The sequence below is a fragment of the Micromonospora sp. NPDC052213 genome, from assembly GCF_040679695.1.
In the GTDB taxonomy this organism is placed as follows: domain Bacteria; phylum Actinomycetota; class Actinomycetes; order Mycobacteriales; family Micromonosporaceae; genus Micromonospora.
This window is the reverse complement of sequence record NZ_JBFAVI010000002.1, coordinates 21178-76702: the sequence shown is the minus strand read 5'-3', so window position 1 is coordinate 76702 and position 55525 is coordinate 21178. Positions and strand designations below refer to the sequence as shown.

52 protein-coding genes and 2 riboswitches (1 of these 54 cut by a window edge) are annotated in these 55525 nt (G+C 74.2%); of the genes, 26 read left to right on the top strand and 26 right to left on the bottom strand.

Going from position 1 to position 55525, the window contains the following annotated elements:
* On the bottom strand, positions 1-143 hold the 5' end (the start) of the coding sequence (locus AB0L34_RS01095; protein ID WP_363700833.1) for an AAA family ATPase. The gene continues 2251 nt to the left of window position 1, outside the view; 143 of the gene's 2394 nt are visible here — the first part of the coding sequence; its start codon is at positions 141-143; the stop codon falls past the left edge of the window.
* Between the two features lie 86 nt (positions 144-229).
* Positions 230-799: a hypothetical protein gene (locus tag AB0L34_RS01090; protein ID WP_363700921.1), complete on the bottom strand. Its 570-nt coding sequence runs from the start codon at positions 797-799 to the stop codon at positions 230-232.
* A gap of 406 nt (positions 800-1205) precedes the next feature.
* Here AB0L34_RS01090 and AB0L34_RS01085 point away from each other — a divergent pair, with 406 nt between their 5' ends.
* Both AB0L34_RS01085 and AB0L34_RS01080 read left to right on the top strand, forming a co-directional pair.
* Positions 1206-4070 (top strand): alpha/beta fold hydrolase, encoded by a 2865-nt coding sequence (locus AB0L34_RS01085; RefSeq protein WP_363700831.1) that lies wholly within the window; start codon positions 1206-1208, stop codon positions 4068-4070.
* Entirely contained in the window at positions 4067-4942 is an 876-nt protein-coding gene (locus AB0L34_RS01080) for an ABC transporter permease subunit (RefSeq protein WP_357462077.1), read from the top strand. The genes AB0L34_RS01085 and AB0L34_RS01080 overlap by 4 nt, the downstream gene beginning before the upstream one ends.
* 12 nt (positions 4943-4954) lie before the next feature.
* Here the strand turns inward: AB0L34_RS01080 and AB0L34_RS01075 are convergent, their stop codons facing one another.
* Positions 4955-5503: a DUF4232 domain-containing protein gene (locus tag AB0L34_RS01075; protein ID WP_363700829.1), complete on the bottom strand. Its 549-nt coding sequence runs from the start codon at positions 5501-5503 to the stop codon at positions 4955-4957.
* A gap of 504 nt (positions 5504-6007) precedes the next feature.
* On the opposite strand from AB0L34_RS01075, the gene AB0L34_RS01070 reads away from it, so the two are divergent.
* Positions 6008-6931 carry a hypothetical protein gene (locus AB0L34_RS01070; RefSeq protein WP_363700827.1) on the top strand — a complete coding sequence of 308 codons (924 nt, stop codon included), beginning with the start codon at positions 6008-6010 and terminating at the stop codon, positions 6929-6931.
* A gap of 84 nt (positions 6932-7015) precedes the next feature.
* Here the strand turns inward: AB0L34_RS01070 and AB0L34_RS01065 are convergent, their stop codons facing one another.
* Positions 7016-7747 (bottom strand): hypothetical protein, encoded by a 732-nt coding sequence (locus AB0L34_RS01065; protein ID WP_363700825.1) that lies wholly within the window; start codon positions 7745-7747, stop codon positions 7016-7018.
* Positions 7748-7993: 246 nt separating this feature from the next.
* A riboswitch (SAM riboswitch) is annotated at positions 7994-8129 on the top strand.
* A gap of 10 nt (positions 8130-8139) precedes the next feature.
* Here AB0L34_RS01065 and thrC point away from each other — a divergent pair.
* The gene (gene thrC, locus AB0L34_RS01060) at positions 8140-9426 is read left to right on the top strand and encodes a threonine synthase (RefSeq protein WP_363700823.1); all 1287 of its coding nucleotides are present in this window, start codon (positions 8140-8142) and stop codon (positions 9424-9426) included.
* A 27-nt stretch (positions 9427-9453) separates the two neighbouring features.
* Here the strand turns inward: thrC and AB0L34_RS01055 are convergent, their stop codons facing one another.
* The gene (locus AB0L34_RS01055; protein WP_363700821.1) at positions 9454-10443 is read right to left on the bottom strand and encodes a LysR family transcriptional regulator; all 990 of its coding nucleotides are present in this window, start codon (positions 10441-10443) and stop codon (positions 9454-9456) included.
* A 230-nt stretch (positions 10444-10673) separates the two neighbouring features.
* Here AB0L34_RS01055 and AB0L34_RS01050 point away from each other — a divergent pair, with 230 nt between their 5' ends.
* The 3 genes from AB0L34_RS01050 (at position 10674) to paaN (ending at position 14380) form a co-directional block, all read left to right on the top strand.
* Positions 10674-11186 carry a hypothetical protein gene (locus AB0L34_RS01050; RefSeq protein WP_350706872.1) on the top strand — a complete coding sequence of 171 codons (513 nt, stop codon included), beginning with the start codon at positions 10674-10676 and terminating at the stop codon, positions 11184-11186.
* A gap of 448 nt (positions 11187-11634) precedes the next feature.
* Positions 11635-12654, top strand: a complete 1020-nt coding sequence (locus AB0L34_RS01045) for a GNAT family N-acetyltransferase (RefSeq protein WP_357462071.1) — start codon at positions 11635-11637, stop codon at positions 12652-12654.
* 52 nt (positions 12655-12706) lie between these two features.
* A complete protein-coding gene (gene paaN / locus AB0L34_RS01040) occupies positions 12707-14380 on the top strand; it encodes a phenylacetic acid degradation protein PaaN (RefSeq protein WP_363700817.1) in 1674 nt (557 codons plus the stop codon).
* 48 nt (positions 14381-14428) lie between these two features.
* Here paaN and AB0L34_RS01035 read toward each other — a convergent pair whose 3' ends face one another.
* Complete coding sequence (locus tag AB0L34_RS01035) at positions 14429-14974, bottom strand: GNAT family N-acetyltransferase (RefSeq protein WP_363700815.1); 546 nt, start codon at positions 14972-14974, stop codon at positions 14429-14431.
* Between the two features lie 210 nt (positions 14975-15184).
* Here AB0L34_RS01035 and AB0L34_RS01030 point away from each other — a divergent pair, with 210 nt between their 5' ends.
* The 3 genes from AB0L34_RS01030 (at position 15185) to groL (ending at position 18557) form a co-directional block, all read left to right on the top strand.
* The gene (locus AB0L34_RS01030; protein ID WP_013288855.1) at positions 15185-15388 is read left to right on the top strand and encodes a cold-shock protein; all 204 of its coding nucleotides are present in this window, start codon (positions 15185-15187) and stop codon (positions 15386-15388) included.
* Between the two features lie 185 nt (positions 15389-15573).
* A complete protein-coding gene (locus AB0L34_RS01025) occupies positions 15574-16659 on the top strand; it encodes a hypothetical protein (RefSeq protein WP_363700813.1) in 1086 nt (361 codons plus the stop codon).
* Positions 16660-16934: 275 nt separating this feature from the next.
* Positions 16935-18557 (top strand): chaperonin GroEL, encoded by a 1623-nt coding sequence (gene groL / locus AB0L34_RS01020; RefSeq protein WP_350706882.1) that lies wholly within the window; start codon positions 16935-16937, stop codon positions 18555-18557.
* A 59-nt stretch (positions 18558-18616) separates the two neighbouring features.
* Here the strand turns inward: groL and AB0L34_RS01015 are convergent, their stop codons facing one another.
* The 3 genes from AB0L34_RS01015 to AB0L34_RS01005 form a co-directional block, all read right to left on the bottom strand.
* Positions 18617-18814, bottom strand: coding sequence for a hypothetical protein (locus tag AB0L34_RS01015; protein ID WP_350706884.1), 198 nt, complete (start codon positions 18812-18814; stop codon positions 18617-18619).
* A gap of 92 nt (positions 18815-18906) precedes the next feature.
* Positions 18907-19833 carry a GNAT family N-acetyltransferase gene (locus AB0L34_RS01010; RefSeq protein ID WP_363700811.1) on the bottom strand — a complete coding sequence of 309 codons (927 nt, stop codon included), beginning with the start codon at positions 19831-19833 and terminating at the stop codon, positions 18907-18909.
* 46 nt (positions 19834-19879) lie between these two features.
* On the bottom strand, positions 19880-22399 hold the full coding sequence (locus tag AB0L34_RS01005; RefSeq protein WP_363700809.1) for a S8 family serine peptidase: 2520 nt from the start codon (positions 22397-22399) through the stop codon (positions 19880-19882).
* Between the two features lie 80 nt (positions 22400-22479).
* Between AB0L34_RS01005 and AB0L34_RS01000 the strand changes: the two genes are divergently transcribed.
* Positions 22480-24297: a glycerol-3-phosphate dehydrogenase/oxidase gene (locus AB0L34_RS01000; RefSeq protein WP_363700919.1), complete on the top strand. Its 1818-nt coding sequence runs from the start codon at positions 22480-22482 to the stop codon at positions 24295-24297.
* A gap of 99 nt (positions 24298-24396) precedes the next feature.
* Here AB0L34_RS01000 and AB0L34_RS00995 read toward each other — a convergent pair whose 3' ends face one another.
* Positions 24397-25797 carry an FAD-linked oxidase C-terminal domain-containing protein gene (locus tag AB0L34_RS00995; RefSeq protein ID WP_363700807.1) on the bottom strand — a complete coding sequence of 467 codons (1401 nt, stop codon included), beginning with the start codon at positions 25795-25797 and terminating at the stop codon, positions 24397-24399.
* Positions 25798-25864: 67 nt separating this feature from the next.
* Here AB0L34_RS00995 and AB0L34_RS00990 point away from each other — a divergent pair, with 67 nt between their 5' ends.
* A complete protein-coding gene (locus tag AB0L34_RS00990; RefSeq protein WP_363700805.1) occupies positions 25865-26188 on the top strand; it encodes a DUF4031 domain-containing protein in 324 nt (107 codons plus the stop codon).
* Positions 26189-26237: 49 nt separating this feature from the next.
* On the opposite strand, the gene AB0L34_RS00985 is transcribed toward AB0L34_RS00990, so the two are convergent.
* Positions 26238-26873, bottom strand: coding sequence for a metal-dependent phosphohydrolase (locus AB0L34_RS00985; RefSeq protein ID WP_363700803.1), 636 nt, complete (start codon positions 26871-26873; stop codon positions 26238-26240).
* Positions 26874-26947: 74 nt separating this feature from the next.
* Here AB0L34_RS00985 and AB0L34_RS00980 point away from each other — a divergent pair, with 74 nt between their 5' ends.
* Entirely contained in the window at positions 26948-28204 is a 1257-nt protein-coding gene (locus tag AB0L34_RS00980) for an FUSC family protein (protein WP_357462116.1), read from the top strand.
* 38 nt (positions 28205-28242) lie between these two features.
* Here AB0L34_RS00980 and AB0L34_RS00975 read toward each other — a convergent pair whose 3' ends face one another.
* Positions 28243-29541 carry an aminotransferase class V-fold PLP-dependent enzyme gene (locus AB0L34_RS00975; protein WP_363700801.1) on the bottom strand — a complete coding sequence of 433 codons (1299 nt, stop codon included), beginning with the start codon at positions 29539-29541 and terminating at the stop codon, positions 28243-28245.
* A 46-nt stretch (positions 29542-29587) separates the two neighbouring features.
* Positions 29588-29709: riboswitch (SAM riboswitch) on the bottom strand.
* A 21-nt stretch (positions 29710-29730) separates the two neighbouring features.
* Here AB0L34_RS00975 and AB0L34_RS00970 point away from each other — a divergent pair.
* Positions 29731-31236 (top strand): PrsW family intramembrane metalloprotease, encoded by a 1506-nt coding sequence (locus AB0L34_RS00970; protein ID WP_363700799.1) that lies wholly within the window; start codon positions 29731-29733, stop codon positions 31234-31236.
* Between the two features lie 96 nt (positions 31237-31332).
* Here the strand turns inward: AB0L34_RS00970 and AB0L34_RS00965 are convergent, their stop codons facing one another.
* Positions 31333-31500 carry a hypothetical protein gene (locus tag AB0L34_RS00965; RefSeq protein WP_350706900.1) on the bottom strand — a complete coding sequence of 56 codons (168 nt, stop codon included), beginning with the start codon at positions 31498-31500 and terminating at the stop codon, positions 31333-31335.
* A gap of 102 nt (positions 31501-31602) precedes the next feature.
* A complete protein-coding gene (locus AB0L34_RS00960; RefSeq protein ID WP_350706902.1) occupies positions 31603-31941 on the bottom strand; it encodes a co-chaperone GroES in 339 nt (112 codons plus the stop codon).
* A 160-nt stretch (positions 31942-32101) separates the two neighbouring features.
* On the opposite strand from AB0L34_RS00960, the gene AB0L34_RS00955 reads away from it, so the two are divergent.
* Positions 32102-33400 (top strand): AI-2E family transporter, encoded by a 1299-nt coding sequence (locus AB0L34_RS00955; RefSeq protein ID WP_363700796.1) that lies wholly within the window; start codon positions 32102-32104, stop codon positions 33398-33400.
* Between the two features lie 14 nt (positions 33401-33414).
* On the opposite strand, the gene AB0L34_RS00950 is transcribed toward AB0L34_RS00955, so the two are convergent.
* A complete protein-coding gene (locus AB0L34_RS00950; protein ID WP_363700917.1) occupies positions 33415-35436 on the bottom strand; it encodes an ATP-dependent DNA helicase in 2022 nt (673 codons plus the stop codon).
* 284 nt (positions 35437-35720) lie between these two features.
* On the opposite strand from AB0L34_RS00950, the gene AB0L34_RS00945 reads away from it, so the two are divergent.
* The gene (locus AB0L34_RS00945) at positions 35721-36227 is read left to right on the top strand and encodes a DUF402 domain-containing protein (protein WP_363700794.1); all 507 of its coding nucleotides are present in this window, start codon (positions 35721-35723) and stop codon (positions 36225-36227) included.
* 127 nt (positions 36228-36354) lie between these two features.
* Here the strand turns inward: AB0L34_RS00945 and sigJ are convergent, their stop codons facing one another.
* Entirely contained in the window at positions 36355-37320 is a 966-nt protein-coding gene (gene sigJ / locus AB0L34_RS00940; protein ID WP_363700792.1) for an RNA polymerase sigma factor SigJ, read from the bottom strand.
* Between the two features lie 391 nt (positions 37321-37711).
* Between sigJ and AB0L34_RS00935 the strand changes: the two genes are divergently transcribed.
* From AB0L34_RS00935 to AB0L34_RS00925, 3 genes are all read left to right on the top strand, one after another.
* Positions 37712-38338, top strand: coding sequence for a DUF47 family protein (locus AB0L34_RS00935; RefSeq protein ID WP_350706910.1), 627 nt, complete (start codon positions 37712-37714; stop codon positions 38336-38338).
* Positions 38339-38342: 4 nt separating this feature from the next.
* Complete coding sequence (locus tag AB0L34_RS00930) at positions 38343-39347, top strand: inorganic phosphate transporter (RefSeq protein ID WP_363700790.1); 1005 nt, start codon at positions 38343-38345, stop codon at positions 39345-39347.
* Between the two features lie 249 nt (positions 39348-39596).
* A complete protein-coding gene (locus tag AB0L34_RS00925) occupies positions 39597-40430 on the top strand; it encodes an NUDIX domain-containing protein (protein ID WP_363700788.1) in 834 nt (277 codons plus the stop codon).
* 160 nt (positions 40431-40590) lie between these two features.
* On the opposite strand, the gene pstB is transcribed toward AB0L34_RS00925, so the two are convergent.
* From pstB to AB0L34_RS00890, 7 genes are all read right to left on the bottom strand, one after another.
* The gene (gene pstB, locus AB0L34_RS00920) at positions 40591-41367 is read right to left on the bottom strand and encodes a phosphate ABC transporter ATP-binding protein PstB (protein ID WP_350684604.1); all 777 of its coding nucleotides are present in this window, start codon (positions 41365-41367) and stop codon (positions 40591-40593) included.
* Between the two features lie 20 nt (positions 41368-41387).
* On the bottom strand, positions 41388-42476 hold the full coding sequence (gene pstA / locus AB0L34_RS00915) for a phosphate ABC transporter permease PstA (protein ID WP_363700786.1): 1089 nt from the start codon (positions 42474-42476) through the stop codon (positions 41388-41390).
* Positions 42473-43564, bottom strand: coding sequence for a phosphate ABC transporter permease subunit PstC (gene pstC / locus AB0L34_RS00910; protein WP_363700784.1), 1092 nt, complete (start codon positions 43562-43564; stop codon positions 42473-42475). The genes pstA and pstC overlap by 4 nt, the downstream gene beginning before the upstream one ends.
* A 51-nt stretch (positions 43565-43615) precedes the next feature.
* Positions 43616-44722, bottom strand: a complete 1107-nt coding sequence (gene pstS, locus AB0L34_RS00905) for a phosphate ABC transporter substrate-binding protein PstS (RefSeq protein WP_357457567.1) — start codon at positions 44720-44722, stop codon at positions 43616-43618.
* 333 nt (positions 44723-45055) lie between these two features.
* Positions 45056-45982 (bottom strand): mycothiol synthase, encoded by a 927-nt coding sequence (gene mshD, locus AB0L34_RS00900; protein WP_357457565.1) that lies wholly within the window; start codon positions 45980-45982, stop codon positions 45056-45058.
* Between the two features lie 121 nt (positions 45983-46103).
* Positions 46104-47012: a polysaccharide deacetylase family protein gene (locus AB0L34_RS00895; protein ID WP_363700915.1), complete on the bottom strand. Its 909-nt coding sequence runs from the start codon at positions 47010-47012 to the stop codon at positions 46104-46106.
* A gap of 108 nt (positions 47013-47120) precedes the next feature.
* A complete protein-coding gene (locus AB0L34_RS00890) occupies positions 47121-47840 on the bottom strand; it encodes a response regulator transcription factor (protein ID WP_357457563.1) in 720 nt (239 codons plus the stop codon).
* 244 nt (positions 47841-48084) lie between these two features.
* Between AB0L34_RS00890 and AB0L34_RS00885 the strand changes: the two genes are divergently transcribed.
* From AB0L34_RS00885 to AB0L34_RS00860, 6 genes are all read left to right on the top strand, one after another.
* Complete coding sequence (locus AB0L34_RS00885; protein ID WP_357457561.1) at positions 48085-49146, top strand: hypothetical protein; 1062 nt, start codon at positions 48085-48087, stop codon at positions 49144-49146.
* An 82-nt stretch (positions 49147-49228) separates the two neighbouring features.
* Complete coding sequence (locus tag AB0L34_RS00880; RefSeq protein WP_363700781.1) at positions 49229-50017, top strand: DUF2993 domain-containing protein; 789 nt, start codon at positions 49229-49231, stop codon at positions 50015-50017.
* Between the two features lie 106 nt (positions 50018-50123).
* Positions 50124-50201, top strand: a complete 78-nt coding sequence (locus AB0L34_RS00875; protein ID WP_311202345.1) for an Ms5788A family Cys-rich leader peptide — start codon at positions 50124-50126, stop codon at positions 50199-50201.
* Between the two features lie 209 nt (positions 50202-50410).
* A complete protein-coding gene (locus tag AB0L34_RS00870; RefSeq protein ID WP_357457557.1) occupies positions 50411-51259 on the top strand; it encodes a sulfurtransferase in 849 nt (282 codons plus the stop codon).
* 3 nt (positions 51260-51262) lie between these two features.
* A complete protein-coding gene (locus AB0L34_RS00865; protein WP_350684595.1) occupies positions 51263-51586 on the top strand; it encodes a DUF1416 domain-containing protein in 324 nt (107 codons plus the stop codon).
* Positions 51587-51679: 93 nt separating this feature from the next.
* Positions 51680-52534, top strand: a complete 855-nt coding sequence (locus tag AB0L34_RS00860; protein WP_363700779.1) for a hypothetical protein — start codon at positions 51680-51682, stop codon at positions 52532-52534.
* Between the two features lie 9 nt (positions 52535-52543).
* Here AB0L34_RS00860 and AB0L34_RS00855 read toward each other — a convergent pair whose 3' ends face one another.
* Genes AB0L34_RS00855 through AB0L34_RS00845 form a run of 3 tightly spaced genes read right to left on the bottom strand, consistent with a single transcriptional unit; the run spans position 52544 to position 55408 of the window.
* Positions 52544-54601, bottom strand: coding sequence for a glycogen debranching N-terminal domain-containing protein (locus AB0L34_RS00855; protein WP_363700777.1), 2058 nt, complete (start codon positions 54599-54601; stop codon positions 52544-52546).
* Entirely contained in the window at positions 54598-54978 is a 381-nt protein-coding gene (locus AB0L34_RS00850; protein ID WP_357457553.1) for an SCP2 sterol-binding domain-containing protein, read from the bottom strand. The genes AB0L34_RS00855 and AB0L34_RS00850 overlap by 4 nt, the downstream gene beginning before the upstream one ends.
* A 55-nt stretch (positions 54979-55033) precedes the next feature.
* Complete coding sequence (locus AB0L34_RS00845) at positions 55034-55408, bottom strand: DsrE family protein (protein WP_350706940.1); 375 nt, start codon at positions 55406-55408, stop codon at positions 55034-55036.
* Between the two features lie 12 nt (positions 55409-55420).
* Between AB0L34_RS00845 and mtfM the strand changes: the two genes are divergently transcribed.
* Positions 55421-55525 (top strand): small membrane protein MtfM, encoded by a 105-nt coding sequence (gene mtfM, locus AB0L34_RS00840; RefSeq protein WP_267897534.1) that lies wholly within the window; start codon positions 55421-55423, stop codon positions 55523-55525.

Genomic DNA, 55525 nt, shown 5'->3' with positions numbered 1-55525 from the left:
CGCCGGCCGGCCAGGCGCACCGGGTCGCCCGGGCGCAGCGCCAGCGCGGTGAGCACCTCCGGGTGCAGCCGGACGATGCCCCGTCGGGCGTCCAGCGCGGCCGGCCGCAGGCTCGCGGTCAGGGTCAGGTCGGGTTCCGCCACCGCCCGACCCTAGCTCCCGATGTCATCCGGCACCCGTCGCGCTCCGAGGCAGGCAGCCTGCGCCGTGCTCCCGCACGACGCGCTGCCTAACCGCCGGAACCGTCGTCGAGCAGGGACGGGTCGTTGCGGAGCAGCTCGGTCAGCCGCGCCGCCGGGTCGGCGCCCAGCCCCTCCTGGTCGGGCGTCCAGGCCGGCGGCGTCCTGCCCGACGCCGGCCCCGACGCCGCCGGCCCCGCCGCCGGCGGCGGTACGGCAGGCTTCTCCGCGCCGACCGTCACGCCCGTGCCGGTCCAGGCGATCCGCAGCGGGTAGGCCTTCCGGCCGTGCTCGATCCGAATGGTGACGGCCATGCCGGGGTGCCCCACCACCACCCGGCGGACGGCGTCGGCGACCTCCGCCACCGGGTCGCGGGGCTCGCCGGCCCGCCGGGCGTCGCCCCAGCCGGGCCCGGCGTTGCGGGCCTCGCCCCGACCGTCGGCGAGCGGCTCCGAGTGCGACGTGCGGACCCGGGCGCGGGCCCGGGCCACCCCGTCCGGCGCTGCCGGCGGGGCGGCGGCCTCCCCGTCCGCCGCCCCGCCCTGGTCGGCGGCCCGCCGGCGCAGCGCCTCCTCGCGCCGGGCCAACCGGGCCAGTGTCTCGTCCAGTCCACCTCTCATCACGACCGCCCCCTTCGGGTGAAACGGGTCGAACCGCCGGCCAACCCAGGTCTTCCGCGCCGGGTGGCCCGGTCGGGTGTCGACCGTGGAGTCCCGTGCACCGGACCGGAAATTAACCGACCAGCGAGGGGCGGTCCGGTCGTCGAACGGTCAGCTTTCCGTCAAGAGGCGCCAGGTGACCGTTCGTCCGTCACCGGCCACGCTGGGTGCCGTTCAGGAGAGTGGCATGGATGGATCGGAGGGGATTTCCCGCCGAAGATCGGAATTCACGTGATCCGAATTCGTCTTGCCGGGAGGGTCGGAGACCTGCGGCGGTCGCACCGGTCCGGCCGCCGATCGGACCAACCGGACGGCCGTACGGAGGATCTCAGCCAACGCTCAGGGTTCGGGCCGTACCGTGTGCCGCATGAGATCGCCGTCGTCGGCCGCGTGGATCCGGCGTGCCCTGCCCACCCGCCGGCGCGCGGTCGCCGCGGCGGCGGCCGTCGTGCTGCTCGCCGCCGCCGTGACCTGGGCGGTGGTGCCGCGGGAGCCGGCCGTGCGCACCGAGGCGGCGATCGTGAACGTCGCCTCCGGGCCGACGGGGGACGAGCACGTCGACCTGGACACCACGCTCTACCTGCCCGGGGACGCCTCGGCGGCCGACAAGGTGCCGGCGGTGCTGCTGGCGCACGGGTTCGGCGGCACCAAGGAGTCCGTACGCGCCGACGCCGAGGAGTTCGCCGGGCGCGGCTACGCGGTGCTCACCTGGACCGCGCGCGGCTTCGGCCGCAGCGGCGGGCAGATCCACCTGGACCACCCCGACTACGAGGTACGCGACGCCCAGCGGCTGCTGGACTGGCTCGCCGACCGGCCCGAGATCCGCACCGACGGCGACGGTGACCCGAGGGTCGGCGTCGTCGGCGGCTCGTACGGCGGCGGCCTGGCGCTGCTGCTCGCCGCGCAGGACCAGCGCGTCGACGCGATCGTCCCGATGATCACCTGGAACGACCTGTCCCGTTCCTTCCTGCCGGAGAGCACCGGGAAACAGCCCACCGAGGGCGTGTTCAAGTCCGGCTGGGCCGGCCTGTTCTTCGGCGGCGGCGGCAACGTCGGCTCCGGGCCGGCCGGGCTCTCCGGGGCCAGCGCCGCGCAGCCCGAGGGGGCGCCCGCCTCGGCCGGCCCGCCCAGCCCGGGGCCCGGCGCCGGCCCGGGCACCGGCCCCGGACCCGCCCCGGCCAGGGCCGCCGACCCGGCGTGCGGCCGGTTCGCCGCCGACATCTGCGCCGCGTACCTGCGGATCGCCACCACCGGCCGGGCCGACCAGGCCGCCGTGGACCTGCTGCGCCGGTCCAGCCCGGCCGGCGTGCTGGACCGCATCAAGGCGCCGACCCTGCTGGTGCAGGGCGCGGCCGACACCCTCTTCCCGCTCGGCGAGGCGGACGCCAACGCGCGCGGCATCGCCGCTGCCGGCACGCCCGTGCGGGTGGCCTGGTTCACCGGCGGGCACGACGGCGGCGAGGGCCCGCGGACCGACTCGGACCGGGTGAAGTTCCTGACCGTGCAGTGGCTCGACCACTACGTCAAGGGCGAGGGCGAGGCCCCGGGGGACGACTTCACCTGGTCCCGCATCGCCGGCTTCGACGCCCTCGACCGGGGCCTGGTGGCCACCGGCTACCGCACCGCCGACTACCCGGGCGTCGCCGGCACGGCCCGCCGCGACGTCCCGGTGGCCGGCCCGGCCCAGCCGGTCGCCAATCCGCCGGCCGGCAACCCCGCCGCCATCTCCTCGGTGCCCTTCGCCGGCGAGTTGTCGTCCCTGCTCGGCGGCGTCGCCGGGGACATCCCCGGCCAGCACGCCCGGTTCGAGTCGGAGCCGCTGACCGAGGCGGTGGACGTGGTGGGCGCGCCGACCGTGGACATCCGGGCGGCGTCACCGACCGGCGAGGCGGTGCTCTTCGTCAAGCTCTACGATGTCGACCCCAACGGCGCGGCCACCCTGCCCAACGGCCTGGTCGCCCCGGTCCGGCTCACCGGCCTGCCGCGCGAGATCGAGGCGGCGCAGCCGGTCACCGTCACGCTGCCGGCGATCGTCCGTCGCGTCGAGGCGGGACATCGGCTGCGCGTCGTGGTGGCGACCTCCGACCAGGCGTACGCCACCCCGGTCGAGCCCACCGTCCACACCGTCGCGGCCGGCGGCGCGGTCGGCCTGCCGACCGTCGCCGGCGAACCGATCCCCACCGCCGCCACGGTGTGGCGGTGGGTGCTGGTCGGGCTGGTCGCCGCGATCGCGGTCGGGCTCGTCGCGGTCGTGACCGTGGCCCGCCGCCGGCACCGCCGCCAGGACAGCTCCGTCCACCCGGCGTACGCGGGCGTCCCGCTCGCCGTGCGACAGCTCCGCAAGGAGTACGCGGACGGCTTCGTCGCCGTCTCCAACGTGGACTTCGAGGTGCATCCCGGCCAGGTCGTCGGCCTGCTCGGCCCCAACGGCGCCGGCAAGACCACCACGCTGCGGGTGCTGATGGGGCTGACCCAGCCCACGGCCGGCGAGATCTACGTCTTCGGGCACCGGCTGGTGCCCGGCTCGCCGGTGCTGTCCCGGATCGGCGCGCTGGTCGAGGGGCCGGGCTTCCTGCCGCACCTGTCCGGCCTGGAGAACCTGAGGGCGTACTGGCGGGCCACCGGGCGGCCGGCCGAGGACGCGCACTTCGACGAGGCCCTGGAGATCGCCGGCCTGGGCGACTCCGTGCATCGCAGGATCAAGAACTACAGCCACGGCATGAAGCAGCGCCTCGCCATCGCGCAGGCGATGCTGGGCCTGCCCGAACTGCTGGTGCTGGACGAGCCGACCGACGGGCTCGACCCGCCGCAGATCGCGGAGATGCGCCGGGTGTTGCAGCGCTACGCCACCGACGGCCGGGCGGTGCTGGTCTCCAGCCACCTGCTGGCCGAGGTGGAGCAGACCTGCACGCACGCGGTGGTGGTGAACAAGGGCCGGATCGTCGCCTCGGGCCCGGTCGAGGAGATCGTCGGCGAGTCGCCGAGCGTGCTCTTCGAGGTGACCGACCCGGCGGCCGCCCGGGCGGTGCTGGACGGCCTGCACGGGGTGCGGGTGCTTCCCGACGGCGAGGGCCAGCTCGTGGTGGACACCAACGGGACCGCCCGCAGCGAGGTGGTCGCCGAGCTGGTCCGGGCCGGCATCGGGGTGGACCGGGTGGTGCCGCGGCGCCGCCTGGAGGACGCGTTCCTCGCCCTGGTCGGTGAGAACTCTCGGGGAAGCGGGGACCGATGATGGCGGGGACGTCACCCACGGTGGGCGCGGCGGCGGGTTACCGGCCGTCGGCCACCCTGCCGTTCGGCGCCGAGTTCCGGCGGCAGGCATCCCGGCGGCGTACGCAGCTCGCGCTCGGGTTCATGGTGCTGCTGCCGCTGATCATCCTGATCGCCTTCCAGTTCGACACGGGCGACGACGACGACAACGGGCGCGGGGAGTTCGGCAGCCTGGTCGAGTTCGCCACCTCGGGCGGGCTGAACTTCACCCTGTTCACCATCTTCGTGTCGGCGTCGTTCCTGCTGGTCGTGGTGGTGGCGCTGTTCTTCGGGGACACGGTGGCCAGCGAGGCGAGCTGGGGCAGCCTGCGCTACCTGCTCGCGGTGCCGGTGCCCCGGGCCCGGCTGCTGGCGGTGAAGCTGCTGGTCGCGCTCGTCTACTCGGCGTTGGCGCTGGCGCTGCTCGCCGGCACGGCCCTGCTGATCGGCACGCTGCGCTACGGGTGGGAGCCGCTGCGCAGCACCGTCGCCGCCCAGCTCGAACCGGGGGAGGGGCTGTTGCGGCTGCTGGGCGTGCTCGGCTACCTGGCCGTCGTACTCCTGGTCGTGGCCGGCCTGGCGTTCCTGCTGTCGGTGGTCACGGACGCCGCGCTCGGTGCGGTCGGCGGCGCGGTGCTGCTGTGGATCCTCTCCAGCATCCTCGACCAGATCACCGCGCTCGGCGCGCTGCGCGCGTTCCTGCCGACCCACTACGCCACCGCCTGGCTGGGGCTGCTGTCGACGCCGGTGCAGACCGACGACGTGGTACGCGGCGCCATCTCGGCGATCAGCTACACGACGCTGTTCTGGGGCCTCGCCTTCTGGCGCTTCACCCGCAAGGACGTCACCAGCTGACGCTCGGACGGCTCAGAGCAGCGGCGGCACCGGGCTGCTCGACTCCGGGCCGCCCGGGTCCGAGGTGTCCGGCAGCGGCCGGGTCGGCGTCGGTGCCGGGTCGGTCGCCTTCTTCCAGGCGCTGACTCCGATCCGGCCCGTGTTGCCGAGATCGATCGGCCCGTCCAGGCCGACGAGCTGCGCGGGCCGGCCGGCGGCGGGCGCGACCTCCAGGCGCTCGCCGTCGGTGGCGACGACGGTCGGGTCGGTGACCAGGTTGCGCCAGAGCACGGCGGCGCCAGCCTGCTCGCCGGGGCGCAGGGTCAGCGGCCGGGGCGGGTCGTCGAAGCCCGACGTGATCTCCTTGGCCCCCTCGACCACCCGGACCGGTATCGGATTGCCGTCGCCGTCGAACAGGCGCAGCACCGGGTAGCCGTCGAGCGGGTAGGGCTTCGTGCCGCAGTTGACCAGTCGCAGGCCGAGCGCGCGCAGACCCATCGCGGCGCTGCTGCCCGGCGACGTGATCCGTACGCCGGATGCCGGGCACTCGGTCGGCGTCGTGGTCGGCGCCCCTGTCGGCATGGCCCTCGGCATCGGCGGCGGCGCCGGATCGACCGACGACGGTTCGGTCGCGGGGGAGCAGGCGCCGAGCAGGGCGAGGCCGACGATCGCGACCCCAACCGTCCGTGCCGGACCGGGAACTCCACCGGGCGAACGCGGTGCGGATCGGCGCGCGGGGACTGCCATCACCTGATCATCGCACCGGCCGGCGCCCGCCGAGCTCGGACACCCGCCCGGCGGAACCCTGTCGCACCGTAAGGATGTGGCGCCTGTGAGTGAGAATCGGGTATGGCCACTCCGCCCGCCGTGCCGCAGCCCGAGCCGCCAGCCGAGCCGTCGTCCGCGTCCCCGCCCGCACCGCCAGGGGAGCCGTCGTCCGTGTCGCCGGCCGAACCGTCGTCCGCGTCCCCGCCCGCACCGCCACCGGAGCAGTCGGCTGGGCAGTCGTCCAGGCCGGGAGCCTGGGCCGTGCTGGCGGACCAGCGACTGCCCGGGTTCCGCGGGCTTCCGCCGAAGCAGCGTGCGGTGTACGCGACCGTGGCCGCCGTCATCGTCGTGGTCGGCATGCTGTTCGCCTACCAGGCCAACTTTCTCCTGGACCGGTCGACGGCCACCGAGCGGGCCCGCTCGGACAAGCAGGCGCAGAAGGCGGTGGACCGTGAGCAACCCGCGTTCGTGTCCACCGTCACCCCCCTCGACTACGACCGGGACCTGCCCGAGGCCTTCACCGTGCTGCTCGACCGGTTGCTGACCGAAGACGAACAGGCCGCCCTCACCGCCCTGAACGGCGACGCGTCAGAGGTGTGGGAGTTCCTGAAGCCGCTCGGCGGCCGGATGGTCGAGCGCGCGTCCTATGTGGCGCCGCTTGAGGACGGCAACGAGAACCGCGGCGTTGCCCAGACGTTCGACCTGAACCTGAACAGCGATCGCGCCGCCGGACTCACGATCAACAACATGACCGCCGTCAAGGACTCGTGCCGCGTACCCACGGCGAAGACCGTCGTCACCGTCCCCCCGGCGGGTGCGGAGTCCCGGCAGGGCCTGCTGTGGGACCTGACCGGTGGGCCGACGGACAAGCCGCACGGCCCGTACGTCCTGGACGACGGCGAGCCGCAGGAGGGTCAGCTGTACTTCCGCCGCAACGTCGTCGAGCTGGGCAACGGTCAGTCGAACATGGCCTTCCGTATCCAGCCGGAGGTGTCCACCCACACCTGCGAGTGGCACATCGTCGCCTCCTACACCGACACGACCGGTTCCCATGAGCAACGCATCCCGAGCGGCACCGGCACGCTCACCACCGAGGCCGTCCCCTCGCAGCCCGTCCAGTACTTCGAGCGCGTCCCGGCCTCGGGGTGGGGCTGCCTCGGCGAGGTGAGTCAGCAGGGTTGCCGGGCCACCGCATTTGTACGGCTGCCGAGGCCGCCGGCCCACCGACCGGTCCCAGGCTGAGCCGGCGCATGCTCGTCACGGCGGAGCCCGCGCCGGCGGATCGGCCGGCGCGGGCCTGGGCTCGGTACGACCACCGGCGGGACGTCAGCGGGAACGGGGCCTGCGCTTGCGAATGTCGGGGGAGTCCGGCGCGGTGCCGGAGTCGGCGGTGTCCCCGTCGTCGGACGCGTCGGCGACCTGGGCGTCGGTGTGGCTCAGCTCGGCCAGCGTCGTTCCCCTGAGCTGGTAGACGGCGGTACGCCGGATGCTCAGCTCGGCCATCGGGCCGTCCGCGGGCCGGGTCAGGTAGACCACTGTCGCCCTGCCGTCGCGCACGCTGACGCTCTCCACCGGCGTACGGTCGCCGAGGTCGACCTGGGCCTGGTAGTCCGGCTCGCCCTTGACGTTGCGCCAGGCGGCGAGGGTGAAGAAGCGGCCGGTGCCACCGCCGTCGAGCATCACCACGCCGATCGCGTCGCCCGCGCCGTCGCCGTCGAGGTTGCCGATGGCGCACGGCCGCTGCAACTCCACCGTCGTGCCGTCCCGGTCGGACCAGCGGCCGGCGGCGAGGCGGATCGGGGCGGCGTACCCGCGGTAGCGGACCCGGCTGCTGCCGATCCGGGTGTTGCGCAGTTCGAGGCAGGTGAGCTGGTCGCCGGCGTGGCGGGGGGACGGGGTCGTCCGGGCGGCGTCGACGTCGTCCCGCTTCGCGCCGGTGCCGGCGGGCCGGTCGGCGGACCGGTCCCGCTTCTTCCGGCTGCCCGTGGAGCAGGCGGTGGTCAGCGCCAGCAGGCAGGCCATGGAGAGCGCCACCACCGGGACGAGCTTGCGACGCATTCGCGCGTTCCTTTCCGTCGATGTGCCTGCACCGTAACGGGAGCGCGCCAGGGGTGCGCCGTCGCTTCGTGGGAGCCCGGACGCGTTGCTCCCGCTGCGCGCCGGCGGCGAGTTGGCAGGGTGAATCCGTACCGTCGAGGAGAGGCCGCCCCTGCGGCTCGGCGGCGACTGCGGGATCGCTCACATCCTGGGATCTGTCGTCGATCCGGGCGGCGTCGGTGCTTAAACTCGCAGGTACAACTGCATACCTCATCCAGAGGGGCTGAGGGATACGGCCCGACGACGCCCCGGCAACCACCCCGCGCGCTCACCGCAGAGCGACCGGCGGGGCAGGTGCCAATTCCGTCCCCGCCGCAGGGTGCGATGCGGGGAAAGATGAGAGGACCCTCGACATGACGTCGACGTTCGCCGTCTCCGGCATCGACACCACCGCCAGCCCCGCCCGCGCCCTGGTCTGCCGCGCCTGTTCGGCCCGCTACCCGCTCGCCGCCCAGCACGCCTGCTACGAGTGTTTCGGCCCGCTGGAGGTCGACTACGACGCCGCCGCGCTGGCGACGGTCACCCGGGAGCAGATCGAGGCCGGCCCGCAGAACATCTGGCGGTACGCCGCGCTGCTGCCCGCCGGCCAGGACCCGGCGACCAGGGTCACCCTCGACCCGGGCTTCACCCCGCTGGTCGCCGCCCCGCACCTCGCGGCCGAGCTGGGCATCACCGCACCGCTCTGGGTCAAGGACGACAGCGGCAACCCGACCCACTCGTTCAAGGACCGGGTGGTCTCGGTCGCGCTGACCGCCGCCCGGGCGCTCGGCTTCAGCCGCTACGCCTGCGCCTCCACCGGCAACCTGGCCAACTCGGTCGCCGCGCACGCCGCCCGGGCCGGGGCGCCGTCGGTGGTCTTCATCCCCGGCGACCTGGAGCAGGGCAAGGTCGTCACGACCGCCGTCTACGGCGGCGAGCTGGTCGCCGTCGACGGCTCGTACGACGACGTGAACCGGCTCTGCGGCGAGCTGGTGGAGACGGACGAGTTCGAGGACACCGCGTTCGTCAACGTCAACGTCCGCCCTTACTACGCCGAGGGGTCGAAGACGCTCGGCTACGAGGTGGCCGAGCAGCTCGGCTGGCGGATCCCGGCCCAGGTGGTCATCCCGATGGCCTCCGGGGAGCTGCTCACCAAGATCGACAAGGCGTTCGCCGAACTGGTCGAGATCGGGCTGGTCGAGGCGCCGGCCGGCGGCTGGAAGGTCTTCGGCGCCCAGTCGGCCGGCTGCAACCCGATCGCCGCCGCCCTGCACGCCGACACCGACACGATCACCCCGGTCAAGCCGACGGGCATCGCCAAGTCGCTGAACATCGGCGACCCGGCCGCCGGCCTCTACGCGCTGGAGGCGGTGCGCCGCACCGGGGGCTGGATGGAGTACGTCGACGACGACGAGATCCGCGCCGGCATCCGGCTGCTGGCCCGCACCACCGGCGTGTTCGCCGAGACCGCCGGCGGGGTGACGGTGGCGGTGCTGCGCAAGCTGGTCGAGTCCGGCCGACTCGACCCGACCGCCGAGACTGTCGTCTTCAACACCGGCGAGGGGCTCAAGACCCTCGACGCGATCGCCGCCCAGGCCGGCCCCACCCACCGCATCAGGCCCTCGCTGCGCGCCGCCCGCGACGCCGGCCTCCTCGGCTGAGCTCCGAGGCCGGTGACCGCTCGCGGCTCAGCCGCCGGCCCGGCCCGCCCCGGCGCCGGTTGCGCGCCTCGCCGCGACGTCGGCCACCCGGTCCGGTCTGCCACCGGCCGGCGTGGACACCCCGTGCAGGCGGCGCGCGACCGTCGCCGCGACCTGACGGAAGGCGAGCACGGCCGCACGGCGGTCGTGCCGTCGGGCAGCCGCGACGAAGGGCACCGGGGCGACCTCGGACAGCTCCACGAAGCGCAGCTCCGCGAGGGGCGAGAGCCCGCGTGCCGTGCGGGGGCCCACGGCCACCACCGACGGGTCCTGGAGGATCAGGTACGCCATCTCCGCCGGCGAGGTGACCGTCACCCCGCGCTGCTGCGGCGGGCAGCCGTCGCGGTAGTCGTTGAGCAGCCAGTAGTCGCGGATCGTCGGCACGTCCTCGATCCGGGGCATGGCCAGCGTGAGCACGTCCGCCAGCGACACCGCCGTCCCGGCGTCGGCCAGGGGATTCCGGGCGTTCAGCGCGAGGACGCGGGGCTCGGCGAACAGCACCGTCCAGTCGTGCCGTTCGGGGTCCAGCGGCAGCCGGGTGAGCGCCACGTCGATCTGGTCCTCCAGCAGGGCGGTGTACAGCCCGCCCACGGTCAGTTCGCGCAGGACCAGCCGTACCTCGGGGGCGGCCCGCTGCCAGGCGGGCAGGATCGACGCGAGGAGGTCGCCGGCCCCGCCGGTGCTGAAGCCGACGCGGAGCGTGCCGTCGCCGGTGCCGACGGTGTCCCGGGCCGCCCGTACGCCGTCGGCGACCTCGACCACGGCCCGCCGGGCCGGTTCGAGCAGCGCGGATCCGGCCTCGGTGAGTCGGACGCCCGCCGGCTCCCGGTGGAACAGCGGCGCGCGCACCGACCGCTCCAGGGCGCGGATCTGCTGGCTCAGCGTCGGCTGACTGACGTGCAGCAGCGCGGCGGCGCGGGTGAAGGACCGCTCCTCGGCGACGGCGAGGAAGTACCGGAGTTGACGTAGTTCCACCATGACGATCCCCCTTGCCCGACCCCCGCGGGCATCGACGATCAGAAGATCTACCAGCACTCATAGGTCCGTCCTATGGCCCATCGTTGTCGCGTCTTGGACAGCCCTCCCGACCCGGCCGAAGAATCTCCAGGTGGCGGTACCCGGAAGCTCCCGGGGTCCACCGCCGCCTGTCACATAGGCGACGAATTGCGATCGGCCGCGACCACCCGGCCGGCACGAGAGGGGTTCCCATGAACGCAGCACCGGCCCGCGTCACCCGGGCGGCCGTGACCGCCTTCACCATGCTGGCCGCCTCCCTCGGTGTGGTGGCCCTCGGCGCCACGCCGGCGGCGGCCGGGACGCTGGACAAGTACACCGTCAGCAAGTCGTCGAGCAGCTTCGACGGCGGCTGCGTGGCGGAGTCGACCGTGAGCTACTGGCCCGGCACCGACACCGCGACGTTCACCACCACGGTCCGCAACCCGTACCTGTTCGCGGCGTGCCGGGTGAACACCCGCCTGTACGTGCAGGGCGCCACCACCCAGTGGACCAGCGCCACGCACTACACGATGGCGTGTGGGATCACCGACACGACGTGCGCGTCCACCCAGACCACGACCGGCACCTACTACGCCGCCACGCCGAGCCTGACGGCGTACGTGGACAGCGTCAACGACGCGCTGGAGGCGATGGGCCTGGAGCGGTCGATGACCCGCAAGAAGGCGGTCGAGTCGATCTCGATCGAGTTCAGCAAGGCGGGCTGACGCGGCGAACGGGCGGCCGGCACCCCGGGGCGCCGGCCGCCCGTTGCCGTCACGGGACGGGCCGGCGCCCCCCGGTGACGTGTCCGACGGCCACCGTGGGCGCCGCCCGGTCCATCCCGGGTTCCGGGCAGGTCAGGGGCGCGAAGCGCAAGATCGCGGGGGCGGTCGGGAGGAACGGGGGAGAGGCGACTCACCCGGACGGGGGATCGGGTCGATCCGCCGGGTAACTGGCTTTTCGCTGTGAGTGCGGAAAACGCGCCGACAAGGACTTGACGGCAGGAACCGGGCGGCGCAAGATGCTTCGTGCGGGAGGGCGTCTCGCCGGAGACTTTGAGTTCTTGCGACCCAACGCCGGAGGCGTTGTGCGAGTGTCCCTCCCGACCAACGTCCGATCGGGCCAGCGGTTAAATCGCTGGCCCGATCGTCGTTTCCGGGCCACCCTCGGGGCATGAGCATCACGATCGCGCCGATCGACGCCGCCGACCAGGCCGCGATCGATGCGGCCTACCGGATCGGGGCGGCGGCCAACGACGTCGACCTGCCGGACTTCCCGCCCTTCTGCCGGCGGCGCTTCGAGGCCGCGATCCGGCACCCGATGCCCGGCAACGCCGCGATCTGGGCGCTGGCCCGGCTCGACGGCGTGCCGGCCGGCTACCTCGCGCTGGACCTGCCGCAGCTCGACAACACCGAGAACGCCACCGCCGACCTGATCGTGGACCCGGCCCACCGGCGTCGCGGGGTGGGCCGGGCGCTACACGAGCACGCCGTACGGCTGCTGCGCGAGCGGGGCCGCAAGCGGGTGCTGGGGATGGCGGTCGCCGCGCTGCCCGGCGGCCCGCCCCGGCCCGAGGCCGGCGCCGCCTTCGCCGCGTCGACCGGCGCGCAGCCGGCGCTGGCCGAGATCCGCAGCCGGCTCGACACCACCCGGCTCGACCACGACGGGCTGGACGCCGCGCTGGCCGACGCCCGCACCCGGGCCGACGGCTACCGCGTCCTCCGCTGGCAGGGGAGCACCCCCGACGAGCACGTCGCCGACATCGCCTACCTCGACGGCCGGCTGATGGCCGACGCGCCCCTCGGCGACGTGGAGTGGGAGCCCGAGCGGATCGACGTCGAACGGGTCCGCGGCATCGAGCGGGCGCTGGAGGCACGGGGGCGGCGGCGCTACCACACGGCGGTGCGCCACGAGGCGTCCGGCCGGGTGGCCGCCTGGACCCTGCTCGACGTGGGCCCCTCCGCCGACTGGCACGCGTTCCAGCAGATCACCATCGTCGACCCCGCTCACCGGGGGCACCGGCTCGGCCTGCTCGTCAAGATCGAGAATCTGCGGCACCTGCTCGCCCACGAGCCGGCGGTACGCGCGATCGACACCTTCAACGCGGCCGAGAACAGCTACATGATCACGATCAACGAGCAGCTCGGCTTCCGCCGGGTCGACGGCTGGACCGACTGGCAGCTCACGATCTGAGTTGTGACACGGCCCTACTGATCCTGGGGCTTCCTGTTGCATGATGGCGGGCATGACGGAGACCCCGCACCCCCTGTACGACAGGCACGCCGACACCCTGACCCGTGCGCTGACCGCGATCACGGAGCGCGGGTACTGGTCCGCCTACCCCGAGTCGCCCAGCCCACGGGTCTACGGCGAGACCGCCGCCGCCGACGGCAAGGCCGCCTTCGAGGCGTACCTCGGCGGCGACTTCCCCCTCGACCAGCCGGGCGCCGGCAACCGGGTCGCCACCGAGACCAGCCCGTTCGGCGTCGAGCTGGGCGTCCGCTACCCGCACGCCGGGGCCGACGAGCTGGTCGCCGCCGCCTCCGCCGCACTGCCGAGCTGGCGCGACGCCGGCCCGCAGACCCGGGTGGGCGTCTGCCTGGAGATCCTCGACCGGCTGCACAAGCACATCTTCGAGCTGGCCAACGCGGTGCAGTTCACCAGCGGCCAGGCGTTCGTGATGGCCTTCCAGGCCGGCGGCGCGCACGCGCTGGACCGCGGGCTGGAGGCGGTCGCCTACGCGTACGCGGAGATGACCCGTCACCCGGGGACGGCGGGCTGGGAGAAGGCCGCCGGCAAGGGCGACCCGCTGCGGATGACCAAGACCTTCCACGTGGTGCCCCGCGGCGTGGCGCTGGTGATCGGCTGCAACACCTTCCCGACCTGGAACTCGTACCCGGGGCTGTTCGCCTCGCTGGTCACCGGCAACCCGGTGGTGGTCAAGCCGCACCCGCGCGCCGTGCTGCCGCTGGCCATCACCGTCCGGTACGCCCGGGAGGTGCTCGCCGAGGCCGGCTTCGACCCGAACCTGGTGCTGCTCGCCCCCGAGACCCCCGGCGAGAAGCTCGCCTCCACGCTGGCCCTGCACCCGGCCGTGAAGATCGTCGACTTCACGGGTTCCACCGAGTACGGCGACTGGCTGGAGGCCAACGCCCGGCAGGCGGCGGTCTACACCGAGAAGGCCGGCCTGAACACGGTGGTGGTCGACTCCACCGACGACTTCGCCGGGATGTGCCGCAACCTCGGCTTCACGCTGACCCTCTACAGCGGCCAGATGTGCACCACCTCGCAGAACATCCTCATCCCCGCCGAGGGGATCGCCACCGACCAGGGGCACAAGAGCTTCGACGAGGTGGCCGGCGGGATCGCCGCCGCGATCGGCAAGCTCACCGCCGACCCGGCGCGCGGGGTGGAGCTCACCGGCGCGATCGTCAACGACGGGGTGCTGGAGCGCCTCGACGAGGTCACCAAGGTCGGCGAGACGGTGCTGGAGTCGCGTACGGTCGAGCACCCGGCCTTCCCCGGCGCGGTGGTCCGCACCCCGACGCTGGTCAAGCTGGCGGCCGACGACACGGCGACCTACTCGAAGGAGTGGTTCGGGCCGATCTCGTTCGCCGTCGCGACCGACTCGACGGCGCACAGCCTGGAGATCCTGCGGTCGACGGTCGGCGAGAAGGGCGCGCTCACCGCGGCGGTCTACTCCACCGACGAGGCGGTCCTCGACGCGGCCGAGGCGGCGGCGATCGAGGTCGGGGTGCACCTGTCCTGCAACCTGACCGGCGGGGTCTTCGTGAACCAGTCGGCGGCCTTCTCCGACTTCCACGGCAGCGGCGCGAACGCGGCGGCCAACTCCGCGCTCACCGACGGCGCCTACGTGGCCAACCGGTTCCGCATCGTGCAGTCCCGTCGGCACGCCTGAGTCGCGGTTGGGGTTTCCGGGGCGGGCCGCCCCGGAAACCCAGCCGTGTCAGGCGGCGCGGCGCATCTGGAGTTCGGTGAGCGCCGGCACGGTGGGGTGCGGCACGCGCACGCCGGTGTCGACGAAACCCAGCCGCCGGTAGGCGCGGTAGGCCCGGTCGTTGCCGACCACCACCTCCAGCATCAGCTCGGGCCGGCCGCACTGCCGGGACCAGGCGGCCACCGCCTCGACCAGCTCGCCGAGCAGGCCGGTGCCGCGCCAGGACGGGGTGACGTAGACGGCGTAGACGACGGTCAGCCCGGGCTCCTCCGGGGTCACCGTGCCCCCGGCGTGCCCGACCAGCCGGCCGCCCGGGTCCGCGACGAACTGCGCGGTGTCCGCGCCGGCCGACACGTACGCGATCCGGGCCGCGTAGTCGGCGTGCGGCCGGGCCGCCGCGTTGGCGAGGGTCTCCAGGAAGGCCAGCGGCGCGTCGGCGAGCATCTCCAGCCGCAGCGCCCGCATCCGGGCGGCGTCCCGGGGCCGGACCCGCCGGATCTCCGCGTGCCGGGCGTCCGCCGACCCCCGCCCCGGCCCGTCCGGCGTCCTCGTCATGCCGAATGCCTACCACAACGACGGATGACGATGCCCCTCGATCGGAATATGCCCGATTTGGGGTCGTGCGCCGTCGTCACGCCTCGTGTAGCGTGCGATTTCGGTCACCGAATGCAGCGGCCTCCCCCGACCGCCGGTTCGGTGGTCCTCCGGTGCCGGTCCGCCGGTCTCCGGGGTTGTGGAACGCCGTGCAGAGTGAGGAAGTGGACCGTGGCACAGGGCACCGTTAAGTGGTTCAACGCCGAAAAGGGCTACGGCTTCATCGCCGTCGACGGCGGGCAGGACGTCTTCGTCCACTTCTCCGCGATCGAGATGGACGGCTACAAGGCGCTGGACGACGGCCAGCGGGTGGAGTTCGAGATCGCCCAGGGTCAGAAGGGGCCCCAGGCCGAGCGCGTACGCGTCATCGCCTGACCCCCGTCCGCCACGGACCGGGCGGGTGGTCCGCTTGCTTCTGTAGGACCATGCCTCGCGTCCGGCTCGGCCGCCTGCGAGGCACGGCGTGCCCCGTCTGGTCCGTGGCGTGGTACCCCGGACTGCGGTGCGGGCGCCAGGCAGGGAAGATCGTGAACCGGTTCAGCCGTCGCTGAGGAGGGTTCATGTCCGACCAGCCGCCCCAGGCCACGCCCCCGTCGGGGGATCCCGACCCCGCCACGGCCGGCGACGCGAGCGCGCCGCAGCCGCAGGGGTGGGTCTTCCCGCCCACCGGCGGGTTCCCGGCCGGCTCCGGCCCGTACGGCGGGCAGCCGTGGTATCCGGGCGCGCCGGTCGCGTACCCGGGCGCGCCGGTCGTGTATCCGGGGCAGCCGGTCCACGGGTGGTACCCGCCCGGCCACGGCCTCGACCCCGCCGACCCGCTGGTCACCCCGCCCGGCGGAGGCGTGAACGGCTGGTTCGCCCGGTGCGTCGGCGCGGTGCGCCGGGGCTGGAAGACACTGCTGCCGATCCTGCTGCTCACCCAGGTGCTGCCGGCCGTGGTGCTGTCGGTGCTCGCGCTGGTGGTCGACCCGTCGGCCCGGTGGAACGAGTCGATGGCCGACGACCCGGCCGCGCTGCCCGACACCTTCCTGGCCGACCTGGGCACCATGATGGCCGTGCTGATCGGCGGCGCCCTGGTCTTCGGCCTGGTGCAGAGCCTCGGCTGGGCCGCCGGCACCTGGGTGGTCGCCCGGCAGGCGGCCGGCCAGCCGGTGACCGTCGGCGCCGCGCTGGGCCACGGCCTGCGTCGGGCGCCGGGCCTCTGGGGCTGGACCCTGCTGATGAGCGTGATCATCGGGCTCGGGGTCTGCTTCTGCGTCATCCCCGGCATCTACTTCGCCTTCGCGCTGAGCATGGCCGGCCCGGTCTACCTCTTCGAGCGGCAGCACCCGATCGGCCGCTCGTACCGGATGTTCCACGACCGGCTGGGCCTGCTGCTCGGCCGGGTGGCGCTCGTCGCGGCGGCGGTGATCGTCGGGGGCGGGGCGGCCGGCCTGGTGGAGGGCATCGGCTCGCTGCCGTTCGGCGTCACCCCGCTGGAGTCGCCGGGCACGGCGGTGGGCGCGATCGCGGTGGCGGTGCTCGGCGGCGTGCTGGGCCTGCCCGCCCACCTCGCCCAGCTGGTCGGCCTGGTCGTCACGTACGCCGAGCAGCGCGCCCACGAGGGGCCGGTGGACAGCGCGCGGCTGGCCGGTGAACTCGGCTGAGCGGGGCGGGCGTGCTTGCACTCGGCAGGGGAGAGTGCTAAACAAGTCATTGGCACTCGCACACCGTGAGTGCCAATGGTCGGGGCGGTAGGGCCACGGCCGCACGGGCGTCCACACGCCGGTGCGGCACATGGCCGGTCGTCGCGGGCTATCCGGCCCGGCCGAGGAGACGTCGTCGTCGCCAGGTGGCGACGTCCCCAAGGTGCGTACACCAGGCGGCCCATCCGGGACACAACCTCCGGGTGGCCCGTGAGTGTCCAGGAGGACAACGCCGTATGGCCAAGATGATCGCGTTCGACGAAGAGGCGCGCCGGGGCCTCGAGCGGGGCATGAACCAGCTCGCCGACGCCGTGAAGGTGACCCTCGGCCCCAAGGGCCGCAACGTCGTGCTCGAAAAGAAGTGGGGTGCCCCCACCATCACCAACGATGGTGTGAGCATCGCCAAGGAGATCGAGCTCGAGGACCCCTACGAGAAGATCGGCGCCGAGCTGGTCAAGGAGGTCGCCAAGAAGACCGACGACGTCGCCGGTGACGGCACGACGACGGCGACCGTCCTGGCCCAGGCCCTCGTCCGCGAGGGTCTGCGCAACGTGGCAGCCGGTGCCAACCCGATGGCCCTGAAGCGGGGCATCGAGGCCGCCGTGGCCAGCGTCTCGGAGGAGCTGTCCAAGCTCGCCAAGGACGTCGAGACCAAGGAGCAGATCGCCTCCACCGCCTCCATCTCCGCCGGTGACAGCACCGTCGGCGAGATCATCGCCGAGGCGATGGACAAGGTCGGCAAGGAAGGCGTCATCACCGTCGAGGAGAGCAACACCTTCGGCCTGGAGCTGGAGCTCACCGAGGGTATGCGCTTCGACAAGGGCTACATCTCGGCCTACTTCATGACCGACCCGGAGCGCATGGAGGCCGTCTTCGACGACCCCTACCTCCTGATCGTCAACAGCAAGATCTCGTCGGTCAAGGACCTGCTCCCGATCCTCGAGAAGGTCATGCAGTCGGGCAAGCCGCTGCTGATCATCGCCGAGGACATCGAGGGCGAGGCCCTGGCCACCCTGGTCGTCAACAAGGTCCGGGGCACCTTCAAGTCGGTCGCCGTCAAGGCGCCGGGCTTCGGTGACCGCCGCAAGGCCATGCTGGCCGACATCGCCATCCTCACCGGTGGCCAGGTCATCAGCGAGGAGGTCGGCCTCAAGCTGGACGCCGTCGGCCTCGACATGCTGGGCCGCGCCCGCAAGGTCGTGGTGACCAAGGACGAGACCACCATCGTCGACGGTGCCGGCGACGCCGAGCAGATCCAGGGCCGGGTCAACCAGATCCGGGCCGAGATCGACAAGAGCGACTCCGACTACGACCGCGAGAAGCTGCAGGAGCGGCTGGCCAAGCTGGCCGGCGGCGTCGCGGTGATCAAGGTCGGCGCGGCCACCGAGGTCGAGCTGAAGGAGCGCAAGCACCGCATCGAGGACGCCGTCCGCAACGCGAAGGCCGCCGTCGAGGAGGGCATCGTCCCGGGTGGTGGCGTCGCGCTGGTGCAGGCCGGCAAGACCGCCTTCGACAAGCTGGACCTGACCGGCGACGAGGCGACCGGCGCGCAGATCGTCAAGATCGCGCTGGACGCCCCGCTGCGGCAGATCGCCGTCAACGCCGGCCTCGAGGGCGGCGTGGTCGTCGAGCACGTCCGCAACATCGAGCCGGGTCACGGCCTCAACGCCGCCAACGGCGAGTACGTCGACCTGCTGGCCGCGGGCATCATCGACCCGGCCAAGGTGACCCGTTCGGCGCTGCAGAACGCCTCGTCGATCGCGGCGCTCTTCCTCACCACCGAGGCCGTCGTGGCGGACAAGCCGGAGAAGGCCCCGGCCGCCCCGGCTGGTCCGGGTGGCGGGGACATGGACTTCTGAGTCCAGTTCCACGTACGCCGGAAGGGGCGGGCCGCGTCAGCGGTCCGCCCCTTCCGCCGTCAGGTCGGCAGTGGCCGTTGGTTGCGTCTCTTCTGCGCCCGGCCGTACGGCTGCGGGATCTGGACCGGCTCGTCGACCAGCGTCACCGGCTCGTCGGTCGGCTCGTCGGCGCCGCTCATCTCCGCCTGCTGCTCGGCGTCGCCGTAGTCGAGCCGGTCGAACGGCAACGGGCCGGGGCGTTCGTCGTCCGTGGTCATGGCTGCCTCCTCTACCGAAACGGTAGGGGGCGTCGATCAAAGATGGGGGCGAATGGGGTTATCGACGTCTATATCCCCTTCGCCCCCTTCCGTCACTCCCCGAGCGTCCTGCGGTACAGGAAGAAGACCCGCTCGATCCGGGCGCCCGCGCTGCCCGAGTAGAACGGCACCGGCCCCACCCAGCCGATCTGCGCCGCCGTCACGCCCGCCGCCCGCTGGTCGCGCAGGCAGCGGCGCAGCAGCACCCCGCCGATCCCCGAGCCCTCCGCCGCCGGGGCGGTGCCCATCGGCCCGAACCAGCTCGGCCGGGACGACCCGTACGCGGCGAAGCCGAGCACCTCGCCGTCGCGCTCGGCCAGGTGGCAGCCCGCCCCTTCCCGGCCCACCGAGCCGGCCAGCTCCGCATCCCAGGCACCGCCGAACGTGGCGCGGGCGAACTCCGCCAGCGCCGGCAGGTCGGCCGGCTCGGCGCGGCGGACCGAGACGCCCCGGCCGGCAAGCCGTGCCTCCGCCGCCTCCGTGGAGCGCAACGCGGGGGAGTCGTCGTACGACAGGTCGGCGGTCATGTTCCACGCCGTCCGGTCCTGCCGGTAGCCGAGCGCCAGCGCGGCGCAGACCGCCGGGGTGTAGCGCACGTCGATCCCGGGCCAGGCGTAGTACGGCGGGTTGCCCGCCAGCAGCACCTCGGCCGCGCCGAGACCGGCCAGGGTCCGCTCGGCGGACGACAGCAGCGCCCGCCCGACGCCCCGGCGCCGGTGGTCGGGGTGCACCGCCACGAGGTCCACGTGCCCGAGCCCGGCGTCCCGCCCCGACAGGGAGCAGACCAGCGCCCCGACCAGCTCCGCCCCCCGGTACGCGCCCAGCGCGACGACCGGCCGGTCGGCGGCCGCCCGGGCCCAGAGCGCGGCCACGAGGGCCGGCGCCTCGGCGGCGTCCTCGGGCAGGTCCAGCGCCCGGCGGCACAGCTCCACCACGGCGGGCGCCCGGTCGGCGGTCAGCTCGACGATCTCCGCATCCATGGTCGCCGACCCTAGAGCACGGGGTGCGGGGGAGGGCAAGGGCCGCTCACCCGCGGGCCACCCGCACCGCCGCGTACGCGTCGACCAGGCCGGCGCCGGTGATGTTCGCGTCGCCGCCGCAGGTCTCCGTCCGGGAGGCGTACGTCGCCTCGGCCGGGGTCGCCGTGTCCCGCAGGATCTGCCGGGTGCGCGGCAGGTCGCCCACCAGCGCCGGGTTGGCCGACCACATCAGCGCCACGACACCGGCCACCTGCGGGGTCGCCATCGAGGTGCCGCTCATGGTGGCGTACCCGCCGCCGGGCATCGCCGACAGCACCTCCTCGCCGGGGGCGACCAGGTCCGGCTTCGCCGCCCCCGGCACCGGTCCACGGGACGAGAAGTCGGTGACCCGGCGCCGCTGGTCCACCGCGCCGACGGTCAGCACGTCCGCGTACGGCGCGGGCGGGTCGTCGATCGAGCCGCAGTACGGGCCGGTGTTGCCGGCGGCGGCGACGACCAGGATGCCGGCGGCCTCCAGCGCGGCGGTGGCCGGCCGGAGTGCGCGCGGGTCGCAGCCCTCGATCGGCGGGCAGCCCCACGAATTGGTGAGGATTTCCGGGGCGCGCGCCGGGCGCCCGTCCGTGAACGGATTCCCGCCGGGCGGGAAGGGCGCCAACATGAACTGGAGGCAGTCCAGGTAGTACCCGGGGTTGCCCAGGTTGCGGTCCAGGTTGACGCAGCCCACCCACTGCGCGCCCGGGGCCACCCCGATCCCCCCTCGGCCCACCGCGCTGCCCACGGTGTGCGTGCCGTGTCCGCCCTGGTCGGTCGGGGAGCGGGTGCCGTCCCACGGGTCGTACCAGGAGTCGTCGCCGCCCCGGAAGCCGGCGGCCAACGCCGGGTGCCCGCCGTCCACCCCGGAGTCGGAGCTGCCCACCACGATCCCGGAGCCGTCCACCCCGAGCTGCGACCAGACGCGGTCCGCGCCGAGCATCCGGACGTTCCACTCCGGGCCGGCCGGCGCGGGCGCGGTGCCCCGACTGCGGCCGGCCGGCGCGGGCAGCGGCCGCACCCGCTGGCTGACCAGCACCCGGGCCACCTCCGGCCGGCGGGACAGCCAGGCCCGCACCGCCGGCCCGCCGTCCACCTCGACGGCGTTGACCAGGTAGTAGGGGGTGTGGTCCAGCCGCAGCCGGCGCAGGTCCCGGCGCAGGTCGGCCTGGGTCCGCTCGGCGGTGTCGACCAGCCGCCGGTAGACCTCGCCGGCCCGCGCGTCCCGGCCGGCCCGCCCGGCCGTCGCCGGCACCCCGTTCAGGTCGGCCTGCTCGCGCAGCACCACGAACAGCCGCTCGCCGTGCAGGCCGGGCTGGCCCGCGCCGACGGCCACCGCGCCGACCGCGACCAGCAGGGCCGCGGCGGTCACCCCGGCCACCCGCCGGCTCGGCCGCCGGCCGCGGGGCCGGGCCAGCAGCACGCCGTACGCCACGGCGAGCACGGCCGCGACGGCGAGTCCGGCGCCGGCGGCGGCCGCCACCCAGAACGGCACGTCGCGGGTGTTGGCCAGGACGAGGGTGATCTCCTCGGGATCGGTGAAGGCCAGCGGGCCGAAGACGGCGAGCCCGACCAGCCAGCGGGTGGCGGCGCGGACCCCGGCCCGCCCGCCCGGCTCACTTCCGCCCGGCTCACCTCCGGTGGTGCCCGACGGGCCGGCCAGGGCGGTGCCCGACGGGTCGGCCGGGGCGGTGCCCGGCGGCGCGGCCGGGGTGGCGTCGGCCGGGCGGCGGGCCGCCGCGTGCAGGGCGGCCAGCGCGAAGCCGGCCGGCGGCAGGGTCAGCAGCAGGGGCAGTTGCGCCCCGGACTGCCCGACCCCGGCGGCGAGGACGAGCAGCGCGACCCCGGCGACCAGCCCGCCGACCAGCACCAGCCGGGCCGGCCGGGGCGGCTCGCCGACGGCGAAGCGGGACCAGAAGACGTCGTCCAGCAGCGCCCCGGCCAGCACGCCCAGGGCGGCGGCGGCGAGCCCGGCGAGCACCGTCTCCAGCAGCCCGCCGAGCGCCCCCAGCCAGACCCACGGCAGCAGCAGCGCCAGCCCGCCGGCCACCCCGAGCAGGGTGGCGGTCGGGGCGGAGGGCCGGCGCGGGGCGGCGCGGCGGGCGAGCGCCCGCAGGACGAGGGCGGCCAGGGCGGCCGTGGCGGCGAGCGCCGCGAGGTACGCCTCGTGGTGCACCGGCGGGAGCGCCCGGAGCAGCCCCAGCGCGCCGAACCCGAGTGCCGCGGCCAGCCAGGCCCGGCCGGTGGCGCGGACCGCCGCCGAGCGGGGCAGCAGGGCGAGCGGAAGCGCGGGCGCGCCGACCAGCAGCACGGTGAACAGCACCGTCGCCGGCCAGAGCCACACCACGCGGTGCAGCCCGGAGGCCAGCACGATCTGGTCGGCCAGCCACCCGCCGAGCTGGCTGACCACCACGACCCCGACCGTCCAGCAGCCGGCGACCGCCGCCGCCACCACGGGCCACGGACTCGACCGGGCCGGCGCGGCCGGCGGGAGCGGGGCGGGCTGACCAGCGGGGAACGGGGGGCCGATCTCCATTCCTCAGACAGTACGGCGCGGACGGTGTGTGCCGCCGGTGTGGCCGTGACGGTTACCGTGGACGGGTGCGCGACCCCAACGTGTCCCGAACCGAGGCCAGCCAGCTCTCCCCTGAGCGCCGGGCCACCGACCTGCGCCGCCTGCGGGCCGAACGCTTCGACGTGCTGGTCATCGGCGGTGGGGTGACCGGGGCGGGCGCCGCCCTCGACGCGGCCTCGCGGGGGCTGAAGGTGGCCCTGGTGGAGGCGCGCGACTACGCCGCCGGCACCTCCAGCCGCTCCAGCAAGCTGATCCACGGCGGCCTGCGCTACCTGGAGCAGCTCGAGTTCCACCTGGTGCACGAGGCGCTCACCGAGCGCGGCCTGCTCGCCACCCGGCTCGCCCCGCACCTGGTGCGGCCGGTGCCCATCCTGGTCCCGCTGCCCGGCGGGCGCGGCGCGCGCGACCTGCCCGGCCGGCTGTTCCGCCGCTCCTACTACGGCGCCGGAGTGGCGGCGTACGACGCCTTCGCCGGGATCTTCGGCGGCGGCCGGGGCATGCCGCTGCACCGCCACCTGACCCGCGAGGGCGCCCGCCGGGTCTTCCCCAGCCTGCGGCCCGACGCGCTGGCCGGCGCGATCCGCTACTACGACGGGCAGGTCGACGACGCCCGGCTGGTGGTGACCCTGGCCCGCACCGCGGCCAGCCTCGGCGCGACCGTGGTGCCCAGCGCCCGGGCGGTCGGGCTGATCCGGCAGGCCCGCGAGGTCACCGGCGTCCGGGTCCGCGACCTGGAGGCGCCGGCCGGCTCCCCGGACGCCGAGTTCGAGGTGCGCGCCCGCACCGTCATCGCCGCCACCGGCGTGTGGAGCGACGACATGTCCCGGATGCTGAACGACGTCGGGCTGCGCCCCGGCATCCGCGTCCGGGCCTCCAAGGGCGTGCACCTGGTGGTGCCCCGCTCGGCGATCACCGGCGAGGCGGGGCTGATCCTGCGTACGGCGACCAGCGTGCTCTTCGTCATCCCGTGGGGCGGGCACTGGATCATCGGCACCACCGACACCGACTGGCGGCTCGACCGGTCCCACCCGGCCGCCTCCGCCCGGGACATCGAATACCTGCTGGAGCAGGTCAACACCGTGCTGGACCGGCCGCTCACCACGGCCGACATCGAGGGCGTCTACGCCGGTCTGCGGCCGCTGCTGGCCGGCGAGGCCGACTCCACCTCGAAACTGTCCCGCGAGCACGCCGTCTTCGAGCCGATGCTCGGGCTGCTGCTGGTCGCCGGCGGCAAGTACACGACGTACCGGGTGATGGCCTCGGACGTGGTCGACCGGGCCGCCCACCGGCTCGGCGCCGTACGCCCCTCGCGTACCGCCGACCTGCCGCTGCTGGGCGCGGACGGCTACCCGGCGATGTGGCGGGGCCGGGCGGACCTGGCCCGCCGGCACGGGATGCCGGTCGGGGTGGTCGAGCACCTGCTGGAGCGCTACGGCACCCTCACCCTGGACCTGCTCGCGTTGGTCGACGCCGACCCGCTGCTCGCCTCCCCGCTGGCCGGCGCTCCGGAATACCTCGCGGCCGAGGTGACGTACGCGGCCCGGGCGGAGGGGGCGCTGCACCTGGAGGACGTGCTCACCCGGCGGACCCGGATCTCCTTCGAGACCGCGCACCGCGGTCTGGAGTCGGCCGGGCACGCCGCCGAGCTGATGGGCGCGGTGCTCGGTTGGGACGAGGCCACCCGGGCCCGCGAGGTGGAGCACTACCGGGCCAGGGTGGAGGCGGAACGCCAGTCCCAGCTGATGCCCGACGACGCCACGGCGGACGCCGCCCGGCTCGGCGCGCCCGACGTCCGGGGCTTCGCGGCAGACCGCGGCTCGGACGACGATCCCGTCGAACTGCCGTCGTCGTCCCGCTGACCGATCCCCAACCCCTACCTTCGGCGGCCGACCGCGGTGACCCGCCGCCCCCGCGGCTCCGCCGCGCGTCGCCCCGCCGGCGCCCCCGGGCGGGGCCGGTCAGAGGACCTTGCCGGGGTTGAGCAGGCCGGTCGGGTCGAGCGCGGCCTTGATCGCCTGGTGCACGGCGACGCCCACCGGGCCGATCTCGCGGGCCAGCCAGTCCCGCTTGAGCAGGCCCACGCCGTGCTCGCCGGTGCAGGTGCCGCCCAGCTCCAGGCCGAGTCTCATGATCTCGTCGAAGGCGCGCCGGCCGCGTTCCAGGCTCGCCGGGTCGGCCCGGTCCACCACGATGTTCGGGTGCATGTTGCCGTCGCCGGCGTGCCCGACGACGCCGATCGGCACGTCGCATTCCGCCGCGATCCGGGCCACCCCGTCCAGTAGCGCCGCCAGCGCGCCCCGGGGCACCGCCACGTCGTCGATGACCAGGCCGCCGTTGCCGCCCGGGTAGGCGTCCGCGGCGAACCTCTCCATGGCCGGGTGCGCGAGCCGGCGGGCCTGCAACAGGGCGGCCGCCTCCACGGCGTCGGTGGCCGCGTAGACCTCGTCGGCGCCGGCCGCCTCGCAGACCGCGGCCAGCCCGGCCAGCTCGTCGGCCGCCCGGCCGCCGGTGTCGGCGGCGGCCAGCAGCAGCGCCTGCGCGTCCGTCCGCAGGCCCATCGGCCGGTACGCCTCGATCGCCCGCAGGTGGGTCTGGTCCAGCAGCTCCAGCAGGCTGGGGGAGAGGCCCCGGGCGGCGATCTCGGCGACGGCCGCGCCGGCCGCGGCGGTGGACGGGAAGACCGCCACCATGGTCAGCGACTCCGCCGGGGCGGGCCGCAGCGCGACGGTCACCTCGGTGATCACGCCCAGGGTGCCCTCGGAGCCGACGAAGAGCCGGGTGAGGTCGTACCCGGCGACGCCCTTGGCCGTGCGGCGGCCGGTGCGCAGCACCTCGCCGGAGGCGAGCACCACCTCCAGGCCGAGGACGTACTCGGTGGTGACGCCGTACTTGACGCAGCACATGCCGCCCGCGTTGGTGGCGACGTTGCCGCCGATGGTGGAGGACTCCCACGAGCCGGGGTCGGGCGGGTACCACAGCCCCTGCTTCGCCACCGCGGCGGCGAGCGTCGCGTTGACCACGCCGGGCTGCACCACGGCGATCCGGCTCACCGGGTCGATCTCCAGGATGGCGTCCATCGCGACCGTGCTGAGGACCACCGCGCCGTCGACCGCGTTGGCCGCGCCGGCCAACCCGGTCCGCGCCCCCTGCGGCACCACCGGCACGCCGTGCCGGGCGGCCGCCCGCAGCACGGCGGAGACCTGGGCGGTATCGCGGGGACGGACGACCACCAGGGGCGTGCCGGCGGCGCAGAGGTCCGCCTCGTCCCGTTCGTGCATCCGGAGCAGGTCCGGGTCGGTCAGCACGGCGTCGTCGCCGAGCGCCGCCCGCAGGTCGTCGAGGAGAGGGGGTCCGGCCATGCCGCCGAGGCTACGGTCGGCCGCGCGCGACCGACAACCGGCCCGCGCACCGGGTACCTTGGCCGGCATGCTCTACCTGGACCGGCCCGCCTGGCCGTGGCGGGGGCGGCTCTGGTCCCACCTGATCAGCGACGTCTCCCACGCCGAGGTGCACGCCTTCGCCGAGGCGCTGGGGGTGCCCCGCCGGGGTTTCGACCGGGACCACTACGACATTCCCGCCGAGCGGTTCGCCGCGGCGGTCTGGCTGGGTGCCCGGGTGGTGCCGAGCCGGGAACTCGTGCGCCTGCTCCGGCAGGCCGGCCTGCGCCGACCGAAGCACCTGACCCGCCCCCGCACCCCCGCCGCCCGCCCCTCCGGCGATCTTGCGGTTCCGGCCCTCCCCACGCGGTGACCCACGGCTCTCGCCAGGGCCGAAACTGCGCGGGGGTGGGGGCCGGGAGTCAGTGGAGGGTGGCCAGTTCGCGGGTGAGGTTGGCGCGGGCCCGGGCTTCCCAGCGGGTGGCCAGCGGCGGCAGCCGGAACAGGGCCGGCAGGGCGAGCAGCCCGGCGAGCACCCGGGCGCGGCCGGCCCGGAAGGCCGGGTCGGGCACGTGCGCGTACTCCCGGCGGATCGCGGCGGCGTAGTGGTCGTACGCCGCGGGTGGCGCGGCCAGGACGGCGAGGTCGGCGTCGCAGAGCAGCGCGCCGTCGGCGTCGCCCGGGTCGACGGCGTGCCCGGCGGTGAGCAGGACCAGCCGGCGGACCTCGGCCACGGCGTCGGCCGGCAGCCCCGACCGGGTGAGCAGGGCGTCGGCGAGCGCCGCGCTGTCCCGCTCGTTGGCGTCGCCCTCGGCGCGCGGATCGTAGATCGCGTCGTGGCACCAGGCCGCGAGGCGCACCAGGTCCGGCCGCGCGGCGGACGGCGCGTGCGCGTCGACCACGTCGAGGACGACGGTCAGGTGGGCGACCGTGTGGTAATGCCGGTGCGGTTCCCGCCAGCGCGCCAGCAGCTCCGCCCCGGCCCGGTCCCGCTCCGCCGCGTCGGTCGCCCCGGCGCCCCGGGCCGCCGCCCGCCACCGGTCGAGAAGGTCGGCCATGCGGCCGAGTCTGCCGCACCGCCGCCGACACGGAGGATTCACCCGCCCCGGTACGGGTAGTCCCCGCCATGGCCGTGGCCCGGGACCGTCGACTCTCGCTGGTGCGGCGCGCCATCCGCCGCGACGGCGGAACGGACATCGACGCGGCCCGCATCGCCGACGCGATGGAGAAGCTGCGGCACCGTGGCAGGGCGACCCTGCACGACCGGCTGCACCGGGTGCGGATGGCGTGGGGCCTGGCCGTGCAGGCCGGCCTCGCCGCCGGCCTGTCCTGGTGGGCGGCGCACAATCTGCTGGGCAACCCGGAGCCGGTGTTCGCGCCGATCTCCGCAGTCGGCACCCTCGCCGCCTCGGTCGGCCAGCGGCTCCGCCGCACGGTGGAGCTGATCCTAGGGGTGGCGATCGGGGTCGCCGTGGGCGACTTCCTCATCTACCTGGTCGGCACCGGGGCGTGGCAGCTCGGCCTCGTGGTGACCGGGTCGATCGTGCTGACCATCTTCGCCGGCGCCAGCGTGTCCATCGTCATCCAGGCAGCGGCCACGGCCGTGCTGATCGTCACGCTGAGCCCGAAGACCGCGAACCTGGAGATCCCCCGGTTCGTCGACGCGTTCGTCGGCGGCGGGATCGCGTTGCTGGTCACCTCGGTCCTGCTGCCGCTCAATCCGCTCCGGGTGATCAACCGGGCCGCCCGGCCGGCGCTGGACCTGCTCGCCGCCCAGCTCGACGACACCGCCGACGCCCTCCGCGAACGGGACCGGGACAAGGCCCAACGGGCCCTGGACCGGCTGCGCAACAACCAGGAGGAGCTGTCCACCTTCACCGAGGCGATCGAGGGGGCGAAGGAGACCGCCGTCCTCTCGCCGGCCCGGTGGCACCGGCGGGACGAACTCACCCACTACGCCGAGGCCGCCGACCCGATCGACCGGGCGATGCGCAACGCCGGCACGCTGATCCGGCGCGCGGTCACCATGATCGAGGACGAGGAGCCCGTGCCGGAGCCGATGCCGGATGCGGCGGCCCACCTCGCCGAGTCGGTACGTCTGCTCAAGCACGAGTTCGCCGTCGGCGAGGAGCCGGAGAAGGCACGGGAGCGGGCGCTGCGCGCGGTCAGCGAGGCCGGCCGGGCGTACGGCGAGGGGGTGGGCTTCTCCGGCAGCGTGGTGATCGCGCAGGTGCGCACCACGGCCAGCGACCTGCTGGTGGCCTCCGGGATCAGCCAGGAGGAGGCGAACCGCCTGGTCCGGGAGTCCTTCGGCGAGCAGGACACCCCGAGCGGACAGGCCGAGCCCGCCGCCGCCCCGAAGCCGCCCACCGCCCCGCCGGTCGGCTGACCCGCCGGCCCGCGGGTCAGCCGACCGGCGGCGGTCGTTCAGGCCGCCGCGGCGAGGGCGGCGAGCAGCCGGTCCACGTGTTCCGCCGTGCTGCCCAGGCCGACGCTCGCGCGCAGGGCGGTCGGCGGCAGGTCCCGCCGGCCGCTGCGCGCCGCCGCCTCGGCGAGCAGTCGCCGGGCCAGCGGGTGGGCGCAGAAGAGGCCGTCGCGCACCCCGATGTCGTGGTTGCCGGCCAGGTCCGCCGCCACGTCCGCCGAGTCCCGGCCGGCCACCACGAACGACACGATGCCCACCCGCGGCGCGTCCGGCCCGAAGGTGCGCAGCTCGACCACGTGCGGCAGGGCCGCCAGGCCGCGGCGCAGCCGGGCCAGCAGGGCCTGCTCGGCGTCGTGCAACGCCGCCCGGTCGGCCCCGGCCAGGGCGCCGCAGACCGCCGCGAGGGCGACCGCGCCGAGCAGATTCGGCGTGCCCGCCTCGTGCCGGGCCGGTCCGGTCGCCCAGCGTACGTCGTGGGTGGCCGCGCCGACGTGACCGGTGGCGCCCCCGCCGGCCAGGTACGGCGGCGCGGCGTCCAGCCAGTCCGCCCGCCCGACGAGCACCCCCGCGCCGAACGGCGCGTACAGCTTGTGGCCGGAGACCGCGAGGTAGTCGACGTCGAGGGCAGCGACGTCCACCGGCGCGTGCGGGGCGAGCTGCGCGGCGTCCACGGCGATCCGGGCCCCGTGCCGCCGGGCCACCCGGGCCAGCTCCGCCACCGGCCAGAGCTCGCCGGTCACGTTGCTCGCCCCGGTCACCGCGACGAGCACGGGCGGGCGGTGGTCGGCGCCGGGGCCCCCCGCCGCGCCCGGCCGGCGCAGCTCGGCGAGGGCGGCGGCCAGCGCCCGGACCGCCTCGGCCGGCTCCCGCGGCACCGGCAGCCGGACCGATCCGCGCGGCCAGGGCAGCAGGTTCGCGTGGTGCTCCCCGCCGAAGGTCACCACCGTGGTGCCGGCGGGCAGCACCCGGGCCAGCAGGTTCAGCGCGTCCGTGGTGTTGCGGGTGAAGATCACGTGGTCGCCGGCGCGGGCGCCGAAGAAGTCGCCGACGGTCTGCCGGGCGCGCTCGTAGGCGAGGGTGCAGCGCCGCGACAGCGCCCCCGCGCCGCGATGCACGCTGGCGTACCAGGGGAGCAGCTCGGCCACCGCGTCGGCGGCGGCCCGCGCGCACGGCGCGGTGGCCGCGTAGTCCAGGTTGACCTGGCCCGGCACGCCGAGCACGTCGAGCGGCCCGGCGGCCGCGGGCGGCGGCGCGGCCCGCGTCGGGTGCGGCGCGGGCGGGGGTACGAGGGTGACGGTCATCGGCCGACCTCCGGGTCCGGGGACCCCGGGTGGGCACACCGGGCGGGGTCCGCGCTTGCCCGGCACGCGAATCGGGCCGGGCCCGGTCATCACCCGGGGCACCCCACCGCGAACCTCGACGAGGGTTGCCGGCCAGCAAGCCGGGGCTTGACGCTGGCGCTCGTGACCTGCCGGCAGCATAGCGCGCGGATGCGCCCGGTCCAGCCGGCCGGGGGTGACTACGCTGACCGCATGGCCGACACCCCGCCCGGCGCACCCCTGCCGTCGTCGCCGACCGTGCCCGCCGTCCCGCCGTCGGGCGCGGCCGCTCCCCGGATGCCGCTGCGCCGGCTGGGCTGGCGGCGGGCCCTGGTGCTGGCCGGGGTCGTCCTGCTGATCGCCGCCTGCGCGGTGTTCATGGTCTTCACGCTCGGCGAGAGCCTCGGCGTGCAGGCGCTGCTGATCGGCCTGGTCGCGGCGATCCTGCCGGTTCCGGTGCTGGTGGGCTGTTTCCTCTGGCTCGACCGGTACGAACCGGAACCGCTGAAATACCTGATCTTCTGCTTCGCCTGGGGCGCGTTCGTCTCGACCGCCGCCTCGCTGACCGTCAACGAGTTCTCGTCCGGGCTCTTCGACGACTGGGGGCTGCCGACCGCGCTGACGGCGGTGCTGGTCGCGCCGTTCATCGAGGAGCTCACCAAGGCGCTCGGGCCGATCCTGCTGCTGATCTTCCGCCGACGGGAGATCTCCGGGATCACCGACGCCCTGGTCTACTGCGGGCTCTCCGCGATCGGGTTCGCCATGGTGGAGAACATCCTCTACCTGGGCGGCTACGGCTACGCCACCGGCGTCGAGCGGTACGGCCCGGCGACCGGCACGCAGCAGGTCATCGCGATCTTCATCGTCCGGATCCTGCTCTTCGGCTTCGCCCACCCGCTGTTCACCTCGATGACCGGGGTCGGGCTGGGCATCGCCGCCCGCACCGCCGACCGGCGCGTCCGGGTGCTCGCCCCGATCGCCGGCCTGCTGCTGGCGATGATGCTGCACGGCCTGTGGAACCTGCTGCCCACGCTCACCCAGGCCACCGGTGAGGCGTTGATCATGCTGTACGGCTTCATCGGCGTGATGGTGCCGATCTTCTTCGGCATGGTCGGGCTGGCCCTGTGGCTGCGGGCCTGGGAGGGGCGGCTCACCGAGCGCACCCTGCCGGACTACGTTCGGGCCGGCTGGCTGACCCCGCCGGAGGTGGCGGCGCTGAGCAGCCTGGGGCGACGGCACGCGGCCCGGGTGTGGGCCAAGCGGGTGGCCGGGGACGCCGGCGTGCGGGCCATGCGCGGCTACCAGTTCGCGGCGACCCGGCTGGCGCTGCTGCGCGACGGCGCGCTGCGCGGCCTGGACCGCAGGCCGGTGGACCGGGAACGGACGGCGCGGGAGGAACGGGAGCTGCTGGAGGCGATCGCCGCGTACCGGTCGTTCTTCGTGGGGAGGGATCCGCAGGCGCCGGCCGGGATCTGGGACGGGCACCGCTACCACCTGCGGTTCCCGGACGGCTCGCAGCGGACGGTCGAGGCGCCGGACGAGCCGGTGGTGCCGATCCCGGTGGTGCTCGCCCCGCCGCCCCCGGCCTTCCCCGCCGGCTACGGGGCCCCCGGCTACGGCCCGCCCGGCTGGCCCGGCGCGCGACCCGCGGGTCCCTGGCCGCCCGGCCACCACTGACTCCGGTCCCCGGCCGCCCGGCCACCACTGACCCGCTCCCGGCCGGCGGTCACCGCTGGGGCGGCGCCCCGGGTCGCTTCCTGGTGGCCCGGGTCGTCAGGTCATCAGGCTGGTGAGGAAGTCGCCGAGGCCCTGCGCCATCGCCATCAGCCCCGCCCCGATCGCCTTGAACATCTCGGCCGCGCCCTCGGGCCGGAACGCCATGAAGTAGATCAGGAACGCGACGCTTCCCCAGAGCAGCAGCTTCTTCACGAATACCGGCATCGTCCCTCCCCAGGGCCGGTGGTGCGGCTGGCTTCCCGGCCGGGAGCGCCGCAAACGACACCGGCGCCCGCAGCCGCGCGCGGCGGGGCGGGCGGGGAGGGCTCAGAGGTAGAGGCCGGTGGAGTTGTCCTCCACGCGCTCGGCGGCCACGGCGTGCACGTCGCGCTCGCGCAGCAGCACGTACCCGCGGCCGTGCAGCTCGACCTCCGAGCGGTCGTCCGGGTCGAACAGGACCCGGTCGCCCGAGACGATGGCGCGGACGTTCGGCCCCACCCCGACAGCGGTGGCCCAGGCGAGCCGCTTGCCCACGGCGGCGGTCGCCGGGATCACGATGCCGGCGGTGGAGCGGCGCTCACCCTCGCTCCCCTCCATCCGCACCAGCACGCGGTCGTGCAGCAGGCGGATCGGCAGGCCGGAGTCGAGATTCTTGTCGGCGGTCACGCCGGAAACGCTACCGTGTCCCGGTCGGGCGACCGTGAGCGGTTACGCGCCGGGGGCGGGGGGCACTGGGTGGCGGAACTGCCCTACGGTGGCGTGGTCGGACGTATCCTGTCCGCCCACCGGGGCGGGCACGGCCAGGTTCTGAAGCCAGGAGGTGCGCTTGAGCCGCTTCGAGCGGGTACGCGGACGGCTCCGTCGCGCGTACGAGTCGGGCCGGGAATCGGTGCGCCCCCGTCGTACGGACCCGGTCGACGCTTCCGAGCCGGCCGGGGTGGCCTCGCCGGCGTCCCCGGGGCCGGCGGCGGCGCCGTCGGCGACCGTGGTCGGGGCGGAGGCGCCGGCGGCGGTGCACACCTCCACCTCCAGCCGGGACGACGCCGACGTGCCGCACGGGCTGCGGATCGCCGCCGCCTGGTCGTGGCGGCTGATCGTGATCGGCGGCGTCGCCTGGGCGCTGATGAAGATCGTCGGCACCATCAAGATCGTGGTCATCCCGCTGGCGGTCGCGCTGCTGCTCTCGGCGCTGCTCGCGCCGGCCGTCGGCTGGCTGCTGCGGGCCCGCTTCCCCCGCTCGCTGGCGACGGCGGTGGTGCTGGTCGGTGGCCTGGCCGCGGTGATCGGCACGCTGACCCTGGTGGTGAACGAGTTCATCCAGGGCGTGCCGGAGCTGAGCAAGAAGTCGTCGGAGGGCGTCCGGCAGATCCAGGACTGGCTCAAGACGGGCCCGCTGCACCTCTCCGACGGCCAGCTCGACCGCTACATCGAAGAGGGCCAGAAGTGGGTCAACGACAACACCGAGAAGCTCACCAGCGGCGCCCTCTCCACGGCCGCGACGCTGGCCGAGGTGCTGACCGGCACGCTGCTGGTGCTCTTCGCCACCTTCTTCTTCCTGCGTGACGGCAACCGGATCTGGCGCTTCCTGGTCCGGCTGCTGCCGGTGGCCGCCCGTTGGAAGGTCGACGACGCCGGTCGGGCCTCCTGGTCGACCCTGGTCGCCTACGTACGCGCGACCGTGCTGGTCGCCTTCATCGACGCGGTCGGCATCGGCATCTTCCTGGTCGTCTTCGACATCCCGTTCGCCTTCCCGCTCGCCGCGCTGGTCTTCCTCGGGGCGTTCATCCCGATCGTCGGGGCGACCCTGTCGGGCGTCGTCGCGGTCCTGGTCGCGCTGGTCGACAGCGGCCTGGTGACCGCGTTGATCATCCTCGGCGTGGTGATCGGGGTGCAGCAGGTGGAGGGGCACCTCCTCCAGCCACTGATCATGGGGCGCGCGGTGGCCATCCACCCGCTCGCGGTGATCATCGGGATCGCGGCCGGCGTGGTCCTCGCCGGGATCACCGGCGCGCTCGTCTCGGTGCCGCTGATCGCCGTGCTGAACACGGCCGTCCGCCGGCTCGCCGCCCGCACCGTTCCGGACACCCCGCCCGACGCCGTCGTCGTCGCCTCCAAGGCCCCCTGACCCGCCGGGGCGGGTCAGACCTTGGCGAGGCGTTCGAGGGCGCCGCGGGCGACCTCCGGCCGGGTGGTGTACCAGAACGGCGGCAGCGAGCGGCGCAGGAAGGCTCCGTAGCCCCGCGCGGTCTCCAGCCGCGAGTCGAGCACCGCGACCACGCCCTTGTCGCCGGTCGACCGGATCAGCCGCCCCACCCCCTGCGCCAGCCGGACCGCGGCGATCGGCACGCTCACCGCGGCGAAACCGGACCCGCCGTTGGCGTCGACCGCGGCGGCCCGGGCCGCCGCGAGCGGCTCGTCCGGCCGGGGGAAGGGCAGCCGGTCGATGACCACCAGCTGGCAGGAGTCGCCCGGCACGTCGACGCCCTGCCACAGCGACATCACCCCGAACAGGCAGCTCGCCTTCTCCTCCCGGAACCGGCGCACCAGCAGCGGCAGCGCCTCCTCGCCCTGCAGCAGGACGGGCAGGTCGGTCCGCGCGCGCAGCAGCTCCGCCGCCTGCTGCGCGGCCCGTCGCGAGGAGAAGAGGCCGAGCGTACGCCCGCCGAGCGCGGTGACCAGCGCGAGCAGCTCCTCGCCGGCCGCGTCGGGCAGCCCGGAGACGCTGGGCCGGGGCAGGTGCGCGGCGACGTAGAGGATGCCCTGCCGCGCGTAGTCGAACGGCGATCCGACGTCGAGCGAGCGCCACCCGGGCCCCGACGTCGCCGGCACCCCCGGTGTGCCGGTCGCCGGCCCGGCCCCGGCGGTCGGCGTGGACCCGGCGCGGCCCGCCTGGTCGGAGCGGCCGGCGGCCCGGGCGGCCAGGGCCGCGGCGGCCGGTGACGGCGGGTCGGCCGGGGGCGCCTCCAGCCCGAGCGCCCGGGCCACCGTGTCGAACCGGCCGCCGAGCGTCAGGGTCGCCGAGGTGGCGACCACCGTGCGCTCGTCGTACAGGTGGGTGGCGAGGGTGCCGGCGACCGACAGCGGCGCGACCACCAGCGCGCGGCGGCCGGTGTTGTCGTTCTTCTCCACCCAGGCCACGTCGTGGTCGGCCTCTTCCAGCAGCCGCTGGGCGGTGGCGGAGAGCTCGTCGAGCACCGCTTTGGCCTGCTGCTTGCGCACCGGATCGGGGTCGTCGGCCTTGATCTCGCCGATGCCGTCGAGCGCCGCCCGGGTGGCCGCGTCGAGCAGGGTGCACGCCTCGCGCAGCGCGGCCGGCAACCCGGAGGTGATCCGCCCGGCCGGCGCCTCCGCCAGCCCGACCGCCAGGGCGTCGCCGGCCGCGGTGAGCGACTCGGCGGTATCCGGGCGCAGCAGTGGGCGGGCCCGCTTCGCGGAGCGGTCGATCAGTTCCGGCACCAGCTCGGCCTGGGCGGCCGAGGAGACGCGGTCGGCCAGCTCGTGCGCCTCGTCCACGATGAGCAGCTTGTGCGGCGGCACGATGTGCCGGCCGGCGAGCATGTCCACGGCCAGCAGGCTGTGGTTGGTGACGACGATGTCGGCCTCGCGGGCCCGGGCGCGGGATGCCTCGGCGAAGCACTCCGCGCCGAACGGGCAGCGGGCCGCGCCGACGCACTCCCGGGCCGGCATGGAGACCAGCCGCCACGCCTGGTCGTCGACGCCCGGGTCCAGCTCGTCCCGGTCGCCGGTGTCGGTCTTCTCCGCCCAGTCGCGCAGCCGCTGGATCTGCTTGCCGAGCCGCCCGGCCTCGCCGAGCCACTTCGTGCCGCCGCCGGGGCGCGCCGCCGGGGCGTCGAAGAGCGTGTCCTCCGGCTCGTCCTCCGTGGAGTTGTCCAGCCGGGCCAGGCAGAGGTAGTGGTGCCGCCCCTTGAGCACGGCGAAGGTGGGCCGGCGGCCGAGCACCGGCTCCACGGCGTCGGCGAGCCGGGGCAGGTCGTGGTCGACCAGTTGGGACTGCAACGCCAGGGTGGCCGTGGAGACCACCACCGGGCCGTCCACGGTCAGCGCCGGGGTGAGGTAGGCCAGCGACTTGCCGGTGCCCGTGCCGGCCTGCACGAGCAGGTGCTCGCGCGCCTGCACGCACTCCTCGATGGCGGTGGCCATCTGCTGCTGGCCCGGGCGCGCGGCGCCGCCGGGCACCGCGCCGACCGCGGCGGCGAGCAGCTCCGCCCCGCTCGGCCGGGAGCCCCGCCGGCGGCCTCCGGTGCGGGGCGAGGGGGCAACGGAACCGGTGGCGAGGCGCGGAGTCACCGTGCGACGGTACCCGCCGGCGCCGACACCGGCCGCGCCGATCCGGGCGTGGCGTCGTCACGGTACGGAATCCCACGGGCCGAGTCCGGTAATTTCCGTGCGGCGACCGATGGGCGGTATCGGTTAGGGTGCGACTCATGCCGAGCGACGTGGTCCGCGTGATCTACCGCAAGTACGACGGCAGCGCCCACCGCGACTACCCGGCCCGTCGGCTGGCCGAGGACGACCTCGGCGTCTGGCTCGGCGTCACCGAGGGCACGAAGTCGGTCTACCACGGCCGGCCGTCGGTCGAGCAGATCCCGTTCGTGCTCCTGGTGCCCCACCAGGGCTGGTGGACCGGCATGTTCAACCCGCCGCCGCGCACCAGCGAGGTCTACTGCGACATCGCCAGCCCGGCCCGCTGGGAGAGCGACCACACCGTCCACCTGATCGACCTGGATCTGGACGTGGTGCGCCGCCGGGCCACCGGCGCGGTCGAGCTGCGCGACGAGGACGAGTTCGCCGAGCACCGGGCCCGCTTCGGCTATCCGGACGACGTGGTGACGGAGGCCGAGGCGGCGGCCCGGTGGCTCCTCGGCGCGCTCGGCGACGGCACCGAGCCGTTCGCCACGTCGTACCGGAAGTGGCTCGCCCTGGTGGTCTGAGCCGGCGCGGTCGCCGTGGCCGGGGCGCGCCCGAGCGCCGCCACCGACACGGGGCCCACGGGGCACCGACGCGGCGTCCGGGCGTCGGTGACGCGGCACCTGGATGTCGCCGCCGCGGCGCCGGGGGTCACCAGCGTGGCGGCCAGCCGTCGTCGGCCCCCAGCGGCGGCACGGCGCGCAGCTTCTCGGGGTTGAGCTGGTGGAAGATCCCGGTCACCCGGCCGCCGTCCACCGCCAGGGCGGCGACCACCCGCAGCGGCCGGCCGTCGGAGTGCACCGTCTCCATCTGCATGCCCAGCACGCCGTCGACGAGCACCGGGCGGGTGCGCACCGTGGCGCCGTAGCGGCCGGCCCGGCCGAAGATGCCCAGGACGAACCGGGCCACCGCGTCGACGCCGACCACCGGGCGGCGGGCCGCCGGGAAGTGGCCGCCGCTGTCGCCGATGAGGACCACGCCCGGGGCGAGCACCCGCACCAGCGCGTCCAGGTCGCCCGACTCGACGGCGGCGACGAACGCGGCGACGACCCGGCGCTGCTCGACCGGGTCGGCGGTGTCCCGGGGTGCGTCGGGCGCCTGCACCGCCCGGCGGGCCCGGGAGGCGAGCTGGCGGGCGGCGGCGTCGGTCGTGCCGAGCGCCTCGGCGATCCGGGGGAAGGGCACGGCGAAGACGTCGTGCAGCACGAAGGCGACCCGCTGCTCCGGCGTGAGCCGTTCCAGCACCACCATGAGCGCCGTGCCGACCTGGTCGGTGCGGACCGCGCGCTCCGCCGGGTCGGGCGCGAAGCCGTCGGTGCGCGGGCCCTGGTCGAGCGGGGTCACCACGGGCTCCGGCAGCCACTGGCCGGGGTACGCCTCCCGCCGCACCCGCGCCGAGCGCAGCACGTCCAGGCAGATCCGGGCGCAGGCGGTGGTCAGCCAGGCGCCGAGGTGCCGGATCTCGGCGCGGGCCGCCGGGTCGGCGAGCGCGGCGGCGTACCGCAGCCAGGTCTCCTGCACGGCGTCCTCGGCCTCGCCACGACTGCCGAGCATCCGGTACGCGACCGCCAGCAGCCGCCCCCGCTCGGCCTCGAACTCCGTCGCCAGATCCCGCACGCGAACCTCCCAGCACCGGCCTTCGCCCATTCTCCCGCCACCCCGACCCGTCCACCGCCCCGCCGTGACGGGCGGACGGGGCGGGGCTGGTACGCGGCGCCGGCGGACCGCGGGTGGTACCGCGACCGGGCGGTCGCGCACCTGCTCAGGGAGACGTTCGGCACCCCTGCATCCGGGGTATCCGCCTGCCGGTTTCGACGTCCGGCGGGAACGGGAGCGGCTGCTGGGATCTGAGGGAAACGTCGTAGGTGAACGACAGGTGAACGACCGATGAATGTGGCCTGACCAGGGGGAGGCCGCGGAATTCCCGCTTCCGTCGTTTCCTAGCATTCCCAGTCGGGCATCCCTCCGGGCGGCCGTACCCTTCCACCGACACGACGAGGTCCGTGCTGTGAAGTTTTCCTTCCGCCCGAACGAGGGCGCCTTCTACGAGCTCTTCACCAGGGCCGCGCAGAACCTGGTGAAGGGCACCGAACTGCTCAACGAGCTGGCCCTGCCCGGTGTGGAGGTGCAGTCGGTCAGCGAGCGGCTCACCGAGGTGGAGCACGACAGCGACCAGATCACCCACGAGCTCTACAAGAAGATCAACTCCACCTTCATCACGCCGTTCGACCGGGAGGACATCTACCGGCTCGGCTCGCTGCTGGACGACGTGATGGACCACCTCGAGGCGGTCGGCAACCTGCTCTACCTCTACGGGCTCACCAAGATCCCGTCGCTGCCCCGGGAGATGCACGAGCTGATCAACGTCCTCGACGCGCAGGCGAAGCTGACCGCCGAGGCCATGCCGCGGCTGAAGTCGATGAAGGACCTCGAGGACTACTGGATCGAGTGCAACCGGCTCGAGAACGACGGCGACCAGGCGTACCGGATGCTGCTGGTCCGCCTCTTCTCCGGCGAGTACGACGCACTGACCGTGCTGAAGATGAAGGAGGTCGCCGACGAGCTGGAGGCCGCCTGCGACTCCTTCGAGCACGTGGCGAACACCGTCGAGACCATCGCGGTCAAGGAGTCCTGATCCTGTGAGCCCCGAACTCATCGCCGTGCTGGCGGTGATCGCGGTGGCGTTGGCGTTCGACTACACCAACGGCTTCCACGACGCCGCCAACGCGATCGCGACCAGCATCTCCACCCGGGCGCTCACACCCCGGGTGGCCCTGGCCATGGCGGCGGTCGGCAACTTCATCGGCGCCCACTTCGGCGCCGAGGTGGCCAAGACCGTCGGCAGCGGCCTGGTGAAACTACCCACCGGGCAGGCCAGCCTCGGCATCGTCTTCGCCGGCGTGATCGGCGCGATCGTGTGGAACCTGATCACCTGGTACTTCGGCCTGCCGTCGTCCTCGTCGCACGCGCTGATCGGCGGACTGGTCGGCTCGACCGTCGCCGCGTCCGGCACCGTGCTCTGGAGCGGCATCGGGGAGAGCGTGATCATCCCGATGATCCTCTCGCCGATGGTCGGCTTCCTGCTCGGTTACATCGTCATGATCGCCGTACAGTGGATCTTCCGAAAGGGGCACCCCGGCAAGCTCAACCGAGGCTTCCGCTGGGCGCAGACCGCGTCGGCCGCCGCGATGTCGGTCGGCCACGGCATGCAGGACGCCGCCAAGACCATCGGCATCGTGGTGCTCGCCCTCTACGTGGGCGGCTACCAGGACGACCCGAGCTTCATCCCGGAGTGGGCGTTCTGGACCTCGGCGGCCGTGCTGGCCGCCGGCACGTACGCCGGTGGGTGGCGGATCATCCGGACGCTCGGCCGGAAGATCATCGACCTGAAGCCGCCGGAGGGCTTCGCGGCCGAGACCGTGGCCAGCTCGGTGCTCTACTTCAACGCGCTGGTCCTCGGCGCCCCGATCTCGACCACCCACACGATCACCTCGGCGATCATGGGTGTCGGCGCCACCAAGCGGCTCTCCGCCGTGCGGTGGGGCGTGGCCGGCAACATCGTCGGCGCGTGGATCCTCACGTTCCCGGCGGCCGGCTCGATCGGCGCCCTGATGTACTTCCTGGCCCGCCCGCTCTTCAGCTGACGGCTCACCCGGAGGGCCCCCGCCGACCCGCGGGGGCCCGCCCCACCGCCCGGGGCGGCACGCGTAGTCGACGCCGATCCGGGCGCGGATCCCGTCGAGCAGGGCCATCACCTCCAGGGTGGCCGCGTGCGGGACCAGGGGCTCTCCGGCAGTGGCCGGGATGCCCCGACGGGTCATGGCGGCCACGCCAGTGCCGGATCAACGGACCACAGGGCGGGCGATCCACCGGTCGGGAACTAGGCTCGGCGCATGACGATCCACGCCGACGGCTTCCCCGCACCCCCGGCGCTGGTGGAGCACGCCCGCCGGTTCCGCGCCGAGGGCGGCATCCCGGCGGCGCCCCGGGTCGCGGCCACCGTGCTGCTGCTCCGCCCGGCCGGCGACGACTTCGAGGTGTACCTGATCCGGCGGGTCGCCGCGATGGCCTTCGGCGGGATGTACGCCTTCCCCGGCGGCGGGGTCGACCCCTCGGACTCGCAGGCGCACCTGGACTGGGCCGGCCCGACGCCGGCCGGCTGGGCCGAGCGGCTGGGGCAGACCCCGGCGGCCGCCCAGGCGGTGGTCTGCGCCGCCGCCCGCGAGGTGTTCGAGGAGGCCGGGGTCCTGCTCGCCGGCCCCGACGCCGGGGCCGTGGTGGGCGACGTCAGCGGCGACGACTGGGAGGCCGACCGGGTGGCGCTGGAGCAGCGCCGGGCCGGCTTCGCGGACCTGCTCGCCCGGCGCGGGCTCACCCTCCGGTCGGACCTGCTGCTGCCGTGGAGCCGGTGGATCACGCCGGAGTTCGAGCCGCGCCGCTTCGACACGTACTTCTTCGTGGCTCTCCTGCCCGAGGGGCAGCGGACCCGGGACGTCTCCGGCGAGGCCGACCACACCCTGTGGATCCGCCCGGCGGACGCCCTGGCCCGGGCGGAGGCGGGCGAGCTGACCATGCTGCCGCCGACCCTGGTGACCCTGGCCCAGGTGGCCGCCGGCGGCGACCTGGCCGGCGTCGCCGCGGCGGCGGCGACCCGGGACGCCGCCACCCCGGTCGCCCCGCGCCTCGACCTGCCCGACGACGGCGAACCCCGCTTCGTGCTGGCCTGACCGCCGCATCCGCGCCGCCGTGTGCCGGCGCTGCCGTGCGCCCTGGTCGGGGACCGACGGGACGGGAGTCGGCCGACGCGGTCGGGGGCCGGGCCGCAGACGCCGACGGCGCCCCGCCCGGGACGGGGACGGGACGCCGGTGGGCGGGGACGGGGCCGGTTCAGCCGAAGCGGCCGGTGATGTAGTCCTCGGTCTTCTTCACCCCGGGGTTGCTGAAGATCTTCTGCGTGTTGTCGTACTCGATCAGGCGGCCCGGGTCGCCGGTCTTCTCGATGGAGAAGAAGGCGGTCCGGTCCGAGACGCGGGCGGCCTGCTGCATGTTGTGCGTGACGATGATGATGGTGAACTTGTCCTTGAGCTGGAACATCAGGTCCTCGATGGCCAGCGTGGAGATCGGGTCGAGCGCCGAGCAGGGCTCGTCCATCAGCACCACCTGCGGCTCGACCGCGATGGTCCGGGCGATGCAGAGCCGCTGCTGCTGACCGCCGGAGAGGCCGGCGCCGGGCTTGCCGAGCCGGTCCTTCACCTCGTCCCAGAGGTTGGCCGAGCGGAGCGCCTTCTCGGCCGCCTCGTCCAGGATCGACTTCTTGCGGACCCCGTTGAGCCGCAGGCCGGCCACCACGTTCTCGAAGATGCTCATGGTGGGGAACGGGTTCGGCCGCTGGAAGACCATGCCGATCATGCGGCGGACGGCGGTGACGTCGACGTCCCGGTCGTAGATGTCCTGGTCGTCGATGGTGAGGCTGCCCTCGACCCGGGCGCCGGGAAGCACCTCGTGCATCCGGTTGATCGACCGGAGGAAGGTGGACTTGCCGCAGCCGGACGGGCCGATCAGGGCGGTCACCGTCTTCGGCTCGACGGTGAGGTTGATGTTCTCGATCGCCTTGAAGGCGCCGTAGTAGGCGGTCACGTTCGAGGCTTCGATGCGCTTGGCCATGGTGGTGGTACCTCCGGGGTTCATCGGCCGAGCCGGTTGCGGCGGGCCAGCAGCTTCGCCGCGACGGTCAGGATCAGCACGAGGGCGACCAGGGTGAGTGCCGCGGTCCACGCCCGCGCCGGCGCGTACCGGGACGCGTCGCCCGCCTGCTGGTAGACGAAGAGGGCCAGCGACGACTGGTTGTTCTCGAACGGATTGAAGTTGATCGCCGCGCCGCCGCCCGCGACGAGCAGCACCGGGGCGGTCTCGCCGGCCGCGCGGGCGATGGCGAGCATGACGCCGGTGACGATGCCCGGCAGCGCGGTGGGCAGCACGACCCGCAGGATGGTCTTCCACTTCGGCACGCCGAGGGCGTACGCCCCCTCGCGCAGCGGCGCCGGGACGAGACGCAGCATCTCCTCGGTGGAGCGGACCACGGTGGGCAGCATCAGCACGCTCAGCGCGAGCGCGGCGGCGAAGCCGGAGAAGCTCGGCCGGCCGTCGTTGAACCACGGCGAGACGATCAGCACCCAGAACGCCAGCACGAACAGGCCGGCGACGATCGACGGGATGCCCGTCATGACGTCCACGAAGAACCGGATCGCGAAGGCGAACCGGCCCCGGCCGTACTCGACGACGTAGATGGCGCAGAGGATGCCGAGCGGGACGGTGATCAGGGCGGCGATGCCGACCTGCTGCAACGTGCCGACGATCGCGTGGTACGCCCCGCCGTTCGGGTCGCGGGCGCCGATGTTGTTCATCGAGGTGAGGAAGAAGTCGCCGTCCAGCCGTTCGGCGCCCTTGCTGACCAGCGTCCAGACCACCGAGGCCAGCGGCAGGACGGCCAGCACGAACGCGGAGTGGATCAGCGCGCTCCAGGTGCGGTTGCGTGCCGACCGGCGCCCCTCGACCGCGTTCGCCGCGGCGAAGAGGCCGACCAGGTAGAGCACCGCGCCGAGTACCACGACCAGCACCGGGCCGCCGATGCCGGCGCCGTACACGACCGCGGCGGCGACCAGCAGCGCGGCCGCCGCGACGGCCGGTGCGGCGTACTTCGGCAGCCGCCGGGCCTTCAGGGTGGGCGGCTGCGCGGGCGGACGGTTCCGGTGCGTCGTGACTGTGGTGGTCATGCGGCCGACTCCGTGAACTCCCGGCGGCGGTGGATGATCGCCCGCGCCGTGATGTTGACGATCAGCGTGATGGCGAAGAGCACCAGACCGGAGGCGATCAGCGCGCCCCGACCCGTGTCGTTCGCCTCGCCGAACGTGTTGGCGATGTTGGCGGCGATGGTGTTGCCGCCGCTCTCGATGAGGTTGAACGAGATGCTGAAGGTGATGCCGAGGGTCATCGCCAGGGCGATGGTCTCGCCGAGCGCCCGGCCCAGCCCGAGCATCACCGCGGCGACGATGCCGGGGCGGCCGTACGGCAGCACCGCGGTGCGGATCATCTCCCAGCGGGTGGCGCCGAGGGCGAGGGCGGCCTCCTCGTTGGCGGTCGGGGTCTGCAGGAACACCTCGCGGGAGAGCGACGTGATGATCGGCAGCACCATGATCGCCAGGACCAGCGCGCCCAGCATGATGGACTTCCCGAACGGGCCGTCGCCGCCGAAGACCGGAATCCACCCGAAGTACGTGTTCAGCCAGGTGGAGAAGTCCCGGACCGGGTTGATGAAGACGTCCCGGCCCCAGAGGCCGAAGACCACGCTCGGCACCGCGGCCAGCAGGTCGATCAGGAAGCCCAGCGTGGTGCCGAGCCGGCGTGGCGCGTAGTGGGACAGGTAGAGCGCGATCCCCAGGGCCACCGGCACCGCCATCAGCAGGGCCAGGGCGGAGCTGAGCACGGTGCCGAAGGCGAGCGCCCCGATGCCGAACTTCGGCTCCGCGTCGTTCGGGAACCAGCCCTCGAAGGTCCAGAAGCCCTCGGTGTTGGCCCGTAGCGCCGGCACGGCCTTGGCGATCAGGAAGACCGCGATCGCGGCGATGATGACCAGGACGGCGACGCCGGCGGCCAGGGTGAGGCCCCGGAAGGCGCGCTCTGCGCCGAACGCCCGGGCCCGGGGCAGCGCGCCACCGCCGCCCAGCCCGGCTCCGCCCGGGATGCGGGTGCTGACTGGTGGCTCGGCCAGACGCGCCGAGGCACCGACGGGCCGCTCGTGACCTTCGGTCACGCGGGTCCCGCCGGTGCCGGCGTCGGCCGAGCGCTGAGGGGTTTCACCCATCTGCTCGCTCGCTTCGAGTTGAGGTGGTGGTGATGGTGTCGGTGAGGCGGGTCAGGCGAGGTTCTTGACCGCGGCCTCGACCTTGGTGCGGACCGACTCGGGCAGCGGGGCGTAGCCCAGTTCGGTGAGGTCGGCCTGGCCGGCGGTGCTGGCGGCGTGGCCGAGGAAGCCCTTGACCAGCGGCAGCTTGTCGGCGGGCAGGCCCTTCGAGCAGACGATCTCGTAGGTCACCAGGACGATCGGGTAGGCCCCGGCCTCCTTGGTGTTGTAGTCGATCTTCATCTTGAGGTCGTCGCCCTGGCCGACCACCTCGGCGCCGGCGATGGTCTTACCGGCCGACTCGGCGGTCAGCTCGGCGAACTCGCCGGCACCGTTGCCGATCTTGGCGGTCTTCAGGCCACCGTTCTCGGCGTACGACCACTCGACGTAGCCGATGGTGCCGTCCTGGTTCTTGATGGCGCTGGCCATGCCGTCCGACTTGGCCGCACCGGTGCCGCCCGGGGCCTTCCACTCCTTGGCCTTGCCGAAGGTCCAGTCGGACGCGGCGGTCTTGGCGAGGAAGTCGGTGAAGTTGTCGGTGGTGCCGGAGGAGTCCGAGCGGTGCACCGCGTTGATGGCGGTCGACGGCAGCGTGGCGCCCGGGTTGTCGGCCTTGATGGCCGGGTCGTCCCACTTGGTCACCTTGCCGGCGAAGATCTTCGCCAGGGTGGCCGGCTTGAGCTGGAGGTTGTCCACGCCGTTGACGTTGTAGGCGATGGCGACCGGGCCGATGACCATCGGCAGGTTGATCGCGGCGCCGCCGACGCACTTGGCGTTGGCCTGCGGCTGCTCCTCCTCCTTGAGGGCGGAGTCCGAGCCGGCGAAGTCGGCGGTGCCGGCGATGAAGGCCTGGATGCCGGCGCCCGAGCCGGACGGCTCGTAGTTGATCTTCGCACCGGAGCACTTCTGCTGGTACGCCTTGATCCACTCGTCCATGGCGTTCTTCTGCGCCGACGAGCCCTGGGCGTTCAGCGTGCCGGTGGCGCAGTCGGCGGCGGCGGCCGACCCGGAGGCGGAGGCGCTGCTCGCGGGCTCGTTGTTGTCCGAGCCGCATGCGCTGAGAGCGAGCGTCGCGGTAAGAGCGAGGCAGGCGAGAGTGCCGTGCCGCTGGAGCTTCACCTGAGGGGTTTCCCTTCACGTCTGACTTCGCACCCGGATTGGGGGCCCGGGGCGCCGGCGCTGACCGGCTGGTCCAAAAGTTAGGAGTGCCAGGTAGCCGGTTCGCCGGTCGCACGTGAACGTGAGGTGAACAGGTGCGGCAGCGCAGGTGACCGCTCGCTGAGGGTGAGTTGTCCGTTAAGTGAACTCGGATGCCCCTGTCGGAAGTATGGGCATTTTTCCGGTAGGCCGTTATCTCGCCGACGCGCCGCCGTTATCCGCCGGTGACCCGCCGTCGGTCCGGGTCCGTCGGTCCGGGTCCGTCGCTGTGGCGGCGGACCCGGACGGTGTCGGTCAGGCCGACTGGTAGTTCACGTGCGCGGACCAGCGGGCGAAGCCGAGCCGCTCGTAGAGGGCCACCGCGGCGGAGTTCGACTCGTCGACGTAGAGCATGACCCGGTCCAGGCCCCGTCGGTCCCGCAGGTACGCCAGGCCGGCTGCCGTCAGCGCCCGGCCCAGTCCGCCCCGGTGCGTCGCCGGGTCCACCCCGAGGACGTAGACCTCGCCGATCCGGGCCGAGCCGGGGCGCTCGTGGACCTTCGTCCAGTGGAAGCCGACCAGCCGGCCGGTGGCCGCCTCGACGGCGAGCAGGAAGCCGTCCGGGTCGAACCACGGCTCGGCGAGGCGTACCCGCAGGTCGGCGGGGGACCAGCGGCCCTGCTCGGGGTGCTCGGCGAAGGCCCGCGCGTTGAGGGCGAGCCAGGCGTCGTCGTCGTCGCCCGGCCGGAACGCGCGCAGCGTCACCCCGTCGGGCAGTCGGGGCTCGGGGATCGGCGCGGTCAGCGGCCGGCGCAGTTGCCAGAGCACCCGTGCCCGGCGCAGGCCCAGGTCGACGGCGAGCGCGGCGGCGGACGGGTGGTCGCCGTGCGCCCAGACCCGCAGCGGGCCGCCGGCCGCCGCCAGCACGCCCAGGGCCAGCGCCCGTCCCGTCCCGCGCCGCCGGTACGCCGGGTGCACCGCCAACTCCACGCCGGTCCCGGCCTCGCCGTCGGTGGTGTCCAGGTGGGCGTACCCGGTCAGCGTCCCGTCGGCGGCCCGGGCGGTCAGGTGCACCGCGGCCGCGTCCGGGTCCCGCAGCCGGAGCAGGACGTGCTCGTCGAACGGGTCCGCCCCGTCGGCGTCGCCGGCGGCCCCCGCGAGGGCCAGTACGTCGGCGATCTGCGCGGGGCTGAGGCGGTCGGTCCGGGTCACCTGGTGGCTGGTCGGTGCGGCGCTGGTCATGTCGTCACCGTAGTCCGGTCGGCCGCCGGTCCCGCCGACCTTCAACCGGCCCGCCGGGCGGTGTAGCGGGGCTCACGTCGGCGGGCCGGGCGGGCGGCCACGCCGGGCGGTCCGCCGCGCCTCACGTCGCGCCGTTGGGCAGCGCCGCCACCTTGAACCGGCTGGTCAGGGCCGGCAGGATCTCGTACAGGGCGTCCACTGTGCCCTGCCGGTCGCCGCCGGCGTCGTGCAGCAGCACGACCGAGCCGGGTTCGACGTTGGTGAGGACCATCCCGGCGATCCGGCTGGCCCCCGGCGTCTCCCAGTCCGCCGGGTCGACCGTCCAGTGCAGTGGCGTCATCCCGAGTTCCCGGGACACGGACACCACCGAGCCGGTCCAGGCGCCGCCGGGTTGGCGGTAGTACGCGATCGGGGCGTTCGGCACCGCCGCCCGGATCGCCTCGCTGGTGCGCAGCAGGTCCGCCCGGATGGTCTCCGGCGACTGCTGGCCGAGCGTGACGTCGTGGTTCCAGCTGTGGTTGCACAGGGTGTGCCCGTCGGCCACGATCGCCCGGATCAGGTCGGGGTGGCTCTGCGCGTTCTCGCCCACCACGCAGAAGGTGGCCCGGACGTGGTGCTCGCGGAGCAGGGCGAGCACCTGCGGGGTGTACTGCGGGTCCGGCCCGTCGTCGAAGGTCAGCGCGACCTGCGACGTGCCGCTGGTGGTCTGCGTTCCGTACGGCCCGTCGGCCCCGGTCGGGGTGCCGCTCGGGCTGGCGCCGCCGTCCTGCCCGGCAACCGCGGGCCCGGTGCTCCGGTCGTCGCCGGGCGTGGGCCGGTCGGGGTCGTCCGTCGGCGGCTGGTCGGCGTAGTGCTGGCCGCTGGCCGTCACGTCGGAGGCGGGCCGGTCGGGGACCAGGCTGCGGCCGAGCGCGTACGCGGTGCCGAGCAGGGCGGTCAAGACCAGCACGACGATGCCGACGGCGCGCACGGCGGAGGGATCCCGGATCGTCGTGCCCGTCCGTGCCGAACCGTTGCCCTCGTGGTCGATGCGCACGCCGCCGCCCCCCTTTACTAGCAAACCCGGCAGTCAGACTAAAACCGACGAGCTGCGCCAAAGCGGGCGTACGCGAATAATTCCCCAAAAGGGGAAAAGGACTCAGACCGGCAGCGGGGAGTGCTCCGACTCCGGCAGCGACCGGGACGGCGGCACGACGAACTTGTAGCCCACCTGCCGCACCGTGCCGATCATCGACTCGTACTCGGAGCCGAGCTTCGCCCGCAGCCGCCGGACGTGCACGTCGACCGTGCGGGTGCCGCCGAAGTAGTCGTAGCCCCAGACCTCCCGCAGGAGCTGGTCCCGGGTGAACACCCGGCCGGGGTGCTGCGCCAGGAACTTCAGCAGTTCGAACTCCTTGTAGGTGAGGTCGAGCGGCCGGCCCTTCAGCTTCGCGGCGTACGTGTCCGGGTCGATGGTGAGCTCGCCGGCGCGGATCGAGCCGCCGGCGCCGGACGTCGCGTTGCTCAGCCGGCCGACCGCCAGCCGCAGCCGGGCCTCCACCTCCGCCGGGCCCGCCGAGGCGAGGATGACGTCGTCGACGCCCCAGTCCGCGTTGAGCGCGATCAGCCCGGCCTCGGTGACCACCGCGACCAGCGGCACGCCGAGCCCGGTGGCGTGCAGCATCCGGCAGGTGGCCCGGGCCTCGCTCAGCTCGGAACGGGCGTCGACCAGCACCGCGTCCGGGCTGGGGCCGGCCACCAGGGTGCGGACGTCGCGCGGCGCGGTGCGGACCGAGTGCGGCAGCAGGTCGAGTGCCGGCAGCACAGCGGATGCTTCGCCGGCGCGTGCGGTCACCAGCAGCAGGATCTCCACGATCACCTCCGTCCCGGCGGCCGTCGGCCGCGCGCGACCAGCGCTTTCCGCAGGGGGTGTGGCGCTGATGAACTTGCGTGGGTCCCGGCGTCGCTGACGGGCGGGTAGCGGCTTGAGCGTAACCGATGGCCCCGGCGTCACCTTCGCGTCCTTTCCCGTTTGCCCGGCTTGCCCATGATCGCGCCTCAGGTTTTAACGTTGCCGAAACCGCGACCTCCGCGCCGGCCGGCCGGTCTGGCACGATCGGGGCGTGTTTCCCTCCAGCTCGCCAGAGACCGGCCGCGACCCGTGGTCCGACGGGCCCCGCCCGGGGCCGTCGGCCCCGTCCCGTGGCCAGCCGCCGGCGCCGCGCACCGGGCCCGCCCCAGACGACGACGGCGCCCGCCGCGAGCGTGGCGGGCCGCGTCGGGCCCGTCGTGGTGGCGAGCCGCCGCGCCGGCCCGACGACGAGGCGGACGCCGAGCCGGACGAGGAGATGGTCGAGCCGGTCGAGGTGCGCCGCCCGCTCGCGCTGGCCGTCGCCGGGTTCGCGGTCCTGCTCGGCATCGGCCTGGTGCTCGGGGCGCAGACCTCCGGCCCGGGCCACCGGCTGCCGTTCGCGGGCATCGTCCTCGGCGTGCAACTGCTCTTCGTGCTGGCCTGGACGATGGCCATGCGGCCGCCGGCGCTGCTGCTGGTCGCCCTGGTCAGCGTGGCCGCCGCGGTCGCGGCCGACGCCGCCGCCGTGCAGACGGACGTCGCCGGACTGGCGCCGCTGGGCTACGTCGCGGCGGGCGCCTTCCTCCTCGGGGTGCTCGGCCAACTCGTCCGGCGGGTCGACCGCGTGCGGGTGACCGACTCCCTGGGCGGCACCCTGCTGATCGTGGTGGGCGTCGTCGCCTTCGCCACCCTGATCACGCTCAGCCGGATCCCGGCCGGCACCCAGGCCATCACCGTCTGCCTCACCGCCAGCGGGGTCGCGCTCACCGTCGCCCGGCTCACCGACGCGGTGGCGCCCTGGCCGCGGCTGGCGCCGCAGGTGCCCCGGGGCGCGGCCGGCGTGGTCGGCGGCGCCATGGTCGGCACGCTGGTCAGCGCCGCCCTCGGCAGCTACCTGGTGGCACCCTTCACCCCGACCAGGGCCGCGATCATCGGGCTGGTCGCGGCCGTCGCCGCCGTGCTGGCCGACCTCGCCGTGGGGTACGCGGAGGCGGGCCGGCTGATGGCGGGGGAGCCGCCGACCATGTGGGTGGCCCGGCACATGCAGGGGCCGCTCGGCGGCTTCGCCCTCGCCGCGCCGGCCGCGTACGCCATGTGCAAGCTGGTCCTCTGACGCGCGGTTGAGGATTTCCCCGTCCGGGTAACCATCGAGAGGCCGCTACGCGGCACCCCGGGCACTCACGACAGGAGGCGGCGTGGCGCAGGATCACACGTACGAGGAGCGGCCCCGTCGACGCGGGCGCAAGGTGCTCGTCACCCTCGTCGTCCTGCTCCTGGTCCTCGGCGGCCTGCTCGTCGTGGCCGACCGGGTCGCGGCCGGGGTGGCCGAGCGCGCCATCGCCGACCAGATCCGGCAGGAGGTCGCCAAGCAGGGGGCGCAGTCCTCGGCGCCGGAGGTCGAGGTCGGCGGCTTCCCGTTCCTCACCCAGGTGCTCGACGGCCGGTACGAGCGCATCTCCATCGGGCTGCGCGACGTGCGGGGCTCGGTGCAGGGTGACGTGGTCGCGCTGCCGAAGCTCGACGTGGACGCCCGCAACGTCCGCGCGTCGCTGGACACGATCCGCTCCGGGCAGGGTGACGTGGTCGCCGAGACGGTCGACGGCACCGGCACCATCAGCTACGACAGCCTCGCCAAGCTGCTCGACCGGCCCGGGTTGACCCTCGGCGAGCAGGGCGGCCGGCTCGCCGTCACCGCCCCGGTCGACATCCTCGGTCAGCGGCTCACCGTGACCGGCACCGCCGACATCACCGTCGGCAAGGAGGGGCAGGTGGCGCTGCGCTTCGACGACCTGAACGCCGAGGGGCTGCCGAACGTGCCGCTGGCCCGGACGATGCTCAGCAACTACGCCAAGAGCATCTCCGTCGACGTGCCCCTGCCCGAGCTGCCGTTCCAGCTCGCCGTCCGGGAGGTCCGGCCGCTGCCCGAGGGGCTGGCGGTGACCGCGGACGCGAAGAACGTGCCGATCAACTCCGCCGTCGGCTGAGCCGCCGGCGCGAGCGCGGGGGCGACGGTCCGGTGGCGCGGTGGCGCGTCCCGGATGCTGGTCGGTCCGGTGGCGTCATCGGGCGTGGCTGGTAGGCTCCCTGCTCATGGGGACGCTCCTCACCAAACGGCGCGCGGTCGACCTGTGCCGCGTGGCCACCTGCCTGTGTCGCCCCGTCATCTGACGGCGGGGCTGTCCTCGGCTGCCTGACGCAGCCAGTGGCACTCAGGGTCCGCGTACCCCCGGTGCTCTCCCACCGAACGCCCGGCAGCGGCGCCGTCGCACGAACCCGTGATCCGTTTCCTCGCTATGGGTCCCGCGCGTGGTGCGACAGTTATGTTCATCGATCTCCGCGCGCTGGCTCACCATCCATCCTCACCAGGGAGTGATCTGATGAGTCGCGACACCGCACTCGTCTCGGCCGAGTGGGCCGAGAAGAACATCGACGCCCCGGGCGTCGTCTTCGTCGAGGTCGACGAGGACACCTCGGCCTACGACACCGGCCACATCGCCGGCGCGATCAAGCTGGACTGGAAGACCGACCTGCAGGACCAGGTGCGCCGGGACTTCGTCAACAAGAGTCAGTTCGAGGCCCTGCTCTCCGAGCGCGGCATCGGCAACGACGACACCGTCATCCTCTACGGCGGCAACAACAACTGGTTCGCCGCGTACGCCTACTGGTACTTCAAGCTCTACGGCCACCGCGACGTGAAGCTGCTCGACGGCGGCCGCAAGAAGTGGGAGCTGGACGCCCGCCCGCTGGTGACCGACGCGGTGACCCGCCCGGCGACGCAGTACGTGGCGCAGGAGCCGGACACCTCCATCCGGGCCTTCCGCGACGAGGTCGTGGCCGCGATCGGCACCAAGAACCTGGTCGACGTGCGCAGCCCCGACGAGTTCGCGGGCCGGCTGCTCGCCCCCGCCCACCTGCCGCAGGAGCAGGCGCAGCGGGCCGGGCACATCCCCACCGCGATCAGCGTGCCGTGGTCGAAGGCGGCCAACGAGGACGGCACCTTCAAGTCCGACGACGAGCTGCGCAGGATCTACGCCGACGCCGGGCTGGACGACAGCAGGGAGACCATCGCGTACTGCCGGATCGGCGAGCGCTCCTCGCACAGCTGGTTCGTGCTCCAGGAGCTGCTCGGGCACCGCAACGTGAAGAACTACGACGGATCCTGGACCGAGTACGGCTCGCTGGTCGGCGTGCCGGTCGCGCTCGGCGACGAGCCCGGGGAGGCCTGAGCCATGACCGCACCCACCGCTGCCGGCTGCGCCGCTCCCGACCAGGCCGCCCCGCTGCCCGCGAGCCTCGACCTGGAGAAGGAGACCGTGATCACCGGCGTCGTCCGGTCCGACGCGGGCGAGGCCGTGCCGGGCGCGTACGTCCGGCTGCTCGACTCGACCGGTGAGTTCACCGCCGAGGTGGTGACCTCGCCGGCCGGCCAGTTCCGGTTCTTCGCCGCGCCGGGCACCTGGACCCTGCGGGCGCTCTCCCGGCACGGCAACGGCGACACCGCCGTGACCGCCGGCCGGGGCATCAACGAGGTCGCCGTCACCGTCGCCTCCTGACCCACGCTCTGATCGGCCCGTGGCCCGCCCCTCGCCGAGGGGCGGGCCACGACCGTCTCCGGGCGCGTTCCACCGGCGTGACACGATGGCGTCGTGAACGGTGTCGTAGCGGCGGGGCAGGCCCCGCCCACCGGTCCCGACCGGCCGGCTTCCCGGCGGTGGCTGCCCTGGCTGCTCGCCGCCACCGTGGCCTGGGCGGTGCTGCTGACGGTGCTCACCTGGACGTCGGTGCGGGACGACCCGCCGACCGTCCGGGAGCAGCGCAGTCTGGCCGAGGCCGGCCCGGTCGTCGACCGCGCGGTCGGCGAGTTGGTCGCGGCGGCCGGCGACACCGCCGTGCTGACCCCGCCCGAGATCGAGCGGGGCTGCCGGGTCACCCCGTTCGCCGACGGCGCCGTCCTGATCCGCGGGGTGGACGTGTTCGTCCCCGTCGGCGTGGAGCGGGCACTGCTGGAGCGGGTCGCGGAGCGGCTCCCGGGGCACTGGCGGGCCGGGGTCCGGGTGACCTCGGATGACGGCCCGCGGCTGCGCGCCGACGCGGGCGAGTTCGTCACCGTCGAGGGCACGGTCGTCGGGGACGGCCGGGTCCGGCTGACCGCCGACACGGGCTGCCGGCCGGTCGGCGACGGCTACGCCGCGCCGGCGACCGGCGCCACCGGCGCGGAGACCGAGGCCCTGGCGGCGGCGCTGCGGGCCCTCGGCGGCCCGGCCGGAGCCGCCCCCGAGGTGGTCGTCGCGCCCTGCCCCGCCGGCGGCGCCGCCCGAACCGCCCGCGCCGACGTCGTCCCGGCCCCGCCGTCCCCGGCCGCCACGCTCGCCCCTGTCGCCCGTGTCCCGCTGCTGAACACCCCCCAGGCGTACGCCTACCGGCGCGGCGGCGTCACGGTCATCGCCGGTCTCGCGGGTGACCGGGTCGCCCTCTCCGCCACCACCGGCTGTCCGGCCTGAGGCCGGCGGTCAGTGGCCGGGGGCGTGGTCGTGCGGGGTGCGGCTGCGCCCGAGCGCGTCGACGTGACCCCAGCGGCCGGGGATGTCGAGCAGCTCGACCCGCCCCATCCCCTCGGGCACGGCGGGATCGATGATCAGGTGCTCGCCCTGCGGCTCCAGCCCCAGCATCACCCGTAGCAGCAGCAGCGGGGTGCCCGCCGACCATGCCTGCGGGCTGCACGCGGTCGGGTACTCCACCGGGTACTCGGTGAGGCTCCGCTCGTAGCCGGCGAAGGCCTCCGGCAGTCGCCCCCCGAAGAACCGGGACGCGGCAAGCATCGCCTCGCAGATCTGGCTGGCCTCCCGGCGGAACCCGTACCGCCACAGGCCCCAGGCGATGATCGAGTTGTCGAACGGCCACACCGTCCCCACGTGGTAGCCGACGGGGTTGTACCGCCCCTGGTCGTCGGCGAGGGTCCGTACGCCCCAGCCGGAGAAGAGCCGCGGACCCAGCAGGTGCTCGGCGACCCGGCCGGCCCGCGACTCGTCCACGATGCCGCTCCACAGCAGGTGCCCCATGTTGGAGCTGAGCGCGTCCACGTGCCGGCCGTCGGCGTCGAGGGCGAGCGCGTAGAACTCCCGCTCCGGGATCCAGAAGTCCCGGTTGAACCGCATCTTCAGCTCGGCCGCCTCCCGCTCCAACCGGTCGGCGTACGCGGGGTCGCCCCAGAACGTCCGGGCCAGCCGTGCGCCGCGGATCTTCGCGTCGTACGCGTACCCCTGGAGTTCGCAGGTGGCGCGGGGGAAGCCGGGCAGCCGGCCGTCGTGGTAGGAGATCGAGTCCCAGGAGTCCTTCCAGCACTGGTTCTGCAGCCCCGTCTGCGGGTTGCGCGTCTGGTACCACAGGTATCCGGTCCCGAGCAGGTCGCCGTACGTGTCGATCCAGGCGAGCGCGGCGCGGGTCTGGGCCTCCAGATGCCGCACCAGCCCGGCGTCACCGGTCCACCGCTCGTACTCGTCGAGCAGGATCACGAACAGCGGCGTGGAGTCCGCCGACCCGTAGTACGGCGAGTGGGGCTGCTCCTCGAAACCCGCCGTCTCGCCGTAGCGCAGCTCGTGCAGGACCTTGCCCGGCTCCTCGTCCCGGAAGTCGTCGATCCGGTGACCCTGGAGGCCGGCCAGCATCAAGATCGTCGCCGGGATCAGCTCCGGCAGGAAGGGCACCACCTGGAGCGAGGTGATGATGCTGTCCCGACCGAACAGGGTCATGAACCACGGGAGCCCGGCGGCCATCAGCCGCACGCCGAGGGTGATCGACTCGTAGCGCAGCGCCGCCAGGTCGGCCACGCTCTGCCGGTACGCCCCGGCCAGCGGCTGGCAGTCGCAGCCGAGCTTCGGCGCCCGGGCGATCAGCTCGCCGTGCTCGGCCCGGATCGCTTCCGAGGTGCGACTGCCGCCGTACAGCGGCAGGTTGGCCCGGATGTCCTCGCCGCGTGCCCCGTAGATGACGGTGGCCACCTTCAGCCGGGTGCGCCACTCGCCGTGTGGGCCGAGGCGGATCCGGAAGGTCATGCCGGACACCTCGACGTGTGCGGGCGCGCTGGAGCTGATCACCGTCTCGCGGTGGAAGTTCTCCCGGCGGTAGGTGAGGCGCAGCTCGCCGTCGCCGACGGTGGCGGTGCTGTGGCCGTGCTTCTGCCGGACGTGCTTGATCTCGAACAGGTCCGCGAAGTCGGCGCCCATGTCCAACCGGACGGTGAACTCCGTCTCCTTTCCGGCGTGGTTGAGCAGCGTCAGTTCCTCCTCGAAGCTGTCGCCGATGGACCGGCGCCGGATCACCGACACCTTCGCGTCCAGGTAGTGGGTCGGCTCGCCGGGGACGAGGAAGAAGCGGGTGCGGAAGGACTCCGCGTCGTCGACGCTGAGCGCGTGCAGCCGCTCGCCGTCGAGGGTCAGCACCCAGGTGGAGAGGAACCGGGTGTCGAATGAGAAGAGCCCCGTGGGGAAGTCGAGGGACGGCTCGATGTCGCCGTGCCGGTCGCTGACCAGGAAGGTGTTGCCGTCCAGGATGCTGACCGACTCCCTCACCGCAGCCGTCCGGCCTGCTCGCGGGCGACCTCGCGGGGATCCCGGGTGCCGGGCGGGTCGGGGAAGAACCGGCGGAACACCAGGAAGAGCACGACCTCGCCGCTGAAGCTGCTCTCGTTGCGCAGCACGCTCGAGATCGCCTGGGCCCGGCCGGTGACGAGCCGGTCGAACAATTCCTCGCTCGTGTACCAGATCGCGTCGGCCGGCCCCCGGTTGCGGCTGACGTCGATCGCGCCCGGCTGAAGCCGGACCAGCCAGTGCGCCGTCTGGTTGCCCCGGGCGAGGTCGATCTGCATCGTCCCGCTGACCGGACTGCGCAGCACCTGCGGGGCGCGCGCCGGCAGTGATTCGAAGAACCGCTCCGTCGCCTCGGTCACATTCCGAATCGTAGGCACCGGCTCCACCCGTCGGGCCGGTATCGAGGGGCGAGGGTCAGTAGACCAGCGCCTGCGCCCCCTCGGCCATCGCCTCCTCGACGAAGACCGCCGCGCCGGCGATGCGGACGCCCGGCAGGACGTCGTCCGGGCCGATGTCCCGACGGGCGGCGCACTGGGTGCAGGCGGTCACCGTGCCGGTCGTGAGGATCACGTGCAGCAGCTCGGCCAGCGGGGCCGAGTGCGGCAGCTCGAACTCCTGCGCCCGGCCCGGCAGCGCGAACCAGGTCGATTCCCCGGTCAACCAGAGCGACACGTGCACCCCGGCGGCGGCCGCGGTGGCGGCGACGGTGAAGGCCTGGGCGCACCGCTCGGGGGCGTCCGCGCCGGCGGTGGCCTTGACGACGAGAGTGCGGGCCATGGGGCCCAGCATAGGATGGTCGCGATGGTTACCGAGATCGGGTTCGTCAGCCTGCTGGTCGCCGGCCTGGGCGCGCTCGCCGGTGGCCTGGTCTACCTGGCTGTACGCATATCGAGAGGACGTTGGTGA

What these genes read in the sequence shown, in the direction of transcription:
- AB0L34_RS01090 (WP_363700921.1), bottom strand. Translation starts at nt 799, where the DNA reads ATGAGAGGTGGACTGGACGAGACACTGGCCCGGTTGGCCCGGCGCGAG.
- AB0L34_RS01085 (WP_363700831.1), top strand. Translation starts at nt 1,206, where the DNA reads ATGAGATCGCCGTCGTCGGCCGCGTGGATCCGGCGTGCCCTGCCCACC.
- AB0L34_RS01080 (WP_357462077.1), top strand. Translation starts at nt 4,067, where the DNA reads ATGATGGCGGGGACGTCACCCACGGTGGGCGCGGCGGCGGGTTACCGG.
- AB0L34_RS01075 (WP_363700829.1), bottom strand. Translation starts at nt 5,503, where the DNA reads ATGCCGACAGGGGCGCCGACCACGACGCCGACCGAGTGCCCGGCATCC.
- AB0L34_RS01065 (WP_363700825.1), bottom strand. Translation starts at nt 7,747, where the DNA reads ATGCGTCGCAAGCTCGTCCCGGTGGTGGCGCTCTCCATGGCCTGCCTG.
- thrC (WP_363700823.1), top strand. Translation starts at nt 8,140, where the DNA reads ATGACGTCGACGTTCGCCGTCTCCGGCATCGACACCACCGCCAGCCCC.
- AB0L34_RS01055 (WP_363700821.1), bottom strand. Translation starts at nt 10,443, where the DNA reads ATGGTGGAACTACGTCAACTCCGGTACTTCCTCGCCGTCGCCGAGGAG.
- AB0L34_RS01050 (WP_350706872.1), top strand. Translation starts at nt 10,674, where the DNA reads ATGAACGCAGCACCGGCCCGCGTCACCCGGGCGGCCGTGACCGCCTTC.
- AB0L34_RS01045 (WP_357462071.1), top strand. Translation starts at nt 11,635, where the DNA reads ATGAGCATCACGATCGCGCCGATCGACGCCGCCGACCAGGCCGCGATC.
- paaN (WP_363700817.1), top strand. Translation starts at nt 12,707, where the DNA reads ATGACGGAGACCCCGCACCCCCTGTACGACAGGCACGCCGACACCCTG.
- AB0L34_RS01035 (WP_363700815.1), bottom strand. Translation starts at nt 14,974, where the DNA reads ATGACGAGGACGCCGGACGGGCCGGGGCGGGGGTCGGCGGACGCCCGG.
- AB0L34_RS01025 (WP_363700813.1), top strand. Translation starts at nt 15,574, where the DNA reads ATGTCCGACCAGCCGCCCCAGGCCACGCCCCCGTCGGGGGATCCCGAC.
- groL (WP_350706882.1), top strand. Translation starts at nt 16,935, where the DNA reads ATGGCCAAGATGATCGCGTTCGACGAAGAGGCGCGCCGGGGCCTCGAG.
- AB0L34_RS01015 (WP_350706884.1), bottom strand. Translation starts at nt 18,814, where the DNA reads ATGACCACGGACGACGAACGCCCCGGCCCGTTGCCGTTCGACCGGCTC.
- AB0L34_RS01010 (WP_363700811.1), bottom strand. Translation starts at nt 19,833, where the DNA reads ATGGATGCGGAGATCGTCGAGCTGACCGCCGACCGGGCGCCCGCCGTG.
- AB0L34_RS01005 (WP_363700809.1), bottom strand. Translation starts at nt 22,399, where the DNA reads ATGGAGATCGGCCCCCCGTTCCCCGCTGGTCAGCCCGCCCCGCTCCCG.
- AB0L34_RS00995 (WP_363700807.1), bottom strand. Translation starts at nt 25,797, where the DNA reads ATGGCCGGACCCCCTCTCCTCGACGACCTGCGGGCGGCGCTCGGCGAC.
- AB0L34_RS00990 (WP_363700805.1), top strand. Translation starts at nt 25,865, where the DNA reads ATGCTCTACCTGGACCGGCCCGCCTGGCCGTGGCGGGGGCGGCTCTGG.
- AB0L34_RS00985 (WP_363700803.1), bottom strand. Translation starts at nt 26,873, where the DNA reads ATGGCCGACCTTCTCGACCGGTGGCGGGCGGCGGCCCGGGGCGCCGGG.
- AB0L34_RS00975 (WP_363700801.1), bottom strand. Translation starts at nt 29,541, where the DNA reads ATGACCGTCACCCTCGTACCCCCGCCCGCGCCGCACCCGACGCGGGCC.
- AB0L34_RS00970 (WP_363700799.1), top strand. Translation starts at nt 29,731, where the DNA reads ATGCGCCCGGTCCAGCCGGCCGGGGGTGACTACGCTGACCGCATGGCC.
- AB0L34_RS00965 (WP_350706900.1), bottom strand. Translation starts at nt 31,500, where the DNA reads ATGCCGGTATTCGTGAAGAAGCTGCTGCTCTGGGGAAGCGTCGCGTTC.
- AB0L34_RS00950 (WP_363700917.1), bottom strand. Translation starts at nt 35,436, where the DNA reads ATGGCCACCGCCATCGAGGAGTGCGTGCAGGCGCGCGAGCACCTGCTC.
- AB0L34_RS00945 (WP_363700794.1), top strand. Translation starts at nt 35,721, where the DNA reads ATGCCGAGCGACGTGGTCCGCGTGATCTACCGCAAGTACGACGGCAGC.
- AB0L34_RS00925 (WP_363700788.1), top strand. Translation starts at nt 39,597, where the DNA reads ATGACGATCCACGCCGACGGCTTCCCCGCACCCCCGGCGCTGGTGGAG.
- pstB (WP_350684604.1), bottom strand. Translation starts at nt 41,367, where the DNA reads ATGGCCAAGCGCATCGAAGCCTCGAACGTGACCGCCTACTACGGCGCC.
- pstA (WP_363700786.1), bottom strand. Translation starts at nt 42,476, where the DNA reads ATGACCACCACAGTCACGACGCACCGGAACCGTCCGCCCGCGCAGCCG.
- pstC (WP_363700784.1), bottom strand. Translation starts at nt 43,564, where the DNA reads ATGGGTGAAACCCCTCAGCGCTCGGCCGACGCCGGCACCGGCGGGACC.
- mshD (WP_357457565.1), bottom strand. Translation starts at nt 45,982, where the DNA reads ATGACCAGCGCCGCACCGACCAGCCACCAGGTGACCCGGACCGACCGC.
- AB0L34_RS00875 (WP_311202345.1), top strand. Translation starts at nt 50,124, where the DNA reads ATGGGGACGCTCCTCACCAAACGGCGCGCGGTCGACCTGTGCCGCGTG.
- AB0L34_RS00870 (WP_357457557.1), top strand. Translation starts at nt 50,411, where the DNA reads ATGAGTCGCGACACCGCACTCGTCTCGGCCGAGTGGGCCGAGAAGAAC.
- AB0L34_RS00865 (WP_350684595.1), top strand. Translation starts at nt 51,263, where the DNA reads ATGACCGCACCCACCGCTGCCGGCTGCGCCGCTCCCGACCAGGCCGCC.
- AB0L34_RS00845 (WP_350706940.1), bottom strand. Translation starts at nt 55,408, where the DNA reads ATGCTGGGCCCCATGGCCCGCACTCTCGTCGTCAAGGCCACCGCCGGC.
- mtfM (WP_267897534.1), top strand. Translation starts at nt 55,421, where the DNA reads ATGGTTACCGAGATCGGGTTCGTCAGCCTGCTGGTCGCCGGCCTGGGC.